This is a genomic window from Mesorhizobium sp. M1006 (assembly GCF_040318825.1).
Taxonomy (GTDB): Bacteria; Pseudomonadota; Alphaproteobacteria; order Rhizobiales; family Rhizobiaceae; genus Mesorhizobium.
This window is the reverse complement of sequence record NZ_JAMYMZ010000003.1, coordinates 57,672-115,005: the sequence shown is the minus strand read 5'-3', so window position 1 is coordinate 115,005 and position 57,334 is coordinate 57,672. Positions and strand designations below refer to the sequence as shown.

Below are 57,334 nucleotides of genomic sequence, written 5' to 3'. Positions count from 1 at the left end.
TGCCCCTTGCGGCCCTTCGGAAGCCGCTCTAGCGTCGATGGAGGTCAAAAAACGTCAAAAAGTGTGGGAAACGCCAATGCTGCCGGGCCTCAAGGCCGGATTCACGCTTGACGCCCAGCTGGAAGCCGACAGCGAACAGCTGATGTGGCTCGGCCTGTGCGAATTGCGCGTCATGAACGACCGCCGCTGGCCATGGCTGTTGCTGGTGCCGCAGCGGCCGGGCATCGAGGAAATCCACGACATGACGCCGCTGGACCAGGCGATGCTGACCTTCGAGACCAACATGGTGGCGCTGGCGCTGAAGCGGGTGACCGGCTGCACCAAGATCAACACCGGCGCACTCGGCAACATCGTGCGCCAGTTGCATGTACACGTCATTGCGCGCTCGGAAGGCGATCCCGGCTGGCCCGGCCCGGTGTGGGGGCACGGCCTGCGCGAGCCCTATCAGCGCTCCGACCTTCGCAAGTTTGCGGAAAAGATCAAGGCAGCGCTATAAGCCTCTCCCGTGTCCACCTTGAACCTTCCCGAGTCTGCATGAGCTTTCGCCTGTTTGACGCGCCCTTGCGCGAGCCGAGCCAGTTCGTCGGCTTCGCCGGCAACATTATCGACCGGCAGTCCGAAAACCGCGCCGACGATTCCGTCGAAAACGCACTCGCCGATCCCTCGGCGCGGCTTTTGCTGATGCGTGGCGGCCGGCTCTATCTGAAACTTGCGCAAGGCGCATTCGACCCCTGGTTCGGCGTGGCCGAATGCCGGCCGCTCGAAGCATCGCTCGAAAACGGCGTCCTGCTCGGTTTTTCCGAAAGCGGCCCGGTGCTGGCGGTGCCGGCCGGGGTCGAGCCGGAGCAGCTTCCCGAGACGATCAAGGCGATCGACTATCGCTCGGTCTATATGCAGGGGCTGATCGACGAAGCGGCGGCCGGCGCGCTGGCGCAAGGGGCGGCGCTGCTCGCCTGGCATGCCAGCCATCGCTTCTGCAGCAAATGCGGCACCGAAGCCGAGATGCGGGCGGGCGGTTACAAGCGGCATTGCCCGGCCTGCGGTACGGAGCACTTTCCGCGCACCGACCCGGTGGCGATCATGCTGACGGCAACACGCGAAAAATGCCTGCTCGGCCGCGGCCGGCATTTCGGGCCCGGCATGTATTCGGCGCTCGCCGGTTTCATCGAGCCGGGCGAGACGATCGAGGCGGCGGTGCGCCGCGAAACACTGGAGGAAGCCGGCATCAGGCTCGGCCGCGTCGTCTACCACGCCAGCCAGCCCTGGCCGTTCCCCTACTCGCTGATGATCGGCTGCTTCGGCGAACCGCTCAACGACGATATCCACCCCGACCTCAACGAGCTGGAAGATTGCCGCTGGTTCTTTCGCGACGAGGTGCTGTCGATGCTGGCCAGGGAACATCCGGGCGGCCTGGTGACGCCGCCGAAAGGCGCGATCGCCTATAACCTCATCCGCGCCTGGGCCGACAGCGTGTGAGACGAAGACATCGCAGGAGCAGAAAATGATCCGTCACACCGTCGTGTTCACGCTGAAACACCCGCCGCATTCGCTCGAGGAAAAACGGTTCCTCGCCGACGCCAAGAGGATTCTCACGGCGATAAAGGGCGTCACGCATTTCGAGCAGTTGCGGCAGGTCAGTCCCAAGAACGACTACCGCTTCGGCTTCTCGATGGAGTTCGCCGATCAGCGGGCCTATTCCGGCTATAACGATCATCCCGACCACGCCTTCGTCCGCGACCGCTGGATCCCCGAGGTCGCGGCGTTTATGGAGATCGACTACGTGCCGCTCGGCTGGGGCTGAGACTGGAAAGCGGCGCTCTAAAAAATTAATACCCAGCGTCGCGATCCACCACATTTTCCAGCGCTTCGCCGCGCTCGAAAGCATCCATCTGACGCAGCATGATCGGCGCCAGGTGGACCGGATCGGAGGTTGCCGCCGCGTGCGGCGTCACGAACACTTTGGGGTGGCTCCATAGCGGGCTGGTCTTCGGCAGCGGCTCGACCTCGAACACGTCGAGGCTGGCTTCCTTCAGCGTGCCGTCGTCCAGCGCGCGCAAAATGTCGGCGTCCTTCTGCAGCCTGCCGCGCCCGGCATTGATCAGCACCGAACCGCCGAGCCCGTTGCGCTTGCGGAGCTCCTTCAGCACGCTGTGGTTGATGATGCCGTGCGTCTGCGGCGTCAGCGGCAGCAGCACCACCAGGATATCGGTGGCGTTGAGGAACGGGATCAGGCCGGCCTCGCCCGCGTAAGTCGAGACACCTTGCATCGGCCGGTCGCTGCGCGACCAGCCATTGACGGGAAAGCCGAGCGACAACAGCACCGATGCCGCCGCGCGGCCAAGCGTGCCGAGCCCCATAATGCCGACCGAGATGTCGCTGGCCGGCCGCTGCTGCGGTTCATGCCAGATCTTCTTCTGCTGCTGGGCGCGGTAGAGCATGCCCTGGCGATGGTGGTCGAGCACCCGCCAGACGACGTATTCGGTCATGTACTGGGTCAGGTTGTCGGCCACCACCTTGACGACCGGTACGTCGGGCAAGGTGGGATCGGCGAAGATGTGGTCGACGCCGGCGCCGATCGAGAAGATGGCGCGCAGATTGGGCAGCGACGACAACAGGTTCGGCCGCTGTTTCCACACCACCGCATAGGTGATCGAGGGATCGCCGGCGCCGTTCGGCTCGAGCACCACCTCGCGCTCCGCCGACAGCAGTTCGCGCCAGCGCAGCGGATGAATACCGGTGAGGGCAAGCAGGATGCGGCCTTTTTCCATTGCGGATTGTTTTTCCCTTTTTACCAACAGCGTTCGCGTCCCGACGCGCAAGGCGCGGCAGCGTTTTGATTTTGTGCATGATCTCTGGCGAAAATCTACTCGCTGACGATGCCGACCGGCGCCGTTTCGATCTTGAAGGCGGCCGAGATCAACGCCTTTGTATAGTCGGTCCGCGGTTTGCCGAAAATCTGTTCGGAAGGACCGGCCTCGACGATCCTGCCATTGCGCATGACGATGACTTCGTTGGCGAGCGCGCGGATGACCCTCAGATCGTGGCTGATGAAGAGGTAGGCGAGGTCGTGCTTGGCCTGCAGGCTGCGCAAGAGGTCGACGACCTGCGCCTGCACGCTCATGTCGAGCGCCGAGGTCGGCTCGTCCAGCATGACGAAACGCGGGTTGAGCACCATGGCGCGCGCGATGGCGACGCGCTGGCGCTGGCCGCCGGAGAATTCGTGCGGATAGCGGTTGCGCGTCGCCGGATCGAGGCCGACTTCCTTCAGCACGTCGACGACACGCTCGTCGCGCGCATCAGGCGACAGCTTCGGCTCATGGATCTTCAACCCTTCCTCGATGATCTCGGCGACCGACATGCGTGGACTGAGCGAACCGAACGGATCCTGGAAGACGATCTGCAACTCGCGCCGCAGCGGCCGCATTTCGTTGAAGGACAGCTGATCGATGCCGCGTCCGTTGAACTGGATGGTCCCGGTCGACGAGATCATCCTGGCCAGTGCCAGGCCGAGCGTCGTCTTGCCTGAGCCGGATTCGCCGACGACGCCAAGTGTCTGGCCGGCCCGCACGGTGACGTCGATGCCGTCGACCGCCTTCACATTGTCGACGGTGCGCCGGAAGAAGCCCTTCTTGATCGGAAACCAGACCTTGACGTCCTTGCCGACCATCACCGGCTTGGCGGCCTGGTTGGCCGCCGGCGGCTTGCCTTTCGGCTCGGCGGCAAGCAGATGCCGCGTGTAGGCGTGCTGCGGATTGGCGAATATCTCCTTGGTCGGGCCGGTCTCGACGATCTTGCCCTTGGTCATCACGCAGACCCTGTCGGCGATCTTCCTGACGATGCCGAGATCGTGGGTGATGAACAGCATCGACATGTTCTTGCGGCTTTTCAGGCCGGCGAGCAGCTCGAGGATCTGCGCCTGGACGGTGACGTCGAGCGCCGTCGTCGGCTCGTCGGCGATCAAAAGTTCAGGCTCGTTGGCCAGCGACATGGCGATCATGACGCGCTGGCGCTGGCCGCCGGAAAGCTGGTGCGGATAGGCGTCAAGCCGCTTCTCCGGCTCGCGGATGCCGACCTCGTGCAGAAGTTCCAGCGTGCGCGCCTTGGCTTTGCGATCGCCCAGGCCCTGATGCAGCTTCAATACCTCGACGATCTGCTGCTCGATCGTATGCAGCGGGTTGAGCGAGGTCATCGGCTCCTGGAAGATCATGGTGATCTTGTTGCCGCGCACGCGGCGCAGGTCTCTCTCGTCGGCGGCAAGCAGGTCGGCGCCGAGGAACAGGATCTTTCCCGAAGGGTGGCTGGCAGTCGGATACGGCAGCAGCTTCAGCACCGACAGCGCGGTGACCGACTTGCCGGAGCCGGATTCGCCGACCAGCGCCACCGTCTCGCCCTTGGCGAGGTCGAAGGAAATATGGTCGACGGCGATCGACTGGTTGCCGCTTTGCGTGAAAGCGACGCTGAGATCCCGGACCGAAAGGAGAGGGGTGTCGCTCATCTGAACGTCTTGCGCGGATCGAAGGCGTCGCGCGTGGCCTCGCCGACGAAGACCAGCAGCGACAGCATCAGCGAGATGACGACGAAGCCGGAAATGCCGAGCCAGGGCGCGTTGAGGTTGCGCTGTGCCTGCTTCAACAGCTCACCCAGCGAGGCGGCGCCGGGTGGCAGGCCGAAGCCGAGATAGTCGAGCGAGGTCAGCGTCGAGATCGAGCCGCTGAGCAGGAAGGGCAGGAAGGTCAGCGTCGCCACCATGGCGTTGGGCAGCAGATGCCGGAACATGATGGTGACGTTGGACACGCCGAGCGCGCGCGCCGCATTGACATATTCGAAGTTACGGGCGCGCAGGAACTCGGCCCGCACCACGCCGACCAGTGCCACCCAGGAGAACAGCAGCATCAATCCGAGCAGGATGAAGAAGCCGGGCGGCAGGATGGCGGCGACGATCAGGAGCAGATACAGCACCGGGATGGCCGACCAGATCTCGATGAAGCGCTGGAAAAGAAGGTCGGTCCAGCCGCCGAAATAGCCCTGCAGAGCGCCGGCCGCCACGCCGATCAGCGCCGAGCCGGCAGTCAGGATCAGGCCAAACAGCACCGAGATCCTGAAGCCGTAGATGACGCGCGCCAGCACGTCGCGGGCCTGGTCGTCGGTGCCCAGCCAGTTCCAGTTGCCGACGTTGCAATTGGGGTCTGCCTCGCCTTTCGGATACTGGTTGCAGCGCGTCTTCTTGTCGTAGAGCCAGGACGGCTTGGTCGGTGCTGCTTCGGGAATAGCGTTGTTGACGGTCTGGTAGGAGTAGCGCACCGGCGGCCAGACCATCCAGCCATTGGCGTTGATCTCGTCCTGGATGACCGGGTCGCGGTAGTCGGTGACCGCATAGAAGCCACCGAACTTCTCCTCGGGATAGGCGACCAGGACCGGGAACAGGATCTCGCCCTTGTAGGAGGCGATGATCGGCTTGTCGTTGGCGATCAGTTCGGAAACCAGCGACAGCACGAACAGGAACAGGAAAATCCACAACGACCAGTAGCCGCGCCGGTTGGACTTGAAGTTCTGCAGGCGCCGCTGGTTGAGCGGCGACAGAAAGGGCCGCGCGATCCGAGGCGGCGCCGTTTCGGCTGTCACCTGCGCCATCAGACGTCTCTCCGCTCGAAGTCGATGCGCGGATCGACCCAGGTATAGATCAGATCGGACAGCAGCCCGACGAACAGGCCAAGCAGCGAGAAGATGTAGAGATTGGCGAAGACCACCGGATAGTCGCGCTGCACCACCGAGTTGAAACCAAGCAGGCCGAGGCCGTCGAGCGAAAAGATGTTCTCGATCAGCAGTGACCCGGTGAAGAATGCCGAGATGAAGGCACCGGGAAAACCGGCGATGACGATCAGCATGGCGTTGCGGAAGACGTGGCCATAAAGCACCTGCCGCTCCGACAGGCCCTTTGCGCGGGCGGTGACCACATATTGCTTGCGGATTTCCTCGAGGAAGGAATTCTTGGTCAAAAGCGTCGTCGTGGCGAAGGCCGATAATACCAGCGCGGTCAGCGGCAGGGTCATATGCCAGAAATAGTCGACGATCCGCTGCGGCCAGGACAGCTGGTCCCAATTGTCGGAGGTGATGCCGCGCAGCGGAAACCAGTCCCAGAACGAGCCGCCGGCAAACAGCACCATCAGCAAGATGCCGAACAGGAAGCCCGGAATCGCGTAGCCGACGATGACGACGCCGCTGGTCCAGACGTCGAAAGTGGAGCCGTCCTTGACCGCCTTGCGGATGCCGAGCGGGATCGAGATCAGGTAGGACAAAAGCGTGATCCACAGCCCGATCGAGATCGACACCGGCATCTTTTCCAGGATCAGGTCGAGCACCGATATGTCGCGGAAATAGCTGTCGCCGAAATCGAAGCGGAGATAGTTCCACAGCATCATGCCGAAGCGCTCGAGCGGCGGCTTGTCGAAGCCGAACTGCTTCTCCAGCTTCTTGATGAATTCGGGATCGAGCCCTTGCGCGCCGCGGTATTTCGAGCCGACGTCGCCGGCGACATCGACATTGGCGCCGCCGGCATCACCCCCGCCGCCGCCGAGGCGATCGCTGCCGCCCTGGTTGGTCAGCCTGGCGATGACCTGCTCGACCGGCCCGCCTGGAGCAAACTGGATGACGGCAAATGACACCGCCATGATACCGAACAGGGTCGGGATCATCAAAAGGATGCGGCGCAGTATGTAGGCGCCCATCAGGCTTTACCCTCCTTGAGGACGACCATTGTGTCTAAAGGTGCCCCCAAGGCAATCGCCCCACGCCAATTGCCGAAGTCGGTGCCGCCCCTCATTGTCCTGCCGGACATTTCTCCCCTTATAGTGACGGGGAGAAAGGGGCTGGCCGTAGTCTCGGCGCTTCTATAGCGACGCTTATGGTCGGCGAAACCATCGATGAAGGCGCCCCTCTCCCCGTCGCTATACGGGGAGAGTATGCCGGCAGGCAGGTGAGGGGCGGCGCCAGCGCTCGCAAGAAATTCAGGCTTTGCCAATTTTTGCCGCCTTGTCTTTGTCGAACCACCACAGCGTCTCGACCGGAAAGTCGTAATCCGGCTTTTGAGCGGGAAAGCCGAACATGTCCCAGAAGGCTGCCCGGTGATTCGCCAGATGATATGTTGGAATCCAGTCTAGCCGCGCGCGCAAGACCCGATCGAGCGCGTTGAGCGCGGTGACGAGTTCGATCCGGCTCTGCGCCTTGCCGGCTGCCTCGATCAGCGCGTCGATGGCTTTGCTTTCCGTACCCGGATAGTTGCGCATCCCCGGCGTTTTCGCCATCCGGGAAGCATAGAGGATCTCCAAACCATCGGCGGTTGGCGTCGCTCCGATCGACCATGCGAGCATGTTGAAGTCGAAGTCGAAATTGCTCTGCCGCGCTTCAAACTGCGCCGAATCGACTTGGCGGACCGAAGCGTCGATGCCGATCGCCTTCATATTCTCGGACCACGGAAGGAAGATGCGAACGAGGCCATCGTCCTCGGCCAGCATTTCCACCCGCAGCCGGTCGCCCTTGTCATTGACGACGAAATTGCCCGTTCGCTTCCAGCCGGCTTCGGCAAGCAGTCTCGAAGCCTCGCGCAGCAGCTTGCGGTCGTGGCCCGAACCGTCAGAGACGGGTTGCATCACCGGATCGCCGAAGGTCTCCGGCGGCAACTCGGCTCGAAACGGCTCCAGCAGTTTCAATTCCTGGGGTGAGGGTAGGCCCTTGGCCTTGTAATCCGACCGCTCGAAGTTCGATTGCGAACGCTCGTAGGAGTCGAAAAACAGAACCCGCCTGGTCCATTCGAAGTCGAAGCAATAGGCGATTGCCTGTCTCACGCGAATGTCGCGGAACTGCGGACGGCGCTGATTGAGTGCGACAGCCTGCATGGATGGCGTTTTCTCGCCGGGAAATTCGCGTTTGACGACCCTGCCATCCTTCAGCGCTGGAAAGTCGTAGCCGGTCGCCCATACCCGCGCGGTGAACTCCTCGCGAAAATGCGTATCCCCTTTCTTGAACGCTTCAAAGGCTGCCTGGCGATCAAGGTAGAAATCGATACGGATACGGTCGAAATTATTAAGCCCGCGGTTCACGGCCAGATCGCGGCCCCAATAATCGGCGACGCGTTCATATTCGACAGTCTGCCCGGCCACCACCCGCCCCACTCTGTACGGTCCGGAACTGAGCGGTGGGGTCATCGTCGAGGCGTCGAAATCATTGGCCGTGTAGAAAACTTTGGACACGATCGGCATTACGACGATGGCGAGGATATTCTGCGCGGACTGCTGGCCGTTGAAGGTAAGGCTGACTGTAAGCGGATCGATTGCGACCGCATCCGTCATATGCCGCAGTGCTTGGGATAGGTTCGGATGTCCCCGGTCTTTGTAGAGGTTCAAGGCGAAGACAACGTCCTCAGCCGTCAGCGGCGAGCCGTCATGAAAGCGCGCTTGTGGCCGCAGGCTGAAGCGGAAGCCGTTGCGGTCCTGCGACAAGGTGACGGATTCGGCAAGCAGGCCGTAGACCGCATCCGGCTCATCGACTGCCCTTGCCATCAGGGAATCGAAGCAGAGCTCGGTGCGCGGCGGCGAATCCCCTTTCAACACCAGCGAGTTCAGCGTGTTGAAAGTCAGGAAGCTCTGATTGAGGGTGGAGTTCGGCGGGGCGAAATTCATCCGGCCGCCCTTGGGAGCGTCCGGATTGACATAGTCGAAATGCGCGAAATCCGGAGGATATTTGAGATCGCCGAAGGCCGACAGGCCGTGCAGTTTCACGCCGGTCGGGATCGTGGCGAAAGCCCGGCCGGGCAGCAGCGCCGCGGCCGCGGCGGCACCGCCCAGGGCGAGGAAGTCGCGACGGGGCAGCGCCGTCATCAATTGCCACTCTTGTATTTGGCCGCCAGCGCCTTTTCCTTGACCGGATCGACCCACCAGGAATTCTGGTCGACGCCACTATAGGCGGGCTGCTTCTCCGGCATACCGAACTTGTTCCAGTAGGCGAGCCAGACCACGGCACGGTAATATTGCGGCACGACGTAGAAATTCCACAACAGCACCCGGTCGAGCGCATGGGTGGCGGCAACCAGATCGTCGCGGTCGGTGGCATAGATGATCCGGTCGACCAGCGCATCGACGACCGGATTCTTGATGCCGGCGTAATTGCGCGATCCCGGCGAATCGGCGGCCTTGGAACTCCAGAAATCGCGCTGTTCATTGCCGGGAGAGTCCGACTGCCCGAGTATCGAAGTGACCACGTCAAAGTCGAAGTGAGTGACTCGGTTGATATACTGGGTCTGATCGATGAGGCGCAGCGTCGCGTCGACCCCGATCTTGCGCAGATTGGCGATGTAGGGGCTGGCGATGACCTGGTCGGTGTCGTTCCAGCCGAGGATTTCGAACTTGAACGGTTCGCCGGTCTTGGCGTTGACCATCTTGCCGCCTTTGATCACCCAGCCTGCCTTGGCGAACAGATCGACCGCGGTTTTCAGGTATTTGCGCTCCGCCTGGGCGGTGTCGTAGACCGGCAGCTTGAATTCCTGGGTGAAGACTTCAGGCGGCAGCTTGTCGCGGTACTGCTCGAGGATTTCCAGTTCCTTGCCTTGCGGCAGGCCGCTCGACGCCAGCTCAGTGCCCTGGAAATAGCTGCTGGTGCGGGTGTTGGAGCCAAAAAACAGCGTCCGGTTCATCGTCTCGAAATCGAACGGATACATCAGCGCGGCGCGCACCAGGCGATCCCTAAACAGCGGGCGCCTGGTGTTGAGCATGAAGGCCTGCATCGGTTCGGGCGACGCGGTCTTGAATTCCTTCTTGATGACGTCGCCGGCCTGAACTGCCGGGAAATTATAGGCCGTGTTCCAGCGCCTCGAACTGTTCTCCGGCTTGATGTCGTCCAGCCCGCCCTTGGTGAAGGCCTGCCAGGCGGCATTGTCGTCGAGAAAATAGGTGAAACGCTGCCTGTCGAAATTCTCACGGCCAACTTTCACCGGCAGCTTGGCCGCCCAGTAGTCCGGCACGCGCTGCCAGATGATTTCGGACCCCGGCTTGAAGCTGGCGATCTTGTAGGCGGCCGAGCCGAGCGGCGGCTCCTGCGTCGGCTTTGTGACGTCGCGCTTCTTGCCGTTGGCGTCGGTGCCTTCCCACCAGTGCTTCGGCAGCACGACGAGACCGCCGAGAATCTGAGGTAACTCCCGATTGCCCTTCTGGTTGAAATGGAACTCCACCTCGCGATCGGAGATCGCAACCGCGTCGGTGACGTTCTCGAAATAACGGCTGTACATCGGGCTGTTGGCCTTCAGCACCTGGAACGACCAGATCACGTCGTCGGTGGTGATCGGCTGGCCGTCATGCCATTTGGCGCGCGGGTCGAGCCGGTAGGTCGCCGAGGAATAGTCGGCCGGGTATTTGTAGGCATCGGCGATCAGCGGATGGTTGACGCTGCCCTCATCCGTCGCCTGCTCCATCAGCGTGTCGTAGAGCAGGCCGCCGCCGAACTGCGCGAAGCCGGCGGCCGGCGAACCCTGCACGATGTAAGGATTGAAGCTGTCGAACGTGCCGAGCACCACTGAGTTCACTGTGCCGACCTTCGGTGCATCCGGATTGACGTAATCGTAGTGCTGGAAATTATCGCCGTATTTGGATTCGCCGATCAGCGACGAGGTCGTGCGCCATTCGTCCGCGAAGGCCGCCTGCAGGCCGCCGGCAAAAGCAGCCAGCATCAGCACCGATTTCAGAAGCGTCCGCGCTCGGCCAACCGTCATGCGTTCTCCTCTTCGCGATATAGCGCCGTCACCATAGCGTCTGGGCCCAATCTAGATCATTTGGCGGCGCTGAAAACCGCAACCGAGCGGCTTTGTCGTCGCATATGCATTTTTCCTAACGAAAAAGCCGGGCTGAACCCGGCTTTTTCAAGGATAATGTCATTACAGTTTTGTTATTTTGCGGGTGTCGCCGGGGCGGCTGGCGCCGCGTCTTCTGCCGGCTTGGCAGGGGCTGCACCTTCGGCCGGCTTGGCGGGCGCGTTTTCGGCCGAGGCGCCGGGCGCCGGCAGCGGCTTCGGATTGTCCGACAGCGTGCGCAGATAGGCGATGACGTTGGCGCGGTCCTCATCCTTGGGCAGGCCGGCGAAGCCCATCGCCGTGCCCTTCACGAACTTCTTCGGCGAGGTGATGAAGTGGTTGAGATTGTCGTAGGTCCACTTCTCGCTGCCGCCCTTGGAGAACTCCTTCATGCCGGCCGAATAGGCAAAGCCCTCATGCTCGGCGACCGGACGGTCGACGATGTCCCAGAGATCGGGCCCAACCTTGTTGGGGCCACCCTTTTCGCCGGAGTGGCAAGCCTGGCATTTCTTGAAGATGGCGGCGCCCGCTTCGGCGTTGGCAGTGGTCAGCAGCTCGGCGATCGGCTTCACGGCCGCGGCGGGAGCGGCCGGGCCGCCTTCGGCGGGCTCGGTCGCCTCGATGGCGAAGCCGGGCTTTTCAGGCGCCGGCGAGGCGAACAGCGCGTCGGACACGATGCCAACGGAAAAGACGATGAACACGGTGCCGAGAAAGCCGGCGAGCAGCTTGTTGACTTCGTTGGAATCCATACGCCCCAGGCTCCCTTTTCCGGCGGACCGATCCGTCCACTCCGTCCGTCGGTATCGTGAACCACCCTGCGAGGCGGTCAAATCGCGCGGAAACTAGGTCTTTTGCTCCGGCGTTGCAACACCTATAAGGGCGCTGCCAGTGAGACCTTTTGCCACTTTTGTCCCCCTCTTTTTCGAGCCCCTGCCCGCCTCATGTCCACGCTCATCCTGATCCCGGCCCGCATGGCCTCGACCCGCCTGCCGGGCAAGCCGCTGGCCGACATTGCCGGCACTCCGATGATCGTCCACGTCGCTCGCCGTGCTGCCGATGCCGGGCTCGGCCGGGTCGTCGTCGCCACCGACACGCAGGGCGTTGCGGGGGCGGTGCGCGCGCATGGTTTCGAGGCGGTGATGACGCGGGCGGACCACGAAACCGGTTCCGACCGCATCTTCGAAGCGCTGACCATTCTCGACCCTGGCAACAGCGTCGAGACCATCGTTAATGTGCAGGGCGATCTGCCGACCATCGACCCCCTTGTTATCGGCGCCGCGCTGAAGCCTTTCGAGAACGCAGCGGTGGATATCGCCACGCTCTGCGTCGAGATCGTACGCGACGAGGAAAAGACCGATCCGAACGTCGTCAAGCTGGTCGGCTCGCCACTCTCGACGACGCGGCTCAGGGCGCTCTATTTCACCCGCGCCACCGCCCCTTGGGGCGAAGGCCCGCTCTACCATCATATCGGCCTCTATGCCTATCGCCGCGCCGCGCTCGAACGCTTCGTTGCGCTGAGGCCGTCGCCGCTGGAGCGCCGCGAGCGGCTGGAGCAGTTGCGGGCGCTTGAGGCCGGCATGCGCATCGATGCGGAGATCGTGCAGTCGGTGCCGCTTGGCGTCGACACGCCGGACGATCTCGAACGCGCCAGGGCGCTCCTTTCCGACTAAGAAATTCCCTCAATTCCCGAGACTCCGCGCATGCCTGAAAAGACCAACAAAATATCCTTCCAGGGCGAGCCGGGCGCCAATTCCGACACCGCCTGCCGCAACATGTTCCCGTCAATGGAGCCGTTGCCGTGCCCGACCTTCGAGGACGCCTTCAACGCCGTCGAGACCGGCAAGGCCGATCTGGCGATGATCCCGATCGAGAACACCATTGCCGGCCGCGTCGCCGACATCCATCATCTCTTGCCGGAATCGAAGCTGCACATCATCGGCGAATACTTTCTGCCGATCCACTTCCAGCTGATGGTGCTGCCCGGCGTCAGGCGCGACGAGATCAGGACCGTGCACAGCCACATCCACGCGCTCGGCCAATGCCGCAAATACATCCGCAAGAACGGCTGGAAGGCGACGGTGGCCGGCGACACCGCGGGCGCCGCCAAGATGGTCGCCGCGATGAAGGACCGCACCATGGCGGCGCTGGCGCCGGCGCTGGCCTCAACGCTCTACGGGCTCGACATCATCGAGGAGAATGTCGAGGACACCGACAGCAACGTCACCCGCTTCGTCGTGCTGACCAAGAACAAGCAATGGGCTGAACGTCCCTCGGCCGACGCCAGGATGATGACGACCTTCATCTTCCGCGTCCGCAATGTGCCGGCGGCGCTCTACAAGGCGATGGGCGGCTTCGCCACCAACGGCATCAACATGACCAAGCTGGAAAGCTACCAGCTCGGCGCGTTTACAGCGACGCTGTTCTACGCCGATATCGAGGGTCATCCCGACGATCCGCTGGTGAAGCTGGCACTCGACGAGTTGCGCTTTTTCTCGCGCGAAATGCGCATCCTCGGCGTCTATCCCGCCAGCGCCTCGCGCGAGCAGTGGAAGGTGGCGGATTAAGATCCGGTCAGGTCAGGCCGAGCTTGTTCCGTTTGGCCGGCTTGCCGCATTCGCGCCGGCTGATCGACCGGTTCATGGCGTCGATCTTGCCGCTTGCCTGGTCGGCGTCGCGTTTGGCTTTTGAGCGCATATCCGGCGTGAACGGGCCAAAGCCCGTCGCCGGGTTGGAGAACGACGGCTTGGCGTCCACCGGCAGATGATATTGCTGCGCCAGGCCGTTTCGTTGCGCCAGCAATTGATCGCAAGGCACCTTGTCAAATAGCAGCGAGGACTGGACGTTTTCGTCCTGCCGTTCGGACATCGAATTGCCGACGCAGCCGGCCATCGCCAGGCAAGATGCCAAGACCGTCATGTTCCAGCGCATGAACGTGCTCCTTGTCTTTCGCAGCTGCGGCTTCTCATGCGCAGCGGCAGAAGTCTTAGCCAGATTTTACGCTGCCGGAAAGCGAGCTTGCCACTACGGCCAGCCCTTCGACCGGTTGGCGGCGATCCTGCCGGATGATCGTTGCCTGCAGCGACAGGATCGAAAAGCCGTCGGCATCCAGAACCCGCTCTACATAGCCTTGCGAATGCGCGTAGCGGCGCGACGGCTGCAAGGCGAAGCCGGCGCTGTCAGACGATTCTCCGCTCGGGAGCGTCTCGACGGAGAACGCAAACAGACCGCCGCCGGCAAGCATTCCGGCAATCTTGTTCACCACCCTGTCGAGCGCGCCGGCATAGATGAACACATCGGCCGCCGTCACCAGATCGGCTTTCGGGCCAGAATAGCAAAAGTCCTGCAGGTCCGTCTTGACGAGCAGATCGTAGACGCCTTTGGCGCGCGCCTGCCTCAGCATGCCGGCCGAGATGTCGTAACCCTCCAGCCGGTCGGCGATCGGCCGCAGCCTCTGGCCCATGAGGCCGGTACCGCAGCCGAGATCGAGCGCCAGCGAAAACCGGCCCGGCCGTGCTGCCCGGATGGCGCGGTCGAGGCATTCGGGCAGACGGTAGCCGAGCCCGTCGACCAGTTCACCCTCGAAACTCCCGGCATAGTGGTCGTACAGCGTCTCGACGAAGGCGCTGGGCGGCGCCTGGGCCGCCGCCGCCCTGCCGATCAATTGCAGCTTGAGCACCGCGCCGAGCCTGTCCGCCGGGTCCAGCCGCAGCGCCGTCGTCCAGGCCTGCGCGGCACGATCGCGCGCGCCCGCCGCTTCCTGCATCTCGCCGAGGCGGAACCAGCCGGCTGGCCATTGCGGCGCCAGTTCGAGCGCGCCGAGCAGCAATTCCGCCGCTGCCGCATGATCGCCGGATGCATAAAGCATTTCGGCATAGTCGGCGCGGCGGTCGGCGGTCAAATCGCCGGACGAGGTCTGGAGCGGTTTCATGCGATCGGGTTCCGCCGGGTGTTTGCAGCCGGCTTGCGCTCTATGCTGGAGTCAGCAGTGACTTACAACAGGCTTCCCGCGCCGGAATTAGCGCCTATCTTGGGGCCATGCGCGCCAGCGACCTGCTTCATCCCCGGCCGGAAGGGCTGTATTGCCCGCCCGGCGATTTCTTCATCGACCCGGTGCGGCCGGTCAACCGGGCGCTGATCACACATGGCCATTCCGACCATGCCCGCTCCGGCCACCGCTCGGTGATGGCGACGCAGCAGACGCTCGACATCATGGGGCTGCGCTACGGCGACAGTTTTGCCGGAACGACGCAAGCCGCCGTGCTCGGCGAGACGATTGCGCTCGACGGCGTCACCGTCAGCTTTCACCCGGCCGGCCATGTGCTGGGCTCGGCCCAGATCAAGGTCGCGCACCAGGGCACGTGCATCGTCGCGTCCGGCGACTATAAACGCCAGAAGGACGCGACCTGCGAGCCGTTCGAGCCGCTCAAATGCGATGTCTTCATCACCGAGGCGACGTTCGGCCTGCCGGTGTTTCGGCATCCGCCCGATTCCGAAGAGATCGCCCGGCTGCTGAAATCGACCGAACAGTTTCCCGAGAGAACGCATCTGGTCGGCGCTTATGCGCTGGGCAAGGCGCAGCGCGTCATGCGGCTGCTGCGCGATGCCGGCTACGAAAAGCCGATCTACATCCACGGCGCGCTGGCCAAGCTCAGCGAATATTACCAGAGCCAGGGCATCGATCTCGGCACATTGGAACCGGCGACCGTCGAGACCGGCCAAAAAAGCGACTTTGCCGGCGCCATCGTCGTCGGCCCGCCATCCGCCTTCGCCGATCGCTGGGCGCGGCGTTTTCCCGATCCGATGTCGTGCTTCGCCTCAGGCTGGATGCGCATCCGCCAGCGCGCCAAGCAGGGCGGCGTCGAGCTGCCGCTGATCATCTCCGATCACTCCGACTGGGACGAGCTGACGGCGACGATCAAGGAGACCGGCGCCGAAGAAATCTGGGTAACGCATGGCCGCGAGGAGGCTCTGGTGCGCTGGTGCGAACTCGAAGGCATTGCCGCCAGGCCGCTGCATCTCGTCGGCTACGAGGACGAGGGCGATTGATGGTGTTTTTGGATCCAGCAATCGCCGGTACGGCGCTCTGCGGCAAGCCTTTCTCATTGGCGTCGCCCCTTCCATGAACCGCTTCGCCGAGCTTCTCGACCGGCTGGTGCTGACGCCGTCGCGCAACGGCAAGCTGACGCTGTTGACCGACTATTTCCGCAGCGTCGAGGATCCGGACCGCGGGCTGGCGCTGGCGGCCATTACCGGCGATCTGTCCATCGCCGCGGTCAAGCCGGCGATGCTGCGCACACTGGTGATCGAGCGCATGGATCCGGTGCTGTTCGGCTATTCCTACGACTATGTCGGCGACCTGGCCGAGACCGTGTCGCTGGTCTGGCCGCAAGCGCCGGTCGACGTTGCGAACCACGAGCCGACGCTGGCCGAGGTGGTGGCCAAGCTGCAGGCGGCGAGCCGTTCCGACGGGCCGCAGGTGCTGGCCCGGCTGCTCGACAGCGCCAGCACGTCGGCGCGCTTCGCCATCATAAAGCTGGTCACCGGCGGCCTGCGCATCGGCGTCTCGGCGCGGCTGGCCAAGCAGGCACTGGCCGATTTCGGCAAGGTCGATATCGCCGAGATCGAGGAACTCTGGCACGGGCTGACGCCGCCCTATATCGGGCTGTTCGCCTGGCTGGAGGGTAAAGCGGAAAAGCCCAGGAAAACGGCGCTGGCGCTGTTCAGGCCGGTGATGCTGTCGAATGCCGTCGGCGACGGCGACCTCGAAAGGCTCGACCCGGCCGACTACGCGGCCGAATGGAAATGGGACGGCATCCGCGTCCAGGCGGCTTGCGAAGGCGGCATTCGCCGGCTCTATTCGCGCACCGGTGACGACGTCTCCGGCGCCTTTCCGGATCTTGCCGAGGCGATGGATTTTTCAGGCGCCCTCGACGGCGAGCTTCTAGTCGGAGACCCCAGGCAGGCGACGGGCACGTTCTCGGACCTGCAGCAACGGCTGAACCGCAAGAGCGTGTCGCCCAAGATCCAGCAGCAATACCCCGCCTTCATGCGGTGCTACGATGCGCTGCAGATTGGTGACGAGGATTTGCGCGGACTTCCCTTCCGCGAACGGCGCGGCCGGCTCGAGGCCTTCGTCAGGACGCTCGATCCGAGCCGCTTCGATCTGTCGCCGCTGGTCGAATTCACCAACTGGCAGGCACTCGAGGAATTGCGCCGCAAGCCGCTGCATCCGGTCATCGAAGGCGTCATGCTGAAGCGCTGGGATTCGCCGTATGTGGCCGGTCGGCCGAAGGGCCCGTGGTTCAAATGGAAGCGCGATCCGCACACGGTCGACGCCGTGCTGATGTACGCCCAGCGCGGCCACGGCAAACGCTCGAGCTTCTATTCCGACTACACATTCGGCGTCTGGTCCGGGCCGGAAGGATCGGAGGAGCTAGTCCCGGTGGGAAAAGCCTATTTCGGCTTCACCGACGAGGAACTGAGGCAGATCGACAAATATGTCCGCGACAATACGATCGAGCGCTTTGGCCCGGTCCGCTCGGTGCGTGCCGACCGCAGGAACGGGCTGGTGCTTGAGGTAGCATTCGAAGGGCTCAACCGCTCGACGCGGCACAAATCCGGCGTCGCCATGCGCTTTCCGCGCATTTCGCGGCTGCGCTGGGACAAGCCGGCGGCCGAAGCCGACCGCATCGAGACGCTGCAGGCGCTGCTCGATAGGTAATGCATGTCGCGCAAAAAAGAGTGCAGCGGTTTTGCGGTAACGACATGCATCAAAACAAGAACCTGAAGCGCGTCGCATGAGGCCGGAACGCGACGTGCTTTAGGGAACGACAGAAACGCGGATCTCGTAGATGTCGACCGACTTGCCCTGCTTGTCGAAGTCGGAATTAATGGCGATGGTGCCGGCAGCGCCCGGACGCTTGTTGGGAAAGCGCACGTCGAACAGATATTCATTGCGCTCGCGACCGACGGCATAGCGCTTGCGGCCGCAGTCGCCGAGTTCGCCGAAATTGCAATCGACGGAAATCTGCGTCTCCTGGCCCTCCTCGGAGCGCGCGATGATGTCGAATGTGGCATGCTTGCCGGCCAGTTTTTCCAGCACGCCTTGTCCGACGTCGAAGCTGATGGCCGAGCCGGATGCCCCCGAGCGGATGCGCAGGAAGGAACCGCTTTCGTCCTGGATGACGTCGGCCTTGGTGTCCGACGGTGCATTGACCTGCGTCGGGTCACCCGGCGAAAAGACATTGATCCAGTCGTGCGCCTGGTCCTGCTCGCCCTGCTTCGGCGGCGAAGCAGTGTCGTCCGGCGTGAAATCATCGCCGTCGACCGTTGGCGGCGCTTCCGGCGGCGCCGTGTCGAGCTCGGTCGCCGATTTGAAGACGCCGGTCTGGTTGGCGAAATAAAGGCCGATGCCGGCGGCTGCGAGCAGCGTCACACCGAAGAAGATCGCGGCCAAGGGCAGGCGCCGCCGTCTCGCCCGCCGGTCGTCGCGGTCGGGCGTCACTTCCGCGTCGTCCGTTTCGGCGTCGGCTTCGGTCGGAACCGAGGCCGCCATGTCGATCACCGGCGCCTCGGCAACAGGCGCATCGGGCATGATGTCGGGAACGACCGGCAGGACGCGCGACCGCGGCGCATCGGATTCGGGCGGCTGCGCCGGACCGTCAACGACGACATCGGGCGACGGCGCGGCTTCAGCTTCGGCCGGGGGCTCCACCTCCGGTGCTGCCTCCAAACTGTCGGTCGGCGCGGCGACGTCGGCAACCGCCGGCAGGAATTCCGATTCGATTTCGGTGATCTTCGCCTGGACCGCCTTGCGCCGCTTGATGGCGACTTCCACGGTGACGTTTGGATTAGCCTGCAGGGCACGGTCGAGTGCCGCGAAAGCCGATCGATAGACCCGCTCGCGAAACGCCCGGTCGTCGGCATTGCCTTTCTCGAAGGCATTACGGATCGCTTTTTCGATCGCGTCCAAGCGAATTCCCTCTGCAATTTCACTCACATTGCCATGATCGTTAGCCGCAGGCGACCAATCAATCAACAAGCGAGCGGCCGCATTCTGCCTTGCCGAGGGGCACAAAGCTCATTTCGGCGGTTTTCGGTAAAGGAATCAACATTTTTCCCTGATTTTCCCGCCGCGGCCAACGTGGCGGATGGGACGGCCTGCCGATACGGCATCACGCGGCCAATGGTAGATCCGCGCGGCGGCTGCCCTTGCGCCCGGCCGGAGGCGGCACCAATTGCCTCGTCCTGAAATCGCGACTGCCATCTTGAATTCGCGGCCGGTTGCGTCTATCACGCAGCCCATCTTGGAAGCTCGGCTTCCCGGGCCGCTTTAGCTCAGTTGGTAGAGCACATCATTCGTAATGATGGGGTCAGGTGTTCGAGTCACCTAAGCGGCACCAACAATTTCCCAGCATTTAGAATCGCTTGTGCTGGGCTCCCTTCCCAAAGCTTATTTGGGCTCGGCATCCAAATAAGGAAAACCTCGTGTTGGCTTCGGCTAGTCAACTCTCATAGGGGTTGTTAGGTTGAGCCACCCGGGGGGCATCCGTTGAAATTTTTCCTTTCCATGTGGAGAGCTTTTCGATCTTGGTGGTTTGACACTGTTAGCGGTGCCGGCCTGCGTCTGTCGAATTTGAGTGAAGTCATTCGATGGTCGTTCATCTCGAACTTCGGTCAGTCTCCTGCTGTCCGGTTGACGATACTGGTACCCTTCATAGGGTATTTGATAATTTTCAATCAAAACCTCCAATCGTACGTAGGGTTGGTTTTCGATAGAATCGAGTACGTGTCGATCCCGCAATCTTCCTCAGGAGCGTACGCTCCCCTGCGATTTTACAATCTATATTTTGGATTGTTGTTTCTCGGGATCGGGTCATTTCTTTATACGATCTTTGCTCCACGACAGATCAAGCAGCACCCTCTCGTTGCTGACTACGTCAAGTACATGGATTCGATCGCTACCGAGAACCTGACCCGAGCGAGCTTGGATAATCTGCTTGGAATATTTGTGGGGTCGAATGACGATGAACAGCGGCACCCTATATTTGGAGTGCCGTCGCTCAGTTTTCCAAGCGAAGTATCCTCCCTTACACACGCCTTTATAAGATCAGTTTTCCTCAAATCGGAATGGGCAAGGAAGCCACCACAGCCAGAACCCGAACCGGATGATGACAATCAGCAGGAGGAGTTCCCAGAAGACGAGGCGTATCTGGCCGATCTATACACTGGTTCCGGCTACCTTCTCACGAATGTCATCGTCGAAAGAATGTATGCAAACCGACGGTTCGATTGGTATTTCGTTGATTCTATGTTCACCTCAGCGCTCCAAAGCAGCAGAGATGTTTTCGTACTTGAGCATCAGGCTCTCGACTGCTCGAATTTTCTTGGGAGGGCTGTTGTCTCTGCTTTCTACGCTTTGGGCTTCTCAATCCTGTTTATCCCGACTGCAAAAATCACGTTCGCCATTGTAAAAGCGCTGTATCTCGGTGAGGCGGCGTAGCCGACAGGCGGCCAAAGCCGGGCCCTGTAGCGCGACAAGCATGCGCATCGCCCCAAGTGTGTGGGCGGCGCGGGAGCAACGTAGGAGGGGGAAGGCAATGCTTGATCGCGTTCTGCTGGATGACGAACATTTCCGTGTCTCAATGGGATTGCTGGGGGCCGTGACAGTGCTGGTGAAGCACCGGAGTCTTTCCCGCAAGGCACCATCGGAATACGCCACTCACCTTAAGCAAACGATTGACGAGCTTCAAAGGCGAGGGGTTCCGATCCGACCCGACTCACCGATACTGATGGAACTACTGACCGACTTTGCCGAAGCACTGTTTGCCCCTCACGGGGGTGGCTACTGGTCCACAGCATTCGGAAAGCTTCCGGCTGATCGGGCTGCGGAGCTGATCCAAGAGAACACCTAAAGCTCAGATGACAACTGCCAGTCGCTCTACCAACTAGGAATGTTGTCCTAGTCTGCTTTCGTCCAACAAGGACGTGCCAGACAGGAGAACATCACATGCCCAAGAGCAAAGACGTTGCAGCAAACAAGCCACAGACCAAAAAGGCCCGCGTGCAGGAAATGCTAACTGCCGGTGCCGTTAGCGTGGCAGAGATTGCCGACGCACTTTCGATTAGCAAGCAGGCCGCCTATTCGCTGATCGGCGACGTGAAGCGCAGCAGCGTTGAAATTGCCGGCGTCGTGAAGGACGGTTCGATGCGCTACTCGACCGTCAAGCCAAAGCGGTCAAAGGAGAAGACGCTCGCCTTTGGTAAGGGAGCGACCGTCAGCGCTGCCCCGTCGGAGGTGAAGGAATGACGATTCAGCAACTAATCGACGCGCTGACCGCCATTCGCGACGCGACAGGCGGGGACATTGAAGTCCGCATGGGAAGTAAATGGCGGTCGCATTCCGTGGCTGAGGCCCAGGTTGTCTTTCAGGAAGCAAACGCCTTCGAACCGTATGTGCTGATCATCGCCGAAGCCAACTGAGTTGTGATAAGCGCGCGGGGCGGCCAGCCCTGCGCGCTTCCTCAATGGCGCAGCTTAAGCCCCTCACTAAGCCGGTTGAAGTGACTGCCAGCGGCGGGGCGAGCGGGCTTGCCGCGATATGCTGCCCCTTCCTCGCTCTGCATGAACTGCTGGACGACGCCATCAACAGGAGCGAGTCCAAGACTTGTCCGGGCGAGCACGGCGTAGGTGCCGTCATCAGACTTCTCCGCCTCAAACTCATTCCTCTTTTTCAGTATCGACATAGCGCCTTCAACCAGCCCTTCGTGTGCCCCGGCTTTCGCGAGCGACAATTGAACGGTCGTATTGATCGCGTCGTCGCGCATCTGCTGCTTCACGGCGGCGAGCTTTACTGGTCCCTCCACTTGAAGCTTTTCGAACTGCGCTTTGAGCGACGCTAGCTCGGCCTCGCCATCCCGAATGACATCGGCGATAGCGGTGGACAGTTCGTAGCCCCGACCGGGGTCATCTTCCTCGATGTAGTCGTATGCGGCACGGTAGGCTTCCGGGATCGCCTCCAACCGATCCGTAGCAATGCGTCGCGGCAAGCGCAGTGGACCGTCAGGGTAGATGGCTGAGTGGACATAGTAGCTGTGGATTAGGTCTGGACTGGCCATGTTCATGCCCCCTGTTGATGTGCCGCCAGCGCGCTTTCGCGCTTCGTGCGGGCGGTGATAGCTGCATTGGTGAAGTTGCCGAATCTGCCGTCGCCGACCTGCTTCACGAGCTTGACGAATGCTCCGCCGCCTACGTCTGCCGCAGCGCGCATCTTCTTGAGGCGCTCCAAACGGGCCATCTCAGCCGGAAAATGCTTCTGCTGGTATCGGTGCCTGAGCGAGGCAAGCTCAGCGCTCTTCATCCGCGTCAGCAGCCCAGGGGCGCGCAGCACGGAACCGATCAGCGTCATGTCGCCAGCTTCCAATGCCTCGCTGAGAGCTTCGGAGCGTTGATCGGCGGTCATGTCCTTCAGCGCGGCGCGAATTTCAGGGTCCAGCGGGGACGCACCCTCCGGGGCGAACGTGGCCTTTTCAATTGAAGCAATGGTGGCATCCACCTTCGCGTTGGCAGCGACAAGACGCGCAGCAACGCGCTCACCTGTCTTCTGCGCGGCGGCAGCGAGCTGGATCACGGCTTGTTCGGGCGTCTGCGATGCATCCCCGTACACAGCCTCAGCGAGAGCGACCAGCGCGCTGGCCTCCTCCCTTGCGGTCCGCATAGCTCCTGATAGGGCGACATGCTCCAGGTCGGGTTCGGGCTTGACGTTGCCTCTCTGCCTTGCAGCAAAGTGGTCGAAGACCCTCTCATCGATTGAGGGCGAGACGTGCAGTTTTTGTTCCAGATCGGCAACGGTTGCCATGGTTCTTCTCCTAAAGGGGTGATCGATTTTGGACGACGAGCAGGGCAAAGCTGGCGCGGGCAACGCCGGCCTCGATCTGAACAAATCCGCCGCTCGATAACTGGCGTCGGCGTGGTTCCAGCATGATGCGCGCCACGTCGCCATCGCGGCTCATGTACGTGCCCTTGAAACCGTCAATCGTCACTGCATCGCCGGACTCGAAAACAGGTGTCTCCACCGGGATCAGCATTTCGGCGTCCTTCTGGAGTCCAGTGAAAGCGCCCTCGCTGTTTTTGCGGATCAGCTTCGCGTCCTGTGTCCCGGATGCGTTGCCAACGAAGCCCAAGACGCACCACCGCAGCCCTGACCCCGATACGATGATATCGCCAACTGCTACGGTCATCAGATTTCCTCCGGCCGCGCTATGCGGCCCTGCGCTTGCGAAAAATCGATGGGCGGCTTACCGTCGCGGTCACGCTGCATCAGCAGCGCGAATTGCCAACGCCACAAAATGAGGTGGTCTGAGCCGCCGCTGTCGCTATCATATTGCACCGCGACGAACAGGTCATTGAAGCCCGACGCTTTGACCAGCATCTTGCCGTCATGCGTCTCCATGAAGGGGTGAACTTCTGCCGTAGCGGGCACCGCGAAATGGAGCGTGTCCTGTTTCACAAGCGACACCGAACCATTCAAGTACGCAGCTGACGAATAGCCGACTTCAAAGTCGTTGCGCTGCCAACCCTTCCGGATGTCGGATTGGGGGCGCAATGTGAACAGCAGGTTGGGCGTGCCATTCCAGTCAATAGCGCGAATCAGGAAAAAGTGACGGCCCTTGCCGAGAGCGCGTTCGTAGGCGCCTTCCTCGACCGCATAGCCGATGATCCACTTGTGCCCGCGCCGTGATTTTATGATGTCGCCGCTACGCATGTTTCATCGCCTCGAATAGTTTGGATAGACGATCTCGTGGAATGGACGGTCACGAGGACCGGGCTCTGTGACAGAAGCGCCGTAGCCCCTGCCCACGCACTTCTCCAGGAGCATCTTCATCTCTCCCGCATCGTTCTCCGACAGGCCCCCCACTCCGACCTCGCCCACCTTGTGGTTCAGGAGCTTGAGGCGTTGCTGCTCGTCAGGGGTGAGCTTGCTGACGTCGTAAGTTACCTTGCCGTCTTGAGGGGGATCAACGCGGCTGAGACCCAGCGTCTCGAAGATGCGCCGAAGGCTGTTTGCAACGGACTGATACGCCAACAGTGCAGGAAGACTAACAGTACCGTCGCCAGCGAATTGGACTTCCCATTGCTCAAGAACAATCGTCGCGTTTGCTGCGCTCTTTACCAAAATGTACTGCGACTGTGTGACATGGCCGGGTCCACCGAGGTCAGCGACGTGATTGGCAATTAGATCATGCAGGCGCCGCGCCCACTTGGACCGGCCATCGATACCCGGCAACAGCTCTTTGCCGTTGGTGACCCCGCTTCTGCCCTTAATCTTTCGACGGACTGGATAGGAGGCGTCCAATGTGTACCCGCTATGTGACTGTTATGTAGTTTTGCTTCAAAACTAGTGAGCCAGCTAACAGTATATTAGCTGTTGTGAAGCGTAAAGCTGAACATTTACAGCGCCTTATGATGCAAGTTGTTTTAGCAATAAGGAAAATCGGCTAGAAGGGTGGCCTTTCGGGACTGGTGTCCGAAGACGCTGCCGCTATGCATGCGGTGCGAAGCTGGGGCGCAGAAAATAGCGCTGCCGCTCGGAATTCGTGATCACCCGATATTTCCGGGAAACGCGGGGCGATATTCCTTCCAGTGCAAAAACACTGCAAAAGCTATAAGTGCATATATAGGGTTTGCAGTGTTTTACGGCCGGAGGGACTACCGCTGTCCTGCCTCCTGCCAGTCCCGGCTAAACTCAAGTGCCCTTTGGCGCGATGACGCATAGATGGTGCCCGGTGTCATGCCCTGCACGTACACCGGCACCGCGTCCAGCAGCTTCTGGAAGTCTCCGTCGCCTCGCTTCTTGAAGTCATCGATGGTGTTGTCCACCGCTCGGACCGTCACTCCAAAGCGCTGAGCCAACCACTTCCGTTTCTGGATCGGAAGAACACCCCCAAGCTCGTCATACCATTTCTTGAGACGACTGCCGGGGCCGCCACCTCCGCCCCTCTCGCCCGTGCGTCCGACGACATCCTTATACGGCGCCAACTCATCAACGATGATGCCCGGCAAGGGTACCTCGGACAGAACGCAAACGAATGCGCACGGGCCAGGTCTAAGCCATTGCGCCGATTGATCGGCCAAATCGCCATCATATCCCCGAAACACCAGCCGGAGCCTATCAATTGCCTGGACGCTTTCTGCCTCGGTGAACTGCCGCCGTATTGCCTCGACCAACGGATCCACGTGCCTGACGGCATGGATGCCCTGCTTATCCTCGTAGCTGGACAGATCGTAGCCAACGAGGGTTTCGGTGTAGCTGCCCGGACACGACAGAGGTTGCAAGCTGTCATAGGCCAGCGCCTTGGCATAGCGCTCCGCCTCCAGCGCCCTGATCTGCATGCGCGCGGCAATCAGGATCCAGTCGTGATCCTTGTATCTGTCGATGCCCCGCAGATTGCCGAAGTAGATGACATCAACCCCCTCGGGGAGCATTTGTTGCAGGCCAAGCTCCAGCGACTCCTTCGTTGCGACCACTAGGCCCCGCCTGCCGCGCCTGCTTGCCATATCGCGCGCCACGTGGGCCACTTCCTCGCGGTACTTATCGGTGGAGATGTTTCCGATCTTACCCATCGCTCCGCTGTTGCCGGTCGTCTGGATGACGTAGGCATTGCGCTCAGCCTCTATCGTTACCTGCTCAATGCCGGGGAAGCTGTGTGCCATCAGACTCGCATCGCCAGTTGCGTCGAGCATCAGGACCGGCAAGTCCTGCCGAAGCAGTTTCACCTTTGGCCGGTGCTGAAGGAATATCAGCTTCGTCGTATGGGCTGGAACCTTGTCCGTCGCCGCGACTGCCACTTCCGGCGCAAACGTGAATGATCGCGTGCCATGCGTCCGGCCTGCCTTCATCTCGTTCTTGAGGTTTCGCAGCATGCGAATGGTGGTCGATCTGCTGCGCTCCTTTTTGAAGGCAGAAGCGTTTTTCGCCAGCTTCGTGCTGTCGATGCCCGGGTAGGCGACATTGCTGCGGGAAGCCTTGTCCTTCTCCTCCATCGCAATCTGTTCATCGCGAAGATCCTGCCATGTGATGCCCATCGCTATGAGCGTCTGGATTGGGTCGGCTTTCGGGTCTTCGGATAGCACCGCATGGAGGCGCTTCAGGTGCTCGCTGTGCAACATGTCATCGAATGCGATGCCGCCGCCCGTGCTCGTCAACTTGCTGAGTATGGATTCGTCAATCACTAAGAGATCGGCCTTGCCGAACAGGTCCTGATCTAGTGTCAGCATTGCCATGTCGTGTGTCATGAAAACGATGTCGGCACTTTCATCCGCCTGTGCGTAGTACCTGCACCCGTTTTCAAAATGCTCGCAGGTATGAAAGACCTTGGTGTCTTCGTCGTATCGCTTGCAAAGCGAGCTTTGGATGTAGAGCCCGGCACTGGCGGCGATTTCAACGTCGCGGGGCTTGAGGCAGGGTGTGTTCTCTGGGTCCTTCGCGAGCCCATGCGTGCGGCCCCGTATCACAATGCCCCGCCCGCCCACTACCTGGTACTTAAGGGCCAGTTCTCCACACAGCTCTATGGTCGGGCAGAGATAGAAGACACGGCGTTTCAAATCCCCTCGGGCTACGCTGGACTTGAACAGGTCGGCGAGCAATCCCAGCAACATCGTGCTCTTGCCCAAGCCGGCGGAACCGGCAATGAGAAGTCGGGGAACAGTGGCTTCAAGCGAAGGACCTTCCGCCAGATAGGCATCCATCTGCTCGACCGGATTCCAAAAAGGCAGAGCTGTCAGGAAACCCATCAACTCGCGTTGCAACGTTTGGGTCGCGGCATAAGGCGTCATCGGATCGGAGCGCCGGTTTGGTGCTGTCCCCGGAACGAGGCCACGCTTTTGCCTGCCGGCTCGGATTTTTGTTTCGTGCTTCTGGGCACGGGCAATCTGCTTGGTCAGAAACCTTTTTAGTTGGGTATCGTCGCTCCACTGCCATCTGCCCTTGTGCGGTCGCGTAAGGTCCACCTGGGCCCGAACCCAAGCCGTCGCGTGGGCAAGTAGGATTGCAGCCTCTGTGCCCACTGGGTGTGCTGTAATAGTCGCGGCCACAACAGCCGTGATGAAGTTGTCGCGGTTGTCGCGCACAATTCCGTCTGAGTCGTAGCTGAAATTGAGAGCGGAGCGGAGCTTCGGGAAATTCATTAGCCGACGTCATTTACTGGTTAGAATCGCGCGGCTATATTGTGGGGGAGTTGGTCCAAGGTCGGTCCGCAAGACACCTCGGCTCCTTCTTTTTCGTCCAATACCAGTTCCAGCGCCGGTCCCTGAGGACCGGCGTTTTTTTGTTCGACCAAAGGCTAAGCGTATTCGCGTGTAGAGCGGTACTCTGCCCGGCTTTTCAGCCATTCGCGCAGTGAGTCACGCCGATAACGGATGTTGCGCAGTCCAATGCGAATGAACGGGGGGCCGTAGCCTTTCGTCCGTCCGATCTCAAGCCACTGGGTGCTGACGCCTAGAAGCTTTGCGGTCTGAGCCGTATTCAGAAGGTCCTCATCGTCCCCGGCAACAGCCGAGACAAGGTTGTCGGCTCGTTTGTCGAGATGCAGATTCAATTCCATAACAGGCATCCTTTTGCTGTTGGCCAAGGACGCGCGGGAGCTGAACAACAAAAAAGCCCTCGCGCGCGTTTGCACACGAGAGCCTGTCGTTTGGATGGGTCGTATATACGGGTACGACCCCGAAAGGCCCAATGCCACCTCAGCAGGTAGCCTACGGACTGCACTACAATAGGGGCGCTAAATAAAACCCACAAGCGGAACGTTTGCTCACGCCAACACGGCTACCTTTTCATCATCAATGGGAACGATGCCGCATAGCTGTTTCAGGCTGTCCGTAACCTTCTGAGCCGGAGCACGAAGACGTTCAACCCTCATCTGCACATAGCCCTCTGTCACGTCCTTTCCGAGGGAATGGTTGACCAACGCCTTCAACGCCATCGGGCTAATTTCCGTTTCCTCTGCCACGGTGATAAACGTGCGGCGCAGATCGTGCACGCACACGCTGACACCGCAGGCCTTGCCGACAGCATCCAGAGGAAACTTCGGCTCGGCAATGTAGCCGGTCTTCTTGCCGTGCGACGGGAAGACGTAGCCGCTTGGCTCTTTTCCAACGCTTCGGCGGGCGACAAGCAGATTGCGAACGAAGTCCGTCATAGGCAGATCAAGCTTCCGCTTTGCCTTGGTGTTGTTCGCTGGAATCCGGATCAGCTTTTGGTCGAAGGCGACATGCTCCCATTTGAGCATGGCCGCCTCACGTCGCCGTAGCCCGGTGAACAGAACGAACAGAATGTAGTCGCGAGCCACGGGATTGGGCAGGGCGACGACGGCATTGTAAAAGCCTGCCATATCGGTTGCCTCAACGATCCGATCTCTGCGCTTTTCCTCATACCAATCCCCGCGCAGATTAACTGGATTGGCAGCGAGCGAGGGATCGTTCTTCGCGGCAAAGTTCCAGAGGAGGCGAAGAGTTCGCATCGCGGCGTTGGCGCTGCTCTCGCCCTTCCCGCCCCCTGCTTCGGCTATCTCCTTGGCAATTGCAGCGTGGCGGTCCTCGACAGCCTTGCGAGTGATGAAAGTCAGCGGCTTCGACAGCCAGGCACTGAGATGCCGCTCGACCATCGTCCTATAGTTCTGCACCGACGCTTCGCTGAGCTTCTCGCCCTTCTTTTTGAGATAGCCATCAAGCGTTGACTGGAGGGTGGCAGAACGCAGCTTCGGGTCCTTGCCCTTGCGTAACTCGACCAACATCTCAGCAGCATCCTCCCGCGCCTTTGCGAGATCCATTTCATTCGCTGCCGCGACGGTGACGCGGCGCGTCCGTCCGTCGGGCAGCGTGCGCTGGACGATGTATGTTTTTGAGTTGGTGACGCCCGAACAAAGGACGCCAAACCCTTTCAGATCGGCATCCCAATGCAACACTTGTTTGCCGCTGGGATCTGGCGCTGCCAGCCGATCGATAACTCGTTCTGTAAGCTTGATACGCGACATGGAACATCTCCCGATTGAACAAACACAAATAAGGAAAACCACCTTATTTGCGCCACCATAGGTTGTTTTACAACCAGGAGATGTTATGTGCTTTTTGCCGTAAAAGCTATTGAAATCAACACGTTGGTGGACAATTAGGCTTATTTTTAAAACACGCTATTCGTGTATGGAGCTAATTCGTAATGATGGGGTCAGGTGTTCGAGTCACCTAAGCGGCACCAAACGGCCTATCCCGCGCGCCTGCTTCAACCGGCGTTCAGCCGAGTGGAAAAGCTGCCGCCGCCGAGACGAGGGCGAGCATTGCCAGCACGATCCCCGCCGCCCGACAGATGACGCGATGATGCCGCACCGCGGCAGCGCGCACGAGCGGACGCGAAAGCGCGACGGCCAGGAATCCGTACCAGCCTATGTCGATGATGGCGACGATGGCCGCGACCATCAGCATCTCGTTCGAGGTCCGGATCGGCAGCATCAGCCCCATGAAGGCGACGGCGAAGAAAGTGGCGGTTTCAGGCGAGAGAATGCTGATGAGAAACCCTCCGGCAAACAATCCGGCCTGCCGAGGCGCTTCGCCGATGGCCGGCGGCGCCGTTCTGGCGATGCGCAGGGCCATCCAGCCAAGGACGGCCGCACCGGCGATCTTGACCGCCGGCACCGACAGCGACCCGGAAAGATGAACGGCGCCAAACGCCACCAGGACCGCCAGCACGGCGGTACCGGCGCCGATCCCGGCCACCAGCGGGATCGTCCTGCCAAAGCCGTGCAAGGAGGCAAGGCTGCCGGTCGCGAGGCCAATAGGGCCTGGCGTGATCATGATCACCGTATATGCCGCCAGGAATTGCAGCATCGCCGTCGACAGAATAAGCGAACTTGACATGCCAGTCTCCCGTTTGCTGCGCCGGTTACAGATTAGAGAAGAATCACCGTCGCGCTCCCACTCCCTGTTTCTCACCATGCGACGCGAAAATGCTTAGATGTTTTCAGATTTACTTTCCAAATAGAAGAATATCCCCGCGTGCCCAAAGCAGGTAACAGACGAGAAGCGTCGCAGGGATTGCGATAGCCTGGATCTGATCGGTGCGAGCGTCAGCAATGACGCGGGCGACTTCGGTCGCGGTGACGATAATTGCCGGAAAGCGGCTGAGCAGTACCGAAAGGCGGAAGAGCTCCGGCATTTTGAGGCCGAAGAGCACCGCGCCATGCGCGCCGAGCCTGAAGGCGCTGCCGAACTTGCCCACGGCATGGAGCAACCCCGATGTCACGACCAGGATTGGATTGCCGACGAGCAGCAGACTTGACCCGAGCACCAATGACCCGGTGCCGGACAGAAAATCTGCGCGCTGTATTACCGACGGGTCGAGATGTCCGTTGCTGAGGGCGCGATGATACTCCTCGCCGCTGCGCAAGAAGATGGCGCTCGCCACCAGCAGCGCCAGTGAGTTCCAGCCGCCGGCGAGGTCGTGGCCGAACATTAGAGGCGCGGCGAAAGTGCTGCTCGCCTCGGTTAGCGCCAGCCGAATCTGCATGAACATGGCCATGCCGAGGCCCAGCACATTGCCGGCAATATAACAGCCTCCGGGTCCTGAAAGCCGCACCGCGACCGCTTGTGCCAATCGTTGTCCTGGCCAGCGCCGCTGGGCATCCGCTTTTTCGCTTGCCGACATCGCCCCTGCTCCTGGTACGATCCGCCCCAGCGACGGACGCCGGCGGCGGCCCCCGTTCCGCCGCCGTTGCCCGCCTTCTCCCCCGGATCGTGAAGGCGTCGTGGTGTTGGGAGGTCCATCCACGCTGCGAGCAGAAGCCTACGCGGAGCGGCGGGCGTGCAAATCGGTACCGCCACCCATTTTTAGGCGGTCGATTTCCCAGTTTTCGCGGAAATTTTGCTGTGGGAACTACCCAGAGCCTGTTCCATCTCGACAGAATCGGCTGGGATCATGATCCAGTCTGGTGCGGTTCCAGCGGATGGGTGCCCGTCAACAGCCACGGCTCGCCTCGCAGGCGCAGGAGGATTTCCATGCGGTTTGCGGCATTGAGCTTGCCGAGCAGCGAGGAGACGTGATGCTCGATCGTGCGGGGCGAGCGCGACAGATGTCGCGCGACCTCCTTGTTGCTGATGCCCTGGGCGATCAGGGCGAGCACCTTCTGCTCGTGCCGTGTCAGGCCGAGTGGATGGCGGCGAGCTGCCGCATAGGGTCCGCGCTGCACCTTCGGCAGCAGGCCTGACAGGCCCTGACGCTGCGCAAGCTTGCGCGCGAGCGCCGCGGCCGCGGGCGCGTCGATCTGGTCGAGCATCGCCACGGCGCGAGCGAGCGCCGCCCCCGCATCCGCCCCACGAACCTGCATGAGGGAAAGCGCTGCCTCATAGGGCAGCGACAAACGCGTCCACTCCGCCGCGGCGATCTGCGGATCGCCGAGAAGCTCGGCGGACCAGGGCGAGGGAATCGGCGCCGATTGCGCCGGCAGCGACCCGGGCATTCCGCATCGACGCCACCAGACCGACAATTCGCCAAGGTCCCGGGGGCGGAAATTGTCGAGGTTCATAGCCGCCAGCTCGGTAAGCTGCGCGTGGCTGGCGCCGACATCCTCGGCAAGCCAGGCCGCCTCCGCCAGCGCCAGGCGAACCGGGACGATACGCTGCGGCTCGCCGGTCGTCTGGCCCTCCACAAGCGCGCGCTGCAAAAGGTCGACGCCGTCGGTCTCGCCCAGCCTTACGCGGACCGTGCCAAGCACGGTGAGCGCCGGCAAGTGCATCACCATCGGCAGGCGTTCCACATTCATGACGCCCTGAGCGATGGTTGCGGCCTCGCGAAACCGGCCCTGTTCCATGCAAAGCTGCGCCTGCCGGCCGAGCAGGTATTGCGCCGCCGAATCGAGGTCGTGCCTGGTGCAGAATGCGATGCCTTCGGCCAGCAGCCGCTCCGCCAGCTCGAAGTCCTTGGCCACCACCGCGCATTCCGCAAAGTTCGTATAGGCCCGCGCCGCATGGTCGTGGAGCCCGTGCTCGAGCGCCAGGGCAAGGCTTTCCTCCAGCCGCTCAACGCCGCCGGGGCGGTTGGCAAACATGAGCGCGGTTCCGACATTGTTGAGGGCGTGAACACGCGTCTCGACCTCGCCCAGCCGATCGGCCAGACTGATCGCGCGCTCGCCCCATTCGATCGCCTCATCGAAACGATAGTGCAGCATGTGGAGCTGCGAGCGCGTGCTGTGGGCCATTGCCACCTCGGGACCGGGCGGCAGGCTTTCCACCTCACGCACGGCCTGGTCCGCATATTCCTCCGCTTGCGGGCCTTCGCCGCGTCGCCAGTGCAGGCGCGACAGCCAGCGTAGATTAAGGCCTACCTTGTCGATCCGGCCCAGCTGCCGCCAGATAGCGATGGCGCGATGCCGGGCCTCGATGATGGCGTCATAGACAAGCAGCGCCAACCCGGCCTCGTACGCCCAGTCCTCATGGAGCTGCGCGGCCAGCTCCGGCGGGGCCTGGTCGACATATCTGAGTGCGGTCGCCAGATGCGAGGCCGCCTCCCGATGCGCCCCCAGGCGCGCGGCTTGGCTGGCGGCGAGCGGCGCAAGTTCGAGCACGCGTTCGCCATTGTCGGCGCCGCCGGCGTGGTGCACGCGGCGCGAAAGCAGAGCGCTTGCCTGCGAGGCCGGAACTTCCGAGAGTGCCGCTTCGACCTTCGCATGGAGCGAGCGTTGCACAGAGGGGGAGAGCCGGTCGAGCGTCGCTTCCCTGGCAAGCTCGTGACGAAATGTCAGCGCGCCCTGGTCGTCCCGCCGCAGCAATCCGCGCACGACACATCGATCGACGAGCACTTCGGCCTCGGCCCCGAGAAGGGCCCGGATCAGCCACGGCTCAACGCTGCCCGGCATGATGCTCATGACCTCCAGGACGTCGCGCTCTCCAGGCGTCAGGCGCGACAGGCGCGACCACACCGCGTCGCGTATGGAATCGGGCACACGCGCCGATTCGGTCTCGCTGCTGGACAGGAGCTCGGTAACGAAGAAGGGATTGCCCTCGGTAATGCGATAAAGCCCATCGGCGGAGCGGCCGGCCTGTTCGGCCAGCATTGTCACCGCCTGGGGAGACAGCGGTCTAAGCGTCACGCGGCGTACCGAGGCGGCGGGAAGATCGCCGAGCACGTGGGTCAGCGGGTGATCGGCGTTCAAATCCTCTCTGCGCATGCTCAGCACCAGCGTGGTGCGGAGCAGGGAGACGCGGCGCCCGAGATATCTTACGAGGTCGAGCGTCGCATTGTCCGCCCAATGCATGTCCTCGAAGATGAGCACGGTCGTGCCCTTGGCGCGCTGCAGCGCATTCAGCAATGCCGGGAAAAGCCGCTCCGGCGCAGCGGTCTCCTCAAGCAGCGCCGCCACGCGCGGGTCGAGCAAGTGCGCCATGTCCTGGAGAGGGCCCAATGGGCGCGGCGTGAAGAGCGCCTCGCACCAGCCCCACAGCACCCGGCAGTCCCGGTCGGCGTTTTCCGCGAATTCGCGCAGCAGAGAGGTCTTGCCCAGGCCCGCCTCGCCGTGCACCAGCACGGTCCCGCCATGTCCGGCAGCAGCTCTCTCGGCCGCGGCCAACAAAGCTCCAAGTGGGTCCTCTCGCTCAAGCAGCATCAAGCCCGCGCCTCCAGAATATTGAAGGTACAACAGCAGGCAATGAGTGCAACACAGTCGTTTCACATGGCCGGGAATGTTTGGCAAATAGCCGCTCGGAACCGGGCGTCATTTGTCCTGGAGCAGATATGTTGGCCGCTGCCGTAAGCACGAAGGCCACAGAACAGGCAGGCCGCCAGGGCGGGCGTTGACAGGCCCGGGCGAAGCGGACTGTAGTTCTGCGAAGCAACCACTGCCCCGAGCCTCGAAAAAGGCCGCTCACCTCACCGGATTGTCGCCCAGCGACGCCACAGTCTTCAGCGCGCCGTCGAGCATGTCACCCTTCTCGTCCTTCAGCGCCGCTTCGCGCAGGCGCCGGATCCAGTCTGCGGCGTCCGGGCGGCCCTTGAGCTGGTCGAGCGCCGACAGCACCCGGTCGAATTTCGACTGGGCGCGGGCGTGGGTGTCGCTGTAACCCTTGATCAGCCGGCGGCAGTTGAGGATCTCCGTACCAAGCGCGTAGTCCTGGCCGACTTGGCCCAGCGCCAGCGCATACCAGCGCTCGAGATGCGCGGTCTCGACCTTGTGGCGCAGCAGGCGGCGCCGCCAGCGGCGCAGGCCGCCGATGAACCACAATGCGGCAAAGCCGGCGAAACTGTCGGTGCGGATGTGGCGGCCGCGGTTGATGCGGCGGTCGAGGAAGGCGGCGAGCTTCGGCCGGCTTTCGATGTAGCTGCCGAGCCCGGCCGGCAGCGTGCCGCAGAATTCCTCGATGCGCGGATGGAAATATTCGGTCACCTGCAGGACCGAGCCGTCCCTGACGCCGACCTCGCGGCGTACGCGTCGGTCGCGGCTAGAGCGCGTCTTCAGGTCGGCGACGCGGATCATGTCGTCGTAGCACATGGCGTTGGCCAGATGCTTGGCGGCGGCGATCGACAGCGCGTAGGCGTGTTCGACATCGTCCAGAGCGACGGCCTTGTCGAGCCTATCGAGATACTCGCCGCCATAAGCAACGTCCTGATAGTCAACCACTTTTTTCAGGCCGCGAAGCGCCATGTCGCGCACGGGTACAGGCAGCGTGGCGACGCGCGCCGCCAATTGTTGCCAGCCTTTTAACAGGCTTTCCGGACCGCTGACTTTTGTCGTTGCGGCTAAGCCGGTTTCGGCGGCTGCCGGCTGTGCAGTCTTGTCGCCCGAATGCACACTCGCGATGCCGCGCGCCCGATCGTAGGCGGCGCCGAAGGCGGCGAGGCTGGCCTTGACACCACGGCCGCCGGCACTGACCGCCTGCTCATAGCTTTCGCGACTGAACGGCAAGGCGTCGGAGCCGGCCAGCGCGCCGAGCAGGCTGGCCGAGATCATCGAGCCATTGTCGGCGGCGATCTTCTCCATGTCGAAGGCAATGAAGCGCTTGGCCGCGGCTTCCGCCGTGGCATGCACCTTGGAGGACGAGGCGCGGCCGTCGCCGGGCTCGATCTTCTCCGAGACCGCGGCGATGCGGTGCGACGAGGCGATCAGCGTGGTGCGCTCGGGCGTGACGAAGCCGCGGATGATGGCGCGGCCGGCCTCCATCAGTTCGGCGGCAATCAGGATGTCGACGTCGCCCTGCGACGGCGACAGCGCGAAGACCGGCAGGCGGCCGGTGTCGCGGCACATTTCGACATAATAGATGGTGGCGCCGGTGCGCTGGGCAACGCCGGCAACGGAGGTTGATTGCGCGACATAGAAATTGCGCTCGGCGACGTCGGTGATCCAGTCGGCCAGCACGCCGCCGCCCTGGCCGCCGACCGCCAGCACGGCAAGCTTGATGACGCGCTCGTCTTCGGGGGCGCCGGCTTTCGAGCGCGATGAGGGCACGGCGTCAAGCATCGGCGAATGTCAGGCGCCGGTTTTCACGGCGCCGCTGCAAGAGACCGATCATGGCGCGACGCGCGGCTTCAAGGAAACGGTCCCAGCGGCTCGGATTGTGGACAACATCGGCGCGGTAGAAGGACGGGCAGAGCACCGCCGCATCGGCGACCTCGCCGCAATTGCCGCAACCGACGCAGCTTTGGTCGATATGCGCCACCGGATCGTCGCGCAACGGATCGTCGAGCGACTTCACCGAAAGCGACGGACAGCCGGACAGCCGCATGCAGGCATGGTCGCCGGTGCAGATGTCTTCGTCGACACCGAATTTCGGCTTGACTATGCGCGTCCCGCCCTTGATCGCCTTGTCGACCAGCGGCTTTTCGCGGCGCTGCCGGTTGAGCATGCATTCGGACGACGCGACAATGACTTTCGGGCCCTTCTCGTCCGTCGTCAGCGCCTCGCGCAGCGTGTCTTGCATTCTGGTTACGTCGTAGGTGCGGTCGATGTGGCGCAGCCATTTGACGCCCATGCCCTTCACCGCCTCGGTGATCGGGTGCTTGGTCGACTTGGTCTTGTTGCCGGCGCGGGACGACAGGATGTCCTGCCCTCCGGTCGCGGCCGAATAGAAATTGTCGACGATGACGATGACGCCGTCATTCTTGTTGAACACGGCATTGCCGACCGAGGAGGTCAGGCCGTTGTGCCAGAAGCCGCCGTCGCCGACGAAGGAGATCGAGCGGCGCTTGGCATCGGGCGAATTGAACGCCGAAGCCGAGGCCGGCCCCAGCCCGTAGCCCATGGTAGTGGCACCGAGCTCGAAAGGCGGCATGATCGAGAACAGATGGCAGCCAATGTCGGAGGCGATGTGGTGCTTGCCCAGCTCCTGCTCGACCAGCTTGGTGGCGGCGAAGATCGGCCGCTCCGGGCAGCCGACGCAGAAGCCGGGCGGCCGGCCCGGGACGACGTTGATCAGGTCGGCGGTGTCGAGCCCGTCGCCGATCTTGTTCGGCGCGCGGACCTCGCTTGGCAGCAGATGCGGGATGGTGGCACGCAGGAACGATCCGATGCCGTCGAGCATCACCTGGCCGGTATATTCGCCGGCCATCGGCAGATGTTCCTTGCCGACGAGCCTGGTGCCGCGGCCGGCCTTGTGCAGCATCGCGGCAAAGGCCTGCTCGATGTAGTTGGGCTGGCCTTCCTCGACGACGAGGACGGCGTCCTTGCCTTCGCAGAAAGACAGGAACTCGTCGTCGACTAAGGGATAGACGGCGTTGAGCACATAGAGCGGTACGTCGGTGTCACCATAGGTGTCGGCGAGGCCGAGCCGCTGCAGCGCCCGGATGACCGAATTGTACATGCCGCCCTGCATGACGATGCCGACCGAGCCGTGCTCCGGGCCGAAGAACTCGTTGATCTTGTTGGTGCGGATGAAATCCACCGCCGCCGGCCAGCGTTTCTGCACCTTTTCCTTCTCGTGCAGGAAGGATGCGGGCGGCAGCACGATGCGGCCGGTGTCGCGGCGCGGCGCCTCGAGCGCATCGGCCACAGTCATTGCCGGGCGCTTGTTGTCCTTGGCGATGAAATGGCCGTGGACATGGCAGCAGCGAATACGGACCTGCAGCATGACCGGCGTGTTGGAAACCTCGGACAGCTCGAAGCCATCCTCCACCGCCTTGACGATCGACGGCAGGTTCGGTCGCGGGTCGAGCAGCCAGACCTGGCTCTTCATGGCAAAGGCGTGGCTGCGCTCCTGCATGATCGAGGAGCCTTCGCCGTAATCCTCGCCGACGATGATCAATGCACCGCCGGTGACGCCGCCGGAAGCGAGATTGGCGAGCGCGTCGGAGGCGACATTGGTGCCGACCGTCGACTTGAAGGTGGCCGCGCCGCGGATAGGATAATGCACCGATGCGGCAAGCATGGCGGTGGCGGTCGCTTCCGAGGCGCTCGCCTCGAAATGCACGCCGAGCTCGCCCAGGATATCCTGCGCGTCGGCCAGCACGTCCATCAAATGGCTGATCGGCGCGCCCTGATAGCCGCCGACATAGCCTACGCCGCATTGCAGCAGCGCCTTGGTGATGGCGAGAATGCCTTCGCCGGAAAACTCCTCGCCGGCGCCGAGCCTGAGCTTTTCGACTTCCTTGGCAAAAGACCGTTCGGCCATTTTGGGCTCCTTCCGTTACCGCCCCGATGGCGGCGCGTAAGATCAGATGTCGTGCTTGCGAATGTTCTTCAGCATCTTCTGCAATGTCGCGATCAGCGCCGCGTATTCGGCATCGTCCACATCGTCGAACATTGCCTCGAAAGCGTCGTGCATGGCCGGCCAGGCGCGCGCGAACTCGGCGCGGCCATCGTCGGTCAGGAACACATGGCGGATACGGCTGTCGGTGACCCCCTGCTCGCGCCGCACAAACCCTTGCCCCTCCAGCGTGTCGAGCGTCCGGCTCAAGGTCGACTGCTCGATGACGGTATAGACCGAGAGATCGTTGACGGTGACGCCATCGGTGACCGACAACACGGCCAGCGTGCGCACCTGGGGAATGGTCAGGCCCTGCTTGCGGAAATTGTCACGCAAGGTGGCGTTGTAGCGGCCCATGATGCGGTTCATCAGATAGGGCGCGAATTGCTGCAGGCCGATCTGGCCCAAAGTCGAGATGCGCTGGCGCTTTTCAACCTTCTGTTCCATCACAGCCTCCCCGCCAGGAGAAAGCCGGAGCCGCCGCCCAAGCCAGCACCCGGATGGGTCGAGGCACCGATGTGGTAGAGACCCCTGACCCCGGTGGCGTGATTGCGGCTCGTCTTGAACGGCCGCCACAGAAACGACTGGTCGATAGCCGAGGAACCGCCATAGGGGTCGCCGCCGACCAGATTGATGTTCATCGCTTCCAGGTCGGCCGGCGAACAGGCGCGGCGTGCGATGACGCTGTCCTTGAACCCATCGATATGGCTGGCGAGGATCGCTTCGGCACGGTCGGCATAGGCTTCGCGCAGCGCCTCGGTCCAGCGACCGTCTGCCGGTGTTTGCAGTTTGCCGGCGGCATCGCCCTTGATATGCCGTGGAGCCTCGGGCAGTTGCAGCCACAGGACCGCCTTGCCGTCCGGGCAGCGCGACGGGTCGAGCGCGTGCGGCTGGCCGACGCACATGGTCGGCACCTCCGGCAGCATGCCGCGCACGGCTTCGTTGCAGGCCTTCGAGACGCCGTCGAGCCCCGGCGTCAGATGCAGCAGCGCGACCTTGTCCAGGCCCTCGCCGCGCCATGCCGGCGGCTTGTCCAAGGCATAGTGGATCTGGAAATTGCCCTTGCCGTAGCGGTATTTTTGCGCTGCCTCGACGTCTGCTTTCGGCGCCGCGTCGCCGAGCAGCCGCTCGTAGAGCTGGGTCGGCGTGACCGAGCAGATGACGCTCTTGTTCACGTTGATCGTTTCGCCCGAAGCCAGCCGCACGCCGGCGGCGCGGCCTCCGCTTTGGACAATAGCCGCGACGTCGGCGCCGGTGCGGATTTCGCCGCCACGTTCCTTGATCAGGGCCTCGAAGGCGGCCAGCAGATTCCTGGCACCGCCCTTGACGATCGGCGCGCCGGCCGCCTCAAGCGCGAAGGCGATGACCTTGGCGATCTGGCCGGAGAACGCGTCCTCAGGCCCGAGGCCGGCATGCAGCACCCAGGGCGCCCACAGCGCGCGCATCGTTTCCGACTGGTAGGTGCTTTCCAGCCAACCGCGCGCCGGCACCAGCGCGCTGCCGAGAAAGGCGGCAAGGCCACGCGGGCCGCGCCGCCAGGCTTCACCCGCCAGCAGCCTGGCCGTCGGGTAGGACCATAGGCTGCCACCGAGCAGTCCGAACAGCAGACCGGCGTTGCGCTCGATCTCGCCGACATCGTTTGCGTGCCGGTCGCCGTCGCCCGCGGCAAGCGCATTGATCGCCGCTACATTGGCGATACGATCGGTGCGCAGGACGGCATGGCTGCCGTCCGGGCGCAGCACACCGGTCGGCGTGGAGCTGTTGCAAAACTCCAGGCCGTGCCGCGCCAGATCCTTGCCCAGCGCCGCATAGGCCGGCGAGGTGATGAACAGGACAAAGGTCGTCGCCATCACGTCGTGGATGAAGCCGGGCGCGGTGATTTCTTCGGTGCGCATGCAGCCGCCGATGCGGTCGTTGCGCTCGAGCACCAGCACCTTCGCCCCCTTGCCGCCAAGCATCGCCGAGCAGACCAGCGCGTTGATGCCGCTGCCGACGACGATGTGATCGGGAGCGCTCATCGATGCGTGCTCCTAGCAGAGATTGGCGCTCTACGGCGCCGTAGAGCCGCAGCTTTGCAAGGCTGCCGCTCCCACTCCGTCACCACCGTGCCACTTCCGCACATGATCTTCTCCCGAAGACCGCAGCTACCCTATTGCCTTGGCACCAACGCCAACGCGCGGATCGGGCTGCCGGTGCCGTGCTCGATCTTGAGCGGCGCCGCGATCAGGATCGCGCCTTTCGGCGGCAGCCGGTCGAGGTTGCAAAGGCTGGCGAGACCGTAGCGGTTAGCCTTGTGCATCAGGCTATGCGCCGGGAACGGCGGCTCCATTCCCCCTGCTTTTCCAGCATCCGTGCCGATCGTCTCGCTGCCCCAGCCCTTGATGTCCTTGCTAATCAGATACTGGATGGCTTCGGCGGTCGGGCCAGGCGTGTGCGGTCCGGTCTCATTGGCGTTGAGGAACTCGGCTTCCGAGCCGTTGCGCTTATACCAGTCGGTGCGCATCACCACCCACTCGCCGGGGTTGATAGCGCCATGTTCGGCTTCCCATGCCTTGATGTGATCGATGGTGAGCAGGAAATCGTGATTGGCTGCCGCTTGCTTGGAACAGTCGATGACGTTGACGGGTCCGACGAAGTTCTGCGCCGGAATGGTGTCGGTGGCGCCGTCCGAATAATCCTTGCCGGTGATCCAGTGGTTGGGCGCGTCGAAATGCGTGCCCGAATGCTCCCCGAGCTTGAGCCAGTTCCACGCCCACCACGGGCCGTTCTTGTCATAGGCGGAGATGGCGTGGATCTCGATCTTCGGCGTGTCGACCGCCAGTTCCGGCGGCAGCTTGATCAGCGGCGTGTCGGGCCCGAGCGGCGCCGTCAGGTCGACCACCTGGATGGCGCCTGAAAGCAGCTGGCCGGCGACTTCGCCTAAAAGTTGTTGTGTGTCCATGGTCTCTGTTCCCTCTTTCTCGATGGTGCTGAAGGCTCTCGCGGCCCTTAATATCCTACTAGACGAAAACATATGCATCTGCAATTATCTTTAAGCATAAAGGAAATGGGACGGGGCGTGAGCGAGTTTGACGCCATATTTGTCGGGGCAGGCCACAACAGTCTGGCATGCGCCGCGCATCTGGCGCTCAAAGGCTGGAAAACGGCAGTTTTCGAGCGTAATGCAACGATCGGCGGCGCCGTTCAGACGCGCGAATTGACGCTTCCGGGCTTCCGGCACGATTTCGGCGCGATGAATCTCAGCCTGTTCGCCGGCTCGGCCTTTCACAAGAAATATGCAAATGAATTGAAAACCCACGGGCTGGAATTCGTGCCGGTGGCCGACTGTTTTGCCAGCGCCTTCCCCGACGGTCGCTGGTTCGGCGTCAGCAGCGACCTGGAAGTGACCGCCTCGCGCATGGCCGCTTTTTCCGACGCCGACGCACAGACATGGCGCCGTCTGGTTGCGGCATTCCCGGCGGAGGCCGAGCATCTGTTCCGGCTGCTGGGCTCGCCGATGAGCGGCCGTGCGCTCGCCGGCACCGCCTGGAACCTCTGGCGCAAGAAGGGTTTTGCCGGCGCGCTCGATACAGGTCGGTTGCTGCTTTCGTCACCCCGCGCCTGGCTCGAGGATACTTTCGAGTCACCGCATGTCAGGGCGACGCTGGCCACCTGGGGCATGCATCTCGATTTCGCGCCTGACATCGCCGGCGGCGCGGTGTTCCCTTACCTCGAATCCATGGCCAACCAGTGCTTCGGCATGGTGCTCGGCAGAGGCGGCGCCGACACGATTATCCGCGCTTTGTCGGGCATGCTCACGGCCGCCGGCGGCAAGATCGTCACTGGGGCTGATGTCGCCGAGATCACGGTTTCGGCCGGCAAAGCGACCGGCGTGCGGCTCACTTCCGGCGAGACCCACACCGCCACCAAGGCCGTCATCGCCGGTGTCGCGCCCAAGGCGCTGACCGGGAAACTGTTGCCTAACGGATCCGGCGACACCGGCTTCGACACGGCCGTGAAAAAATTCCGCCACGCGCCGGGGACGTTGATGATCCATCTGGCGCTCGACGACCTGCCGGACTGGCGCGCCGGTGCCGAGCTTCGGCAGTTCGCCTATGTGCATCTGTCGCCGTCGCTCGATGCCATGTCCTGGACCTATCAGCAGGCGATGTCAGGGGTGCTGCCGGACGAACCGGTGCTGGTCGTCGGCCAGCCGACGGCCGTCGATCCCTCGCGCGCGCCGGACGGCAAGCACGTACTTTGGGTGCAGGTGCGCATGCTGCCAGCCGAGATTGCAGGCGATGCGGCGGGCACGATCGCGGCGGCTCACTGGGACGAGGCTAGGGAGCACTACGCCGAGCGCGTCCTCGACATTATCGAGCGCTATGCGCCCGGCCTTCGTCGGAAGATCCTCGGCCGCGCCGTGTTCTCGCCCATCGACCTCGAACGCGAGAACCCGAACCTTGTCGGCGGCGACCAGATCTGCGGCAGCCATCATCTGGCGCAGAATTTCCTGTTCCGGCCGGCGCGCGGTTACGCTGGCTGGAACACGCCGGTCGGCAATCTGCACCTGACCGGGGCGGCAACATGGCCCGGCGCCGGCACCGGGGCGGCGTCGGGCTTCATGCTCGCGCAACAACTTGGCGGGAGGTAGGCTCCATTTTTCATCTAGGGTGAAGGAGGACAAGGCGCGGTTGCCCAAGGAGCCTGAACCCACCGATTGACAACGACACCGCGCATAAAAGCAACAGGGGAACGACCATGACAATCAACAGACGAGAATTGCTCGGATATGGCGCGGCCGCACTTGGCGCCACGGCGCTCGGCCTGCCGCAAATCGCCAGGGCTGCCGGCGAACTGACCATCGCCTACAATGTCAATTTGCCGTCCTGGGACCCGACCACCGGGCCTTCAGCGGTCAACCCGACCATCCAGGGTCTGTACCAGTCCGTGTTCGACCAGTTCATCCCGCAGAAGCCGGATCTTTCTTTCGCGCCCGGCCTGCTCACCGAATGGGGCTGGAACGAGGGTCGCAGCAAGATCATGATGACGGTGCGCGAGGGCGTCACCTGGCATGACGGCTCGCCATTCACGGCCGAAGACGTGGTCTGGTCGCTGCAGCGGGCGGGCGATGAAAAAACCGGCAACCCGATCCAGTTCGTCTGGAAGAACGTCAACAACTTCAAGATCGACGGCGACAAGATCACCGGCGACGTCGTGCAATTCGACCCGGTGTATTTCAAGTGGATGTCGTTCCTGACCGGCTACATCATGCCGAAGGCCTATTACGAAAAGGTCGGCGCCGAGGGTTTTGAGAAAGCCCCGATCGGCACCGGGCCCTACATGGTCGACAAATTCGAGCGCAACGCCTTCCTGCGGCTCAAGGCCAACCCGAACTACTGGGGCAGCAAGCCGGCCTTCGAGAACGTAACCATCAAGTTCGTTACCGATGCGGCGAGCCGCGTCGCCGAGATCGAGTCCGGTTCCTCGCAGGTGACCCTCGAGGTCCCCTATGAGGAATATGACCGCCTGATCGCCAAGGATGGACTTGCCGGCTCATGCAAGAACGTTTCCGACATCGGCATGATCTTCTTCAACGACATCGACGTGATGCTGGACAAGAACGTGCGCCAGGCGGCGGTGATGGCGGTCGACAAAAAGCTTTTGGTCGACCGGCTGCTGCGCGGTTACGGCCAGCCCATCGATACGCTGGAGACGCCGGAATACGCGGCCTACGATGCGTCGATCAAGGTGGAGCACAATCCGGACAAGGCCAAGGAACTGCTGGCCGCCTCCGGCTATTCGCCGGAAAAGCCGGTCAAGTTCACGATACAGACGACGAAGGGCTTCAAGCCCAAGGATTACGAGATGATCCAGGCGATCGTCGGCATGTGGCGCAAGGTCGGCATCGAGGCGACGATCGAGGTCTACGAGATCGCCAAGCACTACGAGCTGCGCGCCGCCGACAAGCTGGCGCCGGCGGCCTTCTACAATTGGGGCAATGCCATCGGCGATCCCACCACGTCGACCGGCTTTGCCATGTATGGCCCGAGCCCGCATTCGGTGTGGGACAGCCAGGACCTGATCGACATGATCAACCCGCTATGGGGCGAGAAGGACGAGGCCAAGCGCATTGCCGGCTGGAAGGCCGTCGACAAATATATCGCCGAACAGGCCTATGTGCTGCCGCTGATCCAGTATGCGCAGCCGATCGTGCATGCCAAGGGCGTCAATGTGGTGCAGCATGTGTCCGGCGCGCTGTTGCCGGCGCTGATGAGCCCGGCCTGAGATCAGCCCAGGACTAACGCGCGCCGTCTGCAACCACGGCGCGCCTTTTCCGCCAGGCATACAGGCGACCATGCTGCTGCAAAGATTCCTGATCCGTCTTCTGACCATGGCGATCACGCTGTTCGGCGTGGCGATCGTCGTCTTCATCGTCATCCGTGTCGCGCCGGGCGACCCGATCGCGATGATGCTGCCGCCCGGCGCGACCGATGCCGACATCGCTCGGCTGCGCGCGCTTTACGGGCTGGACAAGACCATCGTCCAGCAATTCTTCATCTGGCTGGCCGGTGTCGTCAGGGGCGATTTCGGCACGTCGATCTCACTGCGGCAGGACGTGCTTGGGCTGGTCTTCAATCGCCTCCCGGCGACGCTGGAACTCGCCATCGTCGCGCTTGTGATGGCGCTGGCGATCGGTGGCACGACGGCGATCCTCGGCGCGCGCGAACGCGGCACCGCGGTCGAAGCCGGCATCGACATTGCCAGCGGTGCGGCACTCTCGATTCCCGATTTCCTGTGGGGCCTGGTGCTGATCCTTCTGTTCGGCGTGCTGGTGCCTATCTTCGACATTTCTGGCCGGGTGTCGCCGCAGCTCGACCTGCCCTTCGCCACGCAATTCTATCTGTTCGAAAGCATTGTACGGCTGCGCTTCGACCTGACCAGGGACCTGCTGGCACACATGCTGATGCCGGCGATTGCGCTGGCGCTGCCACTGGCCGCGATCATCTCGCAGCTGCTGAAACAGTCGCTGAAGGAAGTGCTCGACCTCGACTACGTCGTACTGGCGCGGGTAAAGGGCTTTTCGGAAACGCAGGTCATCCTGCGCGAGGCGCTGAAGAACGCGGCCCTGCCGACGCTGACGCTGGTCGGCGTGCAGTTCACCTTCCTGATCGGCGGCACGGTCATCGTCGAACGACTGTTTTCCTATGAAGGTCTCGGCAACATGGCGATCGATGCCGTCATCAACCGCGACCTGCCGCTGATCCAGGGCATCGTGCTGGTCTTCGCGCTGCTGTTCGTGCTGATCAACCTTGCCGTCGACATGATGTACGCCCTGCTCAATCCGAGGCTGCGCCATGGATGAGGCCCGCATTTCGAGACATGGCTCGCGGGCACGCCTGTGGCTGGCCGGCGGCTGGCTGCTGATTGCGCTGCTGGCCGCGATTTTTGCGCCGTTGGTCGCACCGCAGGACCCGCTGGCGCAGGATTTGATGCTGGAGCGGCTGCCGCCTTTCTGGATTGATGGCGCCGAGCCCGGCTACTGGCTCGGCACCGACAGCCTCGGCCGCGATCTTCTGTCACGGCTGATCTTCGGTGCCCGTATCGCCTTCATCGTCGCCTTCGCGGCAGCCTTTGCCGCCTGCCTGGTCGGCTCGACGCTCGGCCTGATCGCCGGCTATTTCGGCGGCTGGGCCGACCGCATCATCTCACGTATCGTCGATGTCTGGATGGCGTTTCCGCCGGTGCTGTTTGCCATCCTTCTGGTCGCCGTGCTCGGCACCGGCTTGAGCTCGGTTATCATTGCCATTGCCGTCATCGACTGGACGCGCTTCTGCCGGGTGATCCGCGCCGAGACGATGGGCCAGTCGCGCATGGACTATGTCGAGAACGCCCGCATCGCAGGCTACGGCCGCATCGGCATCATGCTGCGCGAAGTGCTGCCCAATGTGGTGCCGTCGATCGTCGCGCTGCTGTCGCTGGAGATGGGCATTGCCGTCATCGTCGAGGCGATCCTGTCCTTCGTCAATCTGTCGATCTCGACCGACGACCCGACCTGGGGCGGCATCATCGCCGAGGGTCGCCTGTCGATCCATCAGGCCTGGTGGGTGCTGGTGTTCCCGCTGGTCACCCTGATCCTGACGGTGCTGTCGTTCAGCCAGTTTGGCGAGGGCCTCAGGGCACGTTTCGATCCGGTGCTGCGATGAACGCGCAGGCGAAACCCTGCCTCGACATACGCAGCCTTAGCGCGGTGCTGCCTAATGGCTTGCGCGTGCTGCGCTCGGTGTCGCTCGCCGTCGAGCCCGGCGAGGTGCGCGCGCTGGTCGGCGAGAGCGGCGCCGGCAAGACGATGATCGGCAAGGCGGTGCTTGGCGTCCTGCCTTCGAGCGTGCGCATCGTCGAAGGCGATATGCTGTTCGAGGGCGAGGACCTCGGCAAGCTTCAGCCAAAGGCAAGGCGCACGCTGATCGGCGCGCGCACGGCGCTGATCCCGCAGGATCCGCTTACCGCGCTCAACCCGTCACGCCGCATCGGCCCGCAGATGACCGACCGGCTGGTGCGCATCCTCGGCTGGAGCGGCGAGAAGGCCGATGCACGCATCCGCCGATTGCTGGACGAGGTGCAGATCCGCGACCCCGAGCGTGTCCTCAAATGCTATCCGCACGAGCTGTCCGGCGGCATGCGCCAGCGCGTGCTGATCGCCGCGGCGTTTGCGGCCGAACCAAGGCTGATCGTCGCCGACGAGCCGACCACGGCGCTCGACGTGACGGTGCAGAAGCAGATCCTGCGGCTGATCGCGCAGCTGCAGCGCGAGCACGGCACGGCGATCCTGTTCGTTACCCATGATCTCGGCGTCGTCGCCAAGATCAGCCAGAAGGTCTCGGTGCTCTATGCCGGCAAGGTGGTGGAGGAGGCCGAAACGGCCGCTCTCTTCGCTGCCCCGCAGCACCCCTACACGCGAGCGCTGATGGCCGCGACTCCGCGCTACACCGATCCCTTCGCTTCGCTGAAACCCGTGGACGAGGCGGTACTGGCCGGGCTAGCCGCGGAGATCGCCGCCGCCGATCAGGCCTGGAGGCGCCCGCATGGCTGAGCCGCTGTTTTCCGTGCGTGGGCTGAAGGTCGCGCTGCCCGACATGACGCGCAAGCCGCTGATCGGCCGCGCGCCCTTGGCCGAGATCCTGAAAGGGCTGGATTTCGACCTGCCAAAGGGATCGGTGACCGGCATCGTCGGCGAATCCGGCTCCGGCAAATCGACGCTTGGCCGCGCCTTAGTGCGGCTTCTGGAGCCGAGCGCCGGCAAGGTCATCTTCGACGGCCGCGACATCACACACCTGCCTGAGGCCGAGCTCCGGCCGCTGCGCCGCAATCTGCAGATGATCTTCCAGGATCCGATGTCGTCGCTCAACCCGCGCCGCACCATCTTCAGCATCATCGCAGCACCGCTCAAGCAGAACGGGCTTGGCGACAATCTCAGGGATCGTGTCGCGGAGGCGTTGCAGCGCGTCGGCCTGCCGCAAGGCTTCGCCAGCCGCTATCGTCATGAATTGTCGGGCGGCCAGCGCCAGCGCGTCGGCATTGCCCGCGCGCTGGCGCTGTCGCCGAAATTCGTGCTGGCCGACGAAATCGTCTCAGGCCTCGACGTGTCGACGCAGGCACAGATCCTGACGCTGCTGGAAAAACTCGCCGCCGAAATGGGCCTGACCGTTGCCTTCATCAGCCATGACCTGTCGGTGATCCGGCGGCTCTGCCGGCAAGTGATCGTCATGCGCGAAGGCGCGATCGTCGAAGCCAGTGCGACGGATACTTTGTTCGAGCAGCCGCAGCAGGCTTACACGCGCGACCTCCTCGCCGCCATTCCGCTGCCTGAGATCGATGACGCCTGGCTGCTTCCCGCCGCAAAGGCGCTGGCATGAACACATTCCTATTCGCACGCTAAAGAGCGGGCCTCAGGCGTGCACCCGGCAAAATGTCCCGCGATGGAGGATGACTGACATGAAGAATGCAATCCGCTACGCAGTGCTCACCGCCACCGTGCTGGGAGGCATCGGCACGGCTTACGCCAGTTCCATTCCCGGCATGCGTGGCCACGACCACACCGGCGTCACCGTCCCCGACATGGAGCAGGCGGTCGATTTCTTCACCGAGGTGGTTGGCTGCAAGAAGGCGATGTCGTTCGGCCCGTTCGCCGACGACAAGGGCACATTCATGCAAGATCTGCTGGGCGTCGATCCCAAGGCGGTGATTGAGGAGATCATCCTGGTCCGCTGCGGACACGGGTCGAACATCGAGCTGTTCAAATACACCGCGCCGGACCAGAAGGACCTGACGCCTCGCAACAGCGACATAGGCGGCTTCCATATCGCCTTCTATGTCGACGACATCGCCGCCGCAAAAGCCTATCTTGACGGCAAGGGCGTCAAGACGCGGATGGGGCCGCTGCCGGTTACCGAAGGCCCGGCCGCCGGCCAGACCATCCTCTACTTCCAGGCGCCCTGGGGCTTGCAGTTGGAAGCGATCAGCTATCCCAATGGCATGGCTTATGAAAAAGATGCGGAGACGGTGCTGTGGAGCCCGAAGAACCCGGAAAAATAGCCCGGGGCGTCCCTGGCCTGCGCAAGCCGACTGCCGGCAAGCTGGGTTTCTGGGGCGGATTGTTTCAATCCTGAAACTTCAAGCTTGAATTAATCCGTCTCAGGCGTAAACTCGACAAACAGAAGCGAAGAGGAGATCGCACGATGAAAGTTGCGGTTCTCGGCGGCGGACCAGCCGGGCTCTACTTTGCAATCTCGCTGAAGCTCAGGGATGCCGCGCATGAGGTCACGGTGTTCGAGCGCAACCGTGCCGATGACACGTTTGGCTGGGGCGTCGTGCTGTCGGCCGAAACGCTGGAGAACCTGACCAAAAACGACCCGGTCAGCGCCGTCTGGATCCGCAAGCATTTCGCCTATTGGGACGATATCGCCGTCATCCATGACGGCGTGCGCACGGTCTCGACCGGTCACGGCTTTTGCGGCATTGGCCGCAAGCGGCTGCTCACATTGCTGCAGCGGCGCGCGCGCGAACTCGGCGTCAAGCTGGTCTTCGAAACCGACATCGCCGATCCCAAGCCATATATGGAGACGCACGACCTGGTTGTCGCCGCCGACGGGTTGAACTCGAAAGCGCGGAGCACCTTCGTCGACGTGTTCAAGCCCGATATCGACATTCGTAGATGCAAGTTCGTCTGGCTCGGCACCCACCAGAAATTCGACGACGCCTTCACCTTCATCTTCGAAAAGACCGAGCATGGCTGGGTGTGGGCGCATGCCTACCAGTTCGACAGCGATACCGCGACCTTCATCGTCGAATGCAGCGAGCAGACCTGGCAGCGCTTCGGCTTCGGCGCGATGTCGCAGCAGGAATCGATTGCCGTCTGCGAGCGCATCTTTGCCCGTCATCTCGGCGGCCACGCGCTGATGACCAACGCCAATCATATCCGCGGCTCGGCGTGGATCAATTTCCCGCGCGTCTTGTGCGAACGCTGGTCCTACACGAACCTGGCGCTGATGGGCGACGCGGCGGCGAGCGCGCATTTCTCGATCGGTTCCGGCACCAAGCTGGCGCTGGAAAGCGCGGTGGCGCTGGCCGACTATGTCGAGTCCGAGCCAGACCTCGAGGCCGCCTTTAGCAAATATGAGGACGCCCGCCGCACCGAAGTGCTGAAGCTGCAGTCGGCGGCGCGCAATTCGCTCGAATGGTTCGAGGAGGTCGAGCGCTATCTCGGCCTCGATCCGGTGCAGTTCAACTATTCGCTGCTGACGCGTTCGCAACGCATCAGTCACGAAAATTTGCGGCTGCGCGATGCCGAATGGCTGGCCGGCGCCGAGGAGTGGTTCCAGCGCCAGGCCGGCGCCGGGGGCAACAATCTGCGTCGCGCGCCGATGTTCGCGCCGTTCCGGCTGCGCGGCATGGCGCTGCAGAACCGCGTCGTCGTCTCGCCGATGGCGCAGTACAAGGCGGTCGACGGCTGTCCGACCGATTGGCATTTCGCCCATTACGCCGAACGGGCCAAGGGCGGCGCCGGTCTCCTCTACATCGAGATGACGTGCGTCAGCGCGGAGGGCCGCATCACGCCTGGCTGCCCCGGTTTCTATGCGCCCGAGCATGAGGTCGCCTGGAAGCGGCTGGTCGAGTTCGTCCATGCCGAAACCGAGGCCAAGATCTGCGCCCAGATCGGCCATTCCGGTGCAAAGGGGTCGACCAGGCTCGGCTGGCAGGGAACCGACGTGCCGCTGCCCTCAGGCAATTGGCCCGTCATGGCAGCGTCTTCCGTGCCGTGGTCGCGGGAAAACCAGGTGCCGAAGGCGATGGACCGCGCCGACATGGATATGGTGCGCGGCCAGTTTGTCGCTTCGGCCGAGATGGCGGCGCGCTGCGGCTTCGACATGCTCGAAATCCACGCCGCGCACGGCTATCTCCTGTCCTCCTTCATCACGCCCTTGACCAACCGGCGCACCGACTCCTATGGCGGCTCGCTGGAAAACCGCATGCGCTACCCCTTGGAAATCTTTCATGCGGTGCGCGCCGCGTGGCCGGCCGAGAAGCCGATCTCGATGCGCATCTCCGCCAATGACTGGCTGGGCATCGAAGGCGTGACGCCGGCCGATGCCGTAGAGATCGCGCGGCTGCTGCATGAGGCCGGCGTAGACATCTGCGACGTATCGGCCGGCCAGACGTCGGCCGTGGCAAGACCGGTCTATGGCCGCATGTTCCAGACGCCGTTTTCCGATCGCATCCGCAACGAGGTCGGCATGGCGACGATGGCGGTCGGCAATATCTATGAGCCGGACCACGTCAACTCGATCCTGATGGCGGGCCGCGCCGATCTCGTCGCGCTGGCTAGGCCGCATCTTGCCGATCCGTATTGGACGCTGCACGCAGCTGTCACGCTTGGCGATCGCGGCGTCAAATGGCCGGATCCCTATCTGCCCGGCCGCGACCAGCTCTACCGGGTGGCCGAACGCGAAGCGGCAGCGGGGCTGAAAGTATGAGTGCCGCGGTGACGATTTCGCGGCGTCATGCGCTGGTCACCGGCGGCGGCTCCGGCGTCGGCCGCGCGATCGCGCTGGCGCTGGCCGGCGCGGGCGTTGACGTGACCATCTGCGGCCGGCGCGTGGAGCCGCTTGCCGAGGTCGCCGCGGAGAACAAGTCCATCTTCGCCATTGCCGCCGACGTCACCGACGAGACGTCGATGGCGTCGCTCTACGAGGCCGCGGAAGCGGCACGCGGAGCGTTCGACATCGTCGTTGCCAATGCCGGCATGTCCGGCAGTGCCCCGGCGCAGCGGACCTCGCTGGCAGACTGGCAGCGCACGCTCGACGTCAACTTGACCGGTGCGTTCCTGACGGTGAAGCCGGCGTTGGCCGGCATGGCAGTGCGCAAGACTGGCCGTATCATCTTCGTCGCTTCCACCGCCGGACTGAAAGGCTATCCCTATGTCGCAGCGTACGTTGCCGCCAAGCATGGCGTCGTCGGCCTGATGCGGGCACTCGCCGTCGAGACCGCCAAGTCCGGCATAACAGTGAATGCCGTGTGCCCAGGGTTTGTCGAAACCGAGATGCTGGAGAGCACCGTCCAACGCATCGTCCAAACGACCGGCCGCTCGTCCGAGCAGGCACGGACGAGCCTAGCCGCGACCAACCCGCAAGGCCGCTTCATCCAGCCGGAAGAAATTGCGGCCGCGGTACTTTATCTGTGTGGCGACGCCGCCCGGTCGATTACCGGACAGACGATTTCGATCTCCGGAGGTGAGACATGGTAGCCGGTCCCCTGCCCGCCCCGTCCGGACCCGGCAAGGACCGCCTGCGGCTGTGGATACGCCTGCTGCGCGCCTCGCGCACCATCGAGGCCGAGCTGCGCGAACGACTGCGGCAAGAGTTCAACACAACGCTGCCGCGCTTCGACGTGATGGCCGCGCTCTACCGCGCGCCGGAGGGCATGCTGATGAGCGATCTTTCGCGCTTCCTGCTGGTGTCCAACGGCAATGTCACCGGCATCATCGACCGGCTGGTCTCGGAAGGGTTGGTGATGCGGGCCCGACGCAATGGCGACCGCCGCACCTCGATGGTGCGGCTGACGGAAGAGGGATCGAAGATTTTCGCCGTGATCGCCGCCGCGCATGAGAAATGGGTCGGCGAGTTGCTGGGCAATGTGAGCGAGGATGAGGCGCGCAGGCTGACCGGCATGCTGACCTCCTTCCGCAGCAATTGGGAGGGACGGGAATGACGAAGCTGGCCGGCCGCAAGCCGAAGCATTTCCTCTGGCAGGTCGAAGGCAAGATCGCAAAGATCCGGCTCGATCGACCGGAGCGCAAGAACCCGTTGACCTTCGACAGCTATGCCGAATTGCGCGACATATTTCGCGACCTTGTCTACGCCGATGATGTCGATGCTGTGGTGTTCCTGCCCAATGGCGGCAATTTCTGCTCGGGCGGCGATGTCCACGAAATCATCGGCCCACTGATCAAGATGGACATGAAGGCGCTGCTCGCCTTCACCCGCATGACGGGCGATTTCGTCAAGGCGATGCTGAATTGCGGCAAGCCGATTATTGCGGCGGTCGATGGCGTGGCGGTCGGCGCCGGCGCGATAATCGCCATGGCCTCCGATATCCGCATCGCCACGCCCCAGGCCAAGACAGCATTCCTGTTCACCCGCGTCGGCCTTGCCGGCTGCGACATGGGGGCCTGCGCGATCCTGCCGCGCATCATTGGCCAGGGCCGCGCCGCCGAGCTGCTCTATACCGGCCGCACGATGAGTGCCGAGGAAGGCGAGCGCTGGGGCTTCTACAACCGGCTGGTCGATACCGCAACGCTTGAGGCCGACGCGCTCGACATGGCCGCGCGCATCGTTTCCGGCCCGACCTTCGCCCATGGCATGACCAAGACGCAGCTGAACCAGGAATGGTCGATGGGTCTCGACCAGGCGATCGAAGCGGAAGCGCAGGCGCAGGCGATCTGCATGCAGACCCGCGATTTCGAGCGGGCGTACACGGCTTTCGTGGCCAAGGAGAAGCCGGTGTTCGAGGGAAATTGAGATGATCGCTTCCACGCTGGCGGGACAGCACCCCCCTCTGGCCTGCCGGCCATCTCCCCCTCAAGGGGGGAGATTGGATATCAGGCCCGCTTTCGCCAATCTCCAACATCGCAGGGAGAGCCGTGGCAGCGAAGCCGCCAATCTCCCCCCTAGAGATGTCCAGCAGGACAGAGGGGGGCGCCGTGGAGCGCCAGGGCCGGAGAATTGTGGAGGCAGCAATGCCTGACCGTTCCTTCCTCTCCTGGCCGTTCTTCGAGGATCGCCACCGCGATCTGGCGGAGCGGCTGGAGGCATGGTGCGCCAAGAACCTGCCGGTCGCGCATGACGATGTCGACGCGGCCTGCCGCGAGTTGGTGGCGAGGCTTGGCAAAGACGGCTGGCTGAAGCCAACGGCGTTCGATGTGGACAATCCGGGACCGCTCGACGTGCGCACGCTCTGCCTCACGCGCGAAACGCTGGCCCGGCATGACGGGCTGGCCGATTTCGCCTTCGCCATGCAAGGGCTCGGCACCGGCGCACTCAGCCTGTTCGGCACGCCCGACCAGCAGCACTGGCTGGCGAAGACACGGGCCGGCAAGGCGATTTCGGCTTTCGCGCTGTCGGAGCCGCGCTCGGGCTCGGACGTCGCCAATATGGAAATGACGGCCATGCGTGACGGCGACAGCTATCTCTTGTCCGGCGAAAAGACCTGGATCTCCAACGGCGGTATCGCTGACTTTTATGCTGTCTTTGCCCGCACCGGCGAAGCGCCCGGCGCCAAGGGGCTTTCCGCCTTTGTCGTGCCTTCCGAAACCGAGGGGCTGATCGTTGCCGAGCGGCTGGAGGTGATCGCGCCGCACCCGCTCGCCCGGCTGTCCTTCGACAATGCACGCATTCCAGCCTCGGCGCTGATCGGCAAACCCGGTGACGGTTTTCGCATCGCCATGTCCGTGCTCGACGTGTTCCGTTCGACCGTCGGCGCAGCGGCGCTCGGCTTTGCCCGGCGCGCGCTGGACGAAAGCATCACAAGAGTGGCCGAGCGCAGGCTGTTCGGTGCGCCGATGGCCGAGCTGCAGATGGTGCAGGGCCACATCGCCGACATGGCGCTGGATGTCGATGCCGCCGCGTTGCTGGTCTATCGCGCCGCCTGGACCAAGGACATGGGTGCCGCTCGGGTTACCCGCGAAGCCGCCATGGCCAAGCTGTTCGCTACCGACAAAGCGCAGGAGGTGATCGACAAGGCTGTGCAGCTGCATGGCGGCGACGGCGTCCGCAAGGGCCATATCGTCGAGAGCCTGTATCGCGAGATCCGGGCGCTGCGCATCTACGAGGGAGCGTCCGACGTGCAGAAGGTGGTGATTGCACGGCAAGTGATGGGAGCGGCCTGAGACGGGAGTTTGCGTGAAATTATTGTCTTCGAGTTTTGAGCGACCGGATTTGAGCATTGGGAGGTTTTGACATGCACACCATCCTGCAGCCGGAAGGCTGGGCGAAACCCGTCGGCTACGCCAATGGCGTCGCCGCGCGCGGGCAGCTTGTCTTCGTCGGCGGGCAGGTCGGCTGGAACGGACAGGGCCGCTTCGAGACCGATGATCTTGTCGGCCAGGTGCGGCAGACGCTGGCCAATATTGTCGCCGTGCTCGCCGAGGCCGGCGCCAAGCCGGAACATATCACCTCTATGACCTGGTACTTTACCGACAAGGCGGAATATCTGACCAATCTCAAGGGGATCGGCGAGGTTTATCGCGAGGTGATCGGCCGGCATTTTCCGGCGATGGCCGCCATGCAGGTGATGGCGCTGGTCGAGGATCGCGCCAAGGTTGAGATCCAGGCCACGGCGGTTATTCCGGAGTGACGGCAACACGCGGCAATTTTTTAAGCTTAAAACTTTCGCCTTGAAAAGCGCGGTACTTTGGATAGCATCCGATGTCTTGCGACTGCCGTGCCGGGAGGGCTTTCCGGCAGTCCCGTCACTTGACGCATCAAAACCGTGCGGGGCCAAACCCGTCCGATCACAACCAGAGGGAACGAAAATGAACTTCACCCGTCGCAACCTGCTGCTTCTTGCTGCTGCCATCGGCATCGCCGGCGGCCCGGCCTACGCCGAAGGCACGCTGAATGTCGGCGCCTATCCGACCAATCCGCCTTTTGAATACAAGAACGAGAGCGGCACGTTCGAGGGTTTCGAAGTCGACATCATCAATGAGGCGGCAAAGCGTATCGGCATGACCACTGATATCGCCGATCTCGGTTTCCAGGCGCTGTTCGCCGCCACCACCTCGAAGCGCATCGACGTCGCCATCTCGTCGATCACCATCACGCCGGAGCGGCTGAAGTCTCAGTCGTTCACGCAGCCCTACTATGATTCCGACATGGGCATCGCCGCGAAGGCCGACAGCCCGATCAAGGCCGAGGCCGACCTCAAGGGCAAGATCGTCGGCGTGCTGTCCGGCTCGACCGGCGAAGCCTGGGTCAAGGCCCACCAGGAAGCGGACGGGTTCAGTGACGTCAAGGGCTACGACACGCAGCAGAACTTGCTGCTCGATCTCAGCTCCGGCCGCGTCGATGCGGCGGTCAGCGATATTCCGGGCCTGGAATATTCTTTCACCAGGATGAAGGATCTCGCCGTAAAAGAGCGCATCAAGACCGGCGAGCAGTACGGTCTGATGATGACCAAGGACCACCCGCTGCTCGGCAAGCTGAACGACGCGCTGACCGCGATGAAGAAGGACGGCACGCTGGCCGCGATCCACAAGAAGTGGTTCGGCAGCGACGCACCTGCCGATTCCTCGACCGTCAAGGAAACTCCTATGCCGAAGGCCTGAGCGGCAGTTCACGCTTAAATGTCGTGCCGGCTTTCGATGCCGGCACGATTTCGGATTTCGGGCTCGGGCTCGAGCGTCGCGGGACGCCAAACGTTTCGGAAATGCTGCGATGTCGCTGCTGGACACCTTCTTCAACGCCGACGTCATGGTCTCCAGCCTGCCGGCGCTGTTGCGCGGCTTCCTGAACACCCTGCTGCTCGGAATCATGAGCATCGGCATCGGTATTCCCGTCGGCCTCGCGATCAGCCTGGTGCGGCTCTATGCGCCAAAGCCGCTTCGGCTGCTGGCTGTCGGCTACATTGACATTTTCCGGGCGATGCCGGTGCTGGTCGTGCTGATCCTGATCTACTATGCGCTGCCGTTCCTCGGCATTCGCCTGTCATCGTGGACGTCCGCGGTGATGGCCTTCGCCATCATCATGGCGGCCTATTCGGCCGAGGTGTTCCGCTCCGGTATAGAGAGTATTCCGCGCGGCCAGTTCGAGGCGGCGCAGGCGCTCGGCCTGCCGTTCTTGCTGACCTTGCGCAAGGTAGTGCTGCCGCAGGCGATCCGCGTCGTCATTCCGCCAATGACCAGCAATTGCGTTTCGATGTTCAAGGATACTTCGCTCGCTTCCACCGTGGCGCTGCCCGAACTGCTGAAGGAAGCGACCAACGCGCAATCGCTCTATGCCAATCCTTCACCGCTGATCGGCGCGGCGCTGGTCTATCTCATCTTTCTCTGGCCGATGGTCCGTCTCGTCAGCCTCCTTGAACGCCGCTTTCAAACCGAAAAGACCCGCTGAATCTGTCAGCGCACTTCGCAGGAGACGACCTTGAACCAGCATCAGATTTCGAAAACCGGCGATGCCGCAGCTTTCCCGGTCGAGACGATCCGCGCCATGTTTCCCGCCTTGCAGCAAGCCGGGGACTTCGTCTTCATGGACAATGCCGCCGGCGCGCAGATCCCGCAAAGCGTGCTCGATGCGGTCACCAACCATTTGGTCGCGCATAATGTGCAGCGCGGCGGCCGCTATGGCCGCAGCGTCACCGTCGACCAAGCCGTCGCCGGCGCTCGCGAAAGCGTGGCCTTGCTGATCAACGCCACCAACCCGGCGGAGATCTGTTTCGGCATGAACGCCACTTCGTTCATCCGCCTGGTCAGCCTCGGCATCGGCCAGATGCTTTCCGAGCGCCCAAACGGGGAGCGTGACGAGATCGTCATCACCGACATGGATCACGACGCCAATATCGCGACGTGGCTGGCGCTGGCGCCCGCCGGCGCCAAGTTCAAATGGTGGCGGATGCGCGACGACGGCAATCTGCATGTCGACGATTTGCGCCCGCTGGTCTCAGAGCGCACCCGGCTCGTCGCCTGCACGGTCACGGCGCATTCGATCGGCTCGATTGTCGACGTTGCTTCCGTGGCTGCGATTGCGCATGCGGCAGGCGCCGAAGTGTTCCTCGACTGCGTGCATTACGGGCCGCACGGGCTGATTGATGTGCAGGCCTGGGATTGCGATTATCTGGTCTGCTCCGGCTACAAGAATTTCTCGCCGCATATGGGCTTCCTGTGGGGCCGCTTCGAAACACTGAAGCGCTTGCCGACCTTCCGCGAGGATTTCATCCCCGACGAGCCGCCCCACAAAATCGAAGCCGGCACGTTCATCTACGAGAACGTCTCCGGCATGGATGCCGCGGTGCGCTACCTCGAATCGATCGGCCGCAATTTCTTGTCCGAGAATAACCGGTCGCGCCGCGACAACATCGTCGCCGGCATGAATGCCATCCGCGACTACGAACAGGTGCTGGCGCGCGAAATGCTGGCGGTGCTCAAAGATTGCGGCGCGACGATCTACGGCGTGGCCGACGAGGCACGCCTCAGCGAGCGCGTGCCGACCTTCTGCTTCAATGTCGGCACGCTGTCGCCGCAGAGGATCGTCGAGG

The 57,334-nt window shown here is 62.8% G+C and carries 53 protein-coding genes and 1 tRNA gene (1 of these 54 running past the window's edge); 28 read left to right on the top strand and 26 right to left on the bottom strand.

Features of this window, described 5'->3' with window-relative positions:
• Positions 1-76 precede the first annotated feature (76 nt).
• The 3 genes from NKH60_RS03790 to NKH60_RS03780 are packed head-to-tail and all read left to right on the top strand — an operon-like array spanning position 77 to position 1,801.
• Entirely contained in the window at positions 77-496 is a 420-nt protein-coding gene (locus NKH60_RS03790; RefSeq protein WP_023676868.1) for an HIT family protein, read from the top strand.
• A gap of 38 nt (positions 497-534) precedes the next feature.
• Entirely contained in the window at positions 535-1,476 is a 942-nt protein-coding gene (gene nudC / locus NKH60_RS03785; protein ID WP_352613865.1) for an NAD(+) diphosphatase, read from the top strand.
• Positions 1,477-1,501: 25 nt separating this feature from the next.
• Complete coding sequence (locus NKH60_RS03780) at positions 1,502-1,801, top strand: Dabb family protein (RefSeq protein WP_352871272.1); 300 nt, start codon at positions 1,502-1,504, stop codon at positions 1,799-1,801.
• 25 nt (positions 1,802-1,826) lie between these two features.
• Here NKH60_RS03780 and NKH60_RS03775 read toward each other — a convergent pair whose 3' ends face one another.
• From NKH60_RS03775 to NKH60_RS03745, 7 genes are all read right to left on the bottom strand, one after another.
• Positions 1,827-2,768, bottom strand: a complete 942-nt coding sequence (locus tag NKH60_RS03775) for a 2-hydroxyacid dehydrogenase (protein ID WP_352613864.1) — start codon at positions 2,766-2,768, stop codon at positions 1,827-1,829.
• Positions 2,769-2,863: 95 nt separating this feature from the next.
• Entirely contained in the window at positions 2,864-4,495 is a 1,632-nt protein-coding gene (locus NKH60_RS03770) for an ABC transporter ATP-binding protein (RefSeq protein WP_352613863.1), read from the bottom strand.
• Positions 4,492-5,631, bottom strand: coding sequence for an ABC transporter permease (locus NKH60_RS03765; RefSeq protein ID WP_352448572.1), 1,140 nt, complete (start codon positions 5,629-5,631; stop codon positions 4,492-4,494). The genes NKH60_RS03770 and NKH60_RS03765 overlap by 4 nt, the downstream gene beginning before the upstream one ends.
• The gene (locus NKH60_RS03760; RefSeq protein WP_352448571.1) at positions 5,631-6,725 is read right to left on the bottom strand and encodes a microcin C ABC transporter permease YejB; all 1,095 of its coding nucleotides are present in this window, start codon (positions 6,723-6,725) and stop codon (positions 5,631-5,633) included. Before NKH60_RS03760 ends, NKH60_RS03765 begins: the two co-directional genes overlap by 1 nt.
• A 279-nt stretch (positions 6,726-7,004) precedes the next feature.
• Entirely contained in the window at positions 7,005-8,873 is a 1,869-nt protein-coding gene (locus NKH60_RS03755; protein WP_352613862.1) for an extracellular solute-binding protein, read from the bottom strand.
• Positions 8,873-10,756 carry an extracellular solute-binding protein gene (locus NKH60_RS03750; RefSeq protein WP_352613861.1) on the bottom strand — a complete coding sequence of 628 codons (1,884 nt, stop codon included), beginning with the start codon at positions 10,754-10,756 and terminating at the stop codon, positions 8,873-8,875. Before NKH60_RS03750 ends, NKH60_RS03755 begins: the two co-directional genes overlap by 1 nt.
• 173 nt (positions 10,757-10,929) lie before the next feature.
• Positions 10,930-11,583, bottom strand: coding sequence for a c-type cytochrome (locus NKH60_RS03745; RefSeq protein WP_352613860.1), 654 nt, complete (start codon positions 11,581-11,583; stop codon positions 10,930-10,932).
• A gap of 192 nt (positions 11,584-11,775) precedes the next feature.
• On the opposite strand from NKH60_RS03745, the gene NKH60_RS03740 reads away from it, so the two are divergent.
• Positions 11,776-12,504, top strand: a complete 729-nt coding sequence (locus NKH60_RS03740; protein ID WP_352871267.1) for a 3-deoxy-manno-octulosonate cytidylyltransferase — start codon at positions 11,776-11,778, stop codon at positions 12,502-12,504.
• A gap of 30 nt (positions 12,505-12,534) precedes the next feature.
• Positions 12,535-13,398: a prephenate dehydratase gene (locus NKH60_RS03735; protein WP_023717847.1), complete on the top strand. Its 864-nt coding sequence runs from the start codon at positions 12,535-12,537 to the stop codon at positions 13,396-13,398.
• A gap of 7 nt (positions 13,399-13,405) precedes the next feature.
• On the opposite strand, the gene NKH60_RS03730 is transcribed toward NKH60_RS03735, so the two are convergent.
• Together NKH60_RS03730 and NKH60_RS03725 are read right to left on the bottom strand one after the other, a co-directional pair.
• Positions 13,406-13,762, bottom strand: a complete 357-nt coding sequence (locus NKH60_RS03730) for a hypothetical protein (protein ID WP_352470032.1) — start codon at positions 13,760-13,762, stop codon at positions 13,406-13,408.
• Positions 13,763-13,817: 55 nt separating this feature from the next.
• Entirely contained in the window at positions 13,818-14,762 is a 945-nt protein-coding gene (locus tag NKH60_RS03725; protein WP_352613858.1) for a methyltransferase domain-containing protein, read from the bottom strand.
• A gap of 107 nt (positions 14,763-14,869) precedes the next feature.
• Here NKH60_RS03725 and NKH60_RS03720 point away from each other — a divergent pair, with 107 nt between their 5' ends.
• Complete coding sequence (locus NKH60_RS03720; protein ID WP_352470029.1) at positions 14,870-15,880, top strand: ligase-associated DNA damage response exonuclease; 1,011 nt, start codon at positions 14,870-14,872, stop codon at positions 15,878-15,880.
• 73 nt (positions 15,881-15,953) lie between these two features.
• Positions 15,954-17,555 carry a cisplatin damage response ATP-dependent DNA ligase gene (locus NKH60_RS03715; protein WP_352613857.1) on the top strand — a complete coding sequence of 534 codons (1,602 nt, stop codon included), beginning with the start codon at positions 15,954-15,956 and terminating at the stop codon, positions 17,553-17,555.
• Between the two features lie 99 nt (positions 17,556-17,654).
• Here NKH60_RS03715 and NKH60_RS03710 read toward each other — a convergent pair whose 3' ends face one another.
• On the bottom strand, positions 17,655-18,806 hold the full coding sequence (locus NKH60_RS03710) for a hypothetical protein (protein WP_352613856.1): 1,152 nt from the start codon (positions 18,804-18,806) through the stop codon (positions 17,655-17,657).
• A gap of 354 nt (positions 18,807-19,160) precedes the next feature.
• Between NKH60_RS03710 and NKH60_RS03705 the strand changes: the two genes are divergently transcribed.
• The 5 genes from NKH60_RS03705 to NKH60_RS03685 all read left to right on the top strand — a co-directional run bounded on the left by NKH60_RS03705 (position 19,161) and on the right by NKH60_RS03685 (position 21,316).
• A tRNA-Thr gene (locus NKH60_RS03705) sits at positions 19,161-19,236 on the top strand.
• A gap of 545 nt (positions 19,237-19,781) precedes the next feature.
• On the top strand, positions 19,782-20,336 hold the full coding sequence (locus NKH60_RS03700; protein ID WP_352871264.1) for a hypothetical protein: 555 nt from the start codon (positions 19,782-19,784) through the stop codon (positions 20,334-20,336).
• Positions 20,337-20,433: 97 nt separating this feature from the next.
• A complete protein-coding gene (locus NKH60_RS03695; protein WP_352871262.1) occupies positions 20,434-20,748 on the top strand; it encodes a hypothetical protein in 315 nt (104 codons plus the stop codon).
• A gap of 95 nt (positions 20,749-20,843) precedes the next feature.
• Positions 20,844-21,143 carry a helix-turn-helix domain-containing protein gene (locus NKH60_RS03690; protein WP_352871260.1) on the top strand — a complete coding sequence of 100 codons (300 nt, stop codon included), beginning with the start codon at positions 20,844-20,846 and terminating at the stop codon, positions 21,141-21,143.
• Positions 21,140-21,316 (top strand): hypothetical protein, encoded by a 177-nt coding sequence (locus tag NKH60_RS03685; protein WP_352449263.1) that lies wholly within the window; start codon positions 21,140-21,142, stop codon positions 21,314-21,316. The genes NKH60_RS03690 and NKH60_RS03685 overlap by 4 nt, the downstream gene beginning before the upstream one ends.
• 41 nt (positions 21,317-21,357) lie before the next feature.
• Here the strand turns inward: NKH60_RS03685 and NKH60_RS03680 are convergent, their stop codons facing one another.
• The 16 genes from NKH60_RS03680 to NKH60_RS03605 form a co-directional block, all read right to left on the bottom strand.
• A complete protein-coding gene (locus tag NKH60_RS03680) occupies positions 21,358-21,957 on the bottom strand; it encodes a hypothetical protein (RefSeq protein ID WP_352871258.1) in 600 nt (199 codons plus the stop codon).
• Positions 21,954-22,691 (bottom strand): hypothetical protein, encoded by a 738-nt coding sequence (locus NKH60_RS03675; RefSeq protein ID WP_352871256.1) that lies wholly within the window; start codon positions 22,689-22,691, stop codon positions 21,954-21,956. Before NKH60_RS03675 ends, NKH60_RS03680 begins: the two co-directional genes overlap by 4 nt.
• A 10-nt stretch (positions 22,692-22,701) precedes the next feature.
• A complete protein-coding gene (locus NKH60_RS03670; protein WP_352871254.1) occupies positions 22,702-23,073 on the bottom strand; it encodes a hypothetical protein in 372 nt (123 codons plus the stop codon).
• On the bottom strand, positions 23,073-23,597 hold the full coding sequence (locus NKH60_RS03665) for a hypothetical protein (protein WP_352871252.1): 525 nt from the start codon (positions 23,595-23,597) through the stop codon (positions 23,073-23,075). The genes NKH60_RS03670 and NKH60_RS03665 overlap by 1 nt, the downstream gene beginning before the upstream one ends.
• Positions 23,598-23,600: 3 nt before the next feature.
• Complete coding sequence (locus NKH60_RS03660) at positions 23,601-24,188, bottom strand: hypothetical protein (RefSeq protein ID WP_352871250.1); 588 nt, start codon at positions 24,186-24,188, stop codon at positions 23,601-23,603.
• Between the two features lie 353 nt (positions 24,189-24,541).
• Positions 24,542-27,019, bottom strand: a complete 2,478-nt coding sequence (locus NKH60_RS03655) for a hypothetical protein (protein ID WP_352871248.1) — start codon at positions 27,017-27,019, stop codon at positions 24,542-24,544.
• A 155-nt stretch (positions 27,020-27,174) separates the two neighbouring features.
• Complete coding sequence (locus NKH60_RS03650; protein ID WP_352871247.1) at positions 27,175-27,435, bottom strand: helix-turn-helix transcriptional regulator; 261 nt, start codon at positions 27,433-27,435, stop codon at positions 27,175-27,177.
• Between the two features lie 207 nt (positions 27,436-27,642).
• The gene (locus tag NKH60_RS03645; RefSeq protein ID WP_352871245.1) at positions 27,643-28,863 is read right to left on the bottom strand and encodes a tyrosine-type recombinase/integrase; all 1,221 of its coding nucleotides are present in this window, start codon (positions 28,861-28,863) and stop codon (positions 27,643-27,645) included.
• A 256-nt stretch (positions 28,864-29,119) separates the two neighbouring features.
• Positions 29,120-29,740: a LysE family translocator gene (locus NKH60_RS03640; protein WP_352470025.1), complete on the bottom strand. Its 621-nt coding sequence runs from the start codon at positions 29,738-29,740 to the stop codon at positions 29,120-29,122.
• Between the two features lie 109 nt (positions 29,741-29,849).
• Positions 29,850-30,527, bottom strand: coding sequence for a hypothetical protein (locus NKH60_RS03635; protein WP_352501693.1), 678 nt, complete (start codon positions 30,525-30,527; stop codon positions 29,850-29,852).
• Positions 30,528-30,795: 268 nt separating this feature from the next.
• Complete coding sequence (locus NKH60_RS03630; RefSeq protein ID WP_352613957.1) at positions 30,796-33,480, bottom strand: ATP-binding protein; 2,685 nt, start codon at positions 33,478-33,480, stop codon at positions 30,796-30,798.
• Positions 33,481-33,738: 258 nt separating this feature from the next.
• Entirely contained in the window at positions 33,739-35,328 is a 1,590-nt protein-coding gene (locus NKH60_RS03625; protein ID WP_352613855.1) for an indolepyruvate oxidoreductase subunit beta family protein, read from the bottom strand.
• Positions 35,321-37,474 (bottom strand): thiamine pyrophosphate-dependent enzyme, encoded by a 2,154-nt coding sequence (locus tag NKH60_RS03620; protein ID WP_352613854.1) that lies wholly within the window; start codon positions 37,472-37,474, stop codon positions 35,321-35,323. Before NKH60_RS03620 ends, NKH60_RS03625 begins: the two co-directional genes overlap by 8 nt.
• Before the next feature lie 42 nt (positions 37,475-37,516).
• Complete coding sequence (locus NKH60_RS03615; protein WP_352455076.1) at positions 37,517-37,996, bottom strand: MarR family winged helix-turn-helix transcriptional regulator; 480 nt, start codon at positions 37,994-37,996, stop codon at positions 37,517-37,519.
• Complete coding sequence (locus NKH60_RS03610) at positions 37,996-39,567, bottom strand: phytoene desaturase family protein (protein WP_352613853.1); 1,572 nt, start codon at positions 39,565-39,567, stop codon at positions 37,996-37,998. Before NKH60_RS03610 ends, NKH60_RS03615 begins: the two co-directional genes overlap by 1 nt.
• Positions 39,568-39,698: 131 nt before the next feature.
• Entirely contained in the window at positions 39,699-40,490 is a 792-nt protein-coding gene (locus tag NKH60_RS03605) for a cyclase family protein (protein ID WP_352613852.1), read from the bottom strand.
• Between the two features lie 117 nt (positions 40,491-40,607).
• On the opposite strand from NKH60_RS03605, the gene NKH60_RS03600 reads away from it, so the two are divergent.
• The 16 genes from NKH60_RS03600 to NKH60_RS03525 form a co-directional block, all read left to right on the top strand.
• Positions 40,608-42,182, top strand: a complete 1,575-nt coding sequence (locus NKH60_RS03600; RefSeq protein WP_352871240.1) for a phytoene desaturase family protein — start codon at positions 40,608-40,610, stop codon at positions 42,180-42,182.
• Between the two features lie 107 nt (positions 42,183-42,289).
• Complete coding sequence (locus tag NKH60_RS03595) at positions 42,290-43,816, top strand: ABC transporter substrate-binding protein (protein ID WP_352540478.1); 1,527 nt, start codon at positions 42,290-42,292, stop codon at positions 43,814-43,816.
• Between the two features lie 70 nt (positions 43,817-43,886).
• On the top strand, positions 43,887-44,894 hold the full coding sequence (locus tag NKH60_RS03590; RefSeq protein ID WP_352470014.1) for an ABC transporter permease: 1,008 nt from the start codon (positions 43,887-43,889) through the stop codon (positions 44,892-44,894).
• Positions 44,887-45,735 carry an ABC transporter permease gene (locus NKH60_RS03585; protein ID WP_352540476.1) on the top strand — a complete coding sequence of 283 codons (849 nt, stop codon included), beginning with the start codon at positions 44,887-44,889 and terminating at the stop codon, positions 45,733-45,735. Before NKH60_RS03590 ends, NKH60_RS03585 begins: the two co-directional genes overlap by 8 nt.
• Entirely contained in the window at positions 45,732-46,622 is an 891-nt protein-coding gene (locus NKH60_RS03580) for an ABC transporter ATP-binding protein (protein WP_352540475.1), read from the top strand. The genes NKH60_RS03585 and NKH60_RS03580 overlap by 4 nt, the downstream gene beginning before the upstream one ends.
• Positions 46,615-47,445, top strand: coding sequence for an ATP-binding cassette domain-containing protein (locus tag NKH60_RS03575; protein WP_352613850.1), 831 nt, complete (start codon positions 46,615-46,617; stop codon positions 47,443-47,445). Before NKH60_RS03580 ends, NKH60_RS03575 begins: the two co-directional genes overlap by 8 nt.
• A 79-nt stretch (positions 47,446-47,524) precedes the next feature.
• On the top strand, positions 47,525-48,124 hold the full coding sequence (locus NKH60_RS03570; RefSeq protein WP_352470010.1) for a VOC family protein: 600 nt from the start codon (positions 47,525-47,527) through the stop codon (positions 48,122-48,124).
• A 143-nt stretch (positions 48,125-48,267) separates the two neighbouring features.
• Entirely contained in the window at positions 48,268-50,562 is a 2,295-nt protein-coding gene (locus NKH60_RS03565; protein ID WP_352613849.1) for a bifunctional salicylyl-CoA 5-hydroxylase/oxidoreductase, read from the top strand.
• Positions 50,559-51,332 (top strand): SDR family NAD(P)-dependent oxidoreductase, encoded by a 774-nt coding sequence (locus NKH60_RS03560; RefSeq protein WP_352470008.1) that lies wholly within the window; start codon positions 50,559-50,561, stop codon positions 51,330-51,332. Before NKH60_RS03565 ends, NKH60_RS03560 begins: the two co-directional genes overlap by 4 nt.
• Positions 51,326-51,796, top strand: a complete 471-nt coding sequence (locus tag NKH60_RS03555; RefSeq protein ID WP_023676834.1) for a MarR family winged helix-turn-helix transcriptional regulator — start codon at positions 51,326-51,328, stop codon at positions 51,794-51,796. The genes NKH60_RS03560 and NKH60_RS03555 overlap by 7 nt, the downstream gene beginning before the upstream one ends.
• A complete protein-coding gene (locus NKH60_RS03550) occupies positions 51,793-52,605 on the top strand; it encodes an enoyl-CoA hydratase family protein (RefSeq protein ID WP_352613848.1) in 813 nt (270 codons plus the stop codon). The genes NKH60_RS03555 and NKH60_RS03550 overlap by 4 nt, the downstream gene beginning before the upstream one ends.
• A gap of 218 nt (positions 52,606-52,823) precedes the next feature.
• Positions 52,824-53,972 carry an acyl-CoA dehydrogenase family protein gene (locus NKH60_RS03545; protein ID WP_352613847.1) on the top strand — a complete coding sequence of 383 codons (1,149 nt, stop codon included), beginning with the start codon at positions 52,824-52,826 and terminating at the stop codon, positions 53,970-53,972.
• Positions 53,973-54,043: 71 nt separating this feature from the next.
• Positions 54,044-54,439 (top strand): RidA family protein, encoded by a 396-nt coding sequence (locus NKH60_RS03540; protein ID WP_352448544.1) that lies wholly within the window; start codon positions 54,044-54,046, stop codon positions 54,437-54,439.
• A 178-nt stretch (positions 54,440-54,617) separates the two neighbouring features.
• Positions 54,618-55,409 carry an ABC transporter substrate-binding protein gene (locus NKH60_RS03535; protein ID WP_352613846.1) on the top strand — a complete coding sequence of 264 codons (792 nt, stop codon included), beginning with the start codon at positions 54,618-54,620 and terminating at the stop codon, positions 55,407-55,409.
• Positions 55,410-55,518: 109 nt separating this feature from the next.
• Positions 55,519-56,193, top strand: coding sequence for an amino acid ABC transporter permease (locus tag NKH60_RS03530; RefSeq protein WP_292656040.1), 675 nt, complete (start codon positions 55,519-55,521; stop codon positions 56,191-56,193).
• A 30-nt stretch (positions 56,194-56,223) separates the two neighbouring features.
• On the top strand, positions 56,224-57,334 hold the 5' portion of the coding sequence (locus NKH60_RS03525) for a cysteine desulfurase-like protein (RefSeq protein ID WP_352871234.1). 182 nt of this gene lie beyond the right edge of the window; 1,111 of the gene's 1,293 nt are visible here — the first part of the coding sequence; the start codon lies at positions 56,224-56,226; the stop codon falls past the right edge of the window.

Coding starts and splice junctions, on each gene's coding strand:
- NKH60_RS03790 (WP_023676868.1), top strand. CDS start 77: ATGCTGCCGGGCCTCAAGGCCGGATTCACGCTTGACGCCCAGCTGGAA.
- nudC (WP_352613865.1), top strand. CDS start 535: ATGAGCTTTCGCCTGTTTGACGCGCCCTTGCGCGAGCCGAGCCAGTTC.
- NKH60_RS03780 (WP_352871272.1), top strand. CDS start 1,502: ATGATCCGTCACACCGTCGTGTTCACGCTGAAACACCCGCCGCATTCG.
- NKH60_RS03775 (WP_352613864.1), bottom strand. CDS start 2,768: ATGGAAAAAGGCCGCATCCTGCTTGCCCTCACCGGTATTCATCCGCTG.
- NKH60_RS03770 (WP_352613863.1), bottom strand. CDS start 4,495: ATGAGCGACACCCCTCTCCTTTCGGTCCGGGATCTCAGCGTCGCTTTC.
- NKH60_RS03765 (WP_352448572.1), bottom strand. CDS start 5,631: ATGGCGCAGGTGACAGCCGAAACGGCGCCGCCTCGGATCGCGCGGCCC.
- NKH60_RS03760 (WP_352448571.1), bottom strand. CDS start 6,725: ATGGGCGCCTACATACTGCGCCGCATCCTTTTGATGATCCCGACCCTG.
- NKH60_RS03755 (WP_352613862.1), bottom strand. CDS start 8,873: ATGACGGCGCTGCCCCGTCGCGACTTCCTCGCCCTGGGCGGTGCCGCC.
- NKH60_RS03750 (WP_352613861.1), bottom strand. CDS start 10,756: ATGACGGTTGGCCGAGCGCGGACGCTTCTGAAATCGGTGCTGATGCTG.
- NKH60_RS03745 (WP_352613860.1), bottom strand. CDS start 11,583: ATGGATTCCAACGAAGTCAACAAGCTGCTCGCCGGCTTTCTCGGCACC.
- NKH60_RS03740 (WP_352871267.1), top strand. CDS start 11,776: ATGTCCACGCTCATCCTGATCCCGGCCCGCATGGCCTCGACCCGCCTG.
- NKH60_RS03735 (WP_023717847.1), top strand. CDS start 12,535: ATGCCTGAAAAGACCAACAAAATATCCTTCCAGGGCGAGCCGGGCGCC.
- NKH60_RS03730 (WP_352470032.1), bottom strand. CDS start 13,762: ATGCGCTGGAACATGACGGTCTTGGCATCTTGCCTGGCGATGGCCGGC.
- NKH60_RS03725 (WP_352613858.1), bottom strand. CDS start 14,762: ATGAAACCGCTCCAGACCTCGTCCGGCGATTTGACCGCCGACCGCCGC.
- NKH60_RS03720 (WP_352470029.1), top strand. CDS start 14,870: ATGCGCGCCAGCGACCTGCTTCATCCCCGGCCGGAAGGGCTGTATTGC.
- NKH60_RS03715 (WP_352613857.1), top strand. CDS start 15,954: ATGAACCGCTTCGCCGAGCTTCTCGACCGGCTGGTGCTGACGCCGTCG.
- NKH60_RS03700 (WP_352871264.1), top strand. CDS start 19,782: ATGGATTCGATCGCTACCGAGAACCTGACCCGAGCGAGCTTGGATAAT.
- NKH60_RS03695 (WP_352871262.1), top strand. CDS start 20,434: ATGCTTGATCGCGTTCTGCTGGATGACGAACATTTCCGTGTCTCAATG.
- NKH60_RS03690 (WP_352871260.1), top strand. CDS start 20,844: ATGCCCAAGAGCAAAGACGTTGCAGCAAACAAGCCACAGACCAAAAAG.
- NKH60_RS03685 (WP_352449263.1), top strand. CDS start 21,140: ATGACGATTCAGCAACTAATCGACGCGCTGACCGCCATTCGCGACGCG.
- NKH60_RS03680 (WP_352871258.1), bottom strand. CDS start 21,957: ATGAACATGGCCAGTCCAGACCTAATCCACAGCTACTATGTCCACTCA.
- NKH60_RS03675 (WP_352871256.1), bottom strand. CDS start 22,691: ATGGCAACCGTTGCCGATCTGGAACAAAAACTGCACGTCTCGCCCTCA.
- NKH60_RS03670 (WP_352871254.1), bottom strand. CDS start 23,073: ATGACCGTAGCAGTTGGCGATATCATCGTATCGGGGTCAGGGCTGCGG.
- NKH60_RS03665 (WP_352871252.1), bottom strand. CDS start 23,597: ATGCGTAGCGGCGACATCATAAAATCACGGCGCGGGCACAAGTGGATC.
- NKH60_RS03655 (WP_352871248.1), bottom strand. CDS start 27,019: ATGAATTTCCCGAAGCTCCGCTCCGCTCTCAATTTCAGCTACGACTCA.
- NKH60_RS03650 (WP_352871247.1), bottom strand. CDS start 27,435: ATGGAATTGAATCTGCATCTCGACAAACGAGCCGACAACCTTGTCTCG.
- NKH60_RS03645 (WP_352871245.1), bottom strand. CDS start 28,863: ATGTCGCGTATCAAGCTTACAGAACGAGTTATCGATCGGCTGGCAGCG.
- NKH60_RS03640 (WP_352470025.1), bottom strand. CDS start 29,740: ATGTCAAGTTCGCTTATTCTGTCGACGGCGATGCTGCAATTCCTGGCG.
- NKH60_RS03635 (WP_352501693.1), bottom strand. CDS start 30,527: ATGTCGGCAAGCGAAAAAGCGGATGCCCAGCGGCGCTGGCCAGGACAA.
- NKH60_RS03630 (WP_352613957.1), bottom strand. CDS start 33,480: ATGCTGCTTGAGCGAGAGGACCCACTTGGAGCTTTGTTGGCCGCGGCC.
- NKH60_RS03625 (WP_352613855.1), bottom strand. CDS start 35,328: ATGCTTGACGCCGTGCCCTCATCGCGCTCGAAAGCCGGCGCCCCCGAA.
- NKH60_RS03620 (WP_352613854.1), bottom strand. CDS start 37,474: ATGGCCGAACGGTCTTTTGCCAAGGAAGTCGAAAAGCTCAGGCTCGGC.
- NKH60_RS03615 (WP_352455076.1), bottom strand. CDS start 37,996: ATGGAACAGAAGGTTGAAAAGCGCCAGCGCATCTCGACTTTGGGCCAG.
- NKH60_RS03610 (WP_352613853.1), bottom strand. CDS start 39,567: ATGAGCGCTCCCGATCACATCGTCGTCGGCAGCGGCATCAACGCGCTG.
- NKH60_RS03605 (WP_352613852.1), bottom strand. CDS start 40,490: ATGGACACACAACAACTTTTAGGCGAAGTCGCCGGCCAGCTGCTTTCA.
- NKH60_RS03595 (WP_352540478.1), top strand. CDS start 42,290: ATGACAATCAACAGACGAGAATTGCTCGGATATGGCGCGGCCGCACTT.
- NKH60_RS03590 (WP_352470014.1), top strand. CDS start 43,887: ATGCTGCTGCAAAGATTCCTGATCCGTCTTCTGACCATGGCGATCACG.
- NKH60_RS03585 (WP_352540476.1), top strand. CDS start 44,887: ATGGATGAGGCCCGCATTTCGAGACATGGCTCGCGGGCACGCCTGTGG.
- NKH60_RS03580 (WP_352540475.1), top strand. CDS start 45,732: ATGAACGCGCAGGCGAAACCCTGCCTCGACATACGCAGCCTTAGCGCG.
- NKH60_RS03575 (WP_352613850.1), top strand. CDS start 46,615: ATGGCTGAGCCGCTGTTTTCCGTGCGTGGGCTGAAGGTCGCGCTGCCC.
- NKH60_RS03570 (WP_352470010.1), top strand. CDS start 47,525: ATGAAGAATGCAATCCGCTACGCAGTGCTCACCGCCACCGTGCTGGGA.
- NKH60_RS03565 (WP_352613849.1), top strand. CDS start 48,268: ATGAAAGTTGCGGTTCTCGGCGGCGGACCAGCCGGGCTCTACTTTGCA.
- NKH60_RS03560 (WP_352470008.1), top strand. CDS start 50,559: ATGAGTGCCGCGGTGACGATTTCGCGGCGTCATGCGCTGGTCACCGGC.
- NKH60_RS03555 (WP_023676834.1), top strand. CDS start 51,326: ATGGTAGCCGGTCCCCTGCCCGCCCCGTCCGGACCCGGCAAGGACCGC.
- NKH60_RS03550 (WP_352613848.1), top strand. CDS start 51,793: ATGACGAAGCTGGCCGGCCGCAAGCCGAAGCATTTCCTCTGGCAGGTC.
- NKH60_RS03545 (WP_352613847.1), top strand. CDS start 52,824: ATGCCTGACCGTTCCTTCCTCTCCTGGCCGTTCTTCGAGGATCGCCAC.
- NKH60_RS03540 (WP_352448544.1), top strand. CDS start 54,044: ATGCACACCATCCTGCAGCCGGAAGGCTGGGCGAAACCCGTCGGCTAC.
- NKH60_RS03535 (WP_352613846.1), top strand. CDS start 54,618: ATGAACTTCACCCGTCGCAACCTGCTGCTTCTTGCTGCTGCCATCGGC.
- NKH60_RS03530 (WP_292656040.1), top strand. CDS start 55,519: ATGTCGCTGCTGGACACCTTCTTCAACGCCGACGTCATGGTCTCCAGC.